This window comes from Amycolatopsis sp. NPDC023774 (assembly GCF_040639695.1).
Classification (GTDB): Bacteria; Actinomycetota; Actinomycetes; order Mycobacteriales; family Pseudonocardiaceae; genus Amycolatopsis.
In genome coordinates, this window is the sequence record NZ_JBFAAJ010000044.1 from 1 (window position 1) to 43812 (window position 43812).

Annotated in this window: 35 protein-coding genes and 3 pseudogenes; 20 read left to right on the forward strand and 18 right to left on the reverse strand. The window is 67.6% G+C overall.

The features are described 5' to 3' along the window. A partial coding sequence (locus AB0F91_RS42760; protein ID WP_360607504.1) for an IS630 family transposase occupies positions 1-932 on the forward strand: 932 nt, incomplete at its 5' end. Here the strand turns inward: AB0F91_RS42760 and AB0F91_RS42765 are convergent. The 3 genes from AB0F91_RS42765 to AB0F91_RS42775 are packed head-to-tail and all read right to left on the reverse strand — an operon-like array spanning position 929 to position 12513. Beyond that, entirely contained in the window at positions 929-1414 is a 486-nt protein-coding gene (locus tag AB0F91_RS42765) for a hypothetical protein (protein WP_360607506.1), read from the reverse strand. The two genes, AB0F91_RS42760 and AB0F91_RS42765, sit on opposite strands and share 4 nt — an antisense overlap. Positions 1415-1416: 2 nt before the next feature. After that, entirely contained in the window at positions 1417-8283 is a 6867-nt protein-coding gene (locus tag AB0F91_RS42770) for an RHS repeat-associated core domain-containing protein (protein WP_360607508.1), read from the reverse strand. A 60-nt stretch (positions 8284-8343) separates the two neighbouring features. Further along, positions 8344-12513, reverse strand: a complete 4170-nt coding sequence (locus tag AB0F91_RS42775) for a LamG-like jellyroll fold domain-containing protein (protein ID WP_360607509.1) — start codon at positions 12511-12513, stop codon at positions 8344-8346. A 730-nt stretch (positions 12514-13243) separates the two neighbouring features. Here AB0F91_RS42775 and AB0F91_RS42780 point away from each other — a divergent pair. Beyond that, entirely contained in the window at positions 13244-14584 is a 1341-nt protein-coding gene (locus AB0F91_RS42780; protein ID WP_360607511.1) for a recombinase family protein, read from the forward strand. Between the two features lie 892 nt (positions 14585-15476). Next, positions 15477-16133: a phosphate signaling complex protein PhoU gene (gene phoU, locus AB0F91_RS42785; protein ID WP_360607513.1), complete on the forward strand. Its 657-nt coding sequence runs from the start codon at positions 15477-15479 to the stop codon at positions 16131-16133. Positions 16134-16638: 505 nt separating this feature from the next. On the opposite strand, the gene AB0F91_RS42790 is transcribed toward phoU, so the two are convergent. After that, the gene (locus AB0F91_RS42790; RefSeq protein WP_360607515.1) at positions 16639-17028 is read right to left on the reverse strand and encodes an ATP-binding protein; all 390 of its coding nucleotides are present in this window, start codon (positions 17026-17028) and stop codon (positions 16639-16641) included. A gap of 945 nt (positions 17029-17973) precedes the next feature. Between AB0F91_RS42790 and AB0F91_RS42795 the strand changes: the two genes are divergently transcribed. Continuing rightward, positions 17974-18204, forward strand: a complete 231-nt coding sequence (locus AB0F91_RS42795) for a hypothetical protein (RefSeq protein ID WP_360607517.1) — start codon at positions 17974-17976, stop codon at positions 18202-18204. A 209-nt stretch (positions 18205-18413) separates the two neighbouring features. On the opposite strand, the gene AB0F91_RS42800 is transcribed toward AB0F91_RS42795, so the two are convergent. Beyond that, positions 18414-18656 carry a hypothetical protein gene (locus AB0F91_RS42800; protein ID WP_360607519.1) on the reverse strand — a complete coding sequence of 81 codons (243 nt, stop codon included), beginning with the start codon at positions 18654-18656 and terminating at the stop codon, positions 18414-18416. Positions 18657-18910: 254 nt separating this feature from the next. Continuing rightward, the gene (locus AB0F91_RS42805) at positions 18911-19777 is read right to left on the reverse strand and encodes a manganese catalase family protein (protein WP_360607521.1); all 867 of its coding nucleotides are present in this window, start codon (positions 19775-19777) and stop codon (positions 18911-18913) included. Between the two features lie 206 nt (positions 19778-19983). Between AB0F91_RS42805 and AB0F91_RS42810 the strand changes: the two genes are divergently transcribed. The 4 genes from AB0F91_RS42810 to AB0F91_RS42825 all read left to right on the forward strand — a co-directional run bounded on the left by AB0F91_RS42810 (position 19984) and on the right by AB0F91_RS42825 (position 24031). After that, complete coding sequence (locus AB0F91_RS42810) at positions 19984-20280, forward strand: DUF4383 domain-containing protein (RefSeq protein ID WP_360607523.1); 297 nt, start codon at positions 19984-19986, stop codon at positions 20278-20280. A 12-nt stretch (positions 20281-20292) separates the two neighbouring features. Beyond that, a complete protein-coding gene (gene ctaD, locus AB0F91_RS42815) occupies positions 20293-22065 on the forward strand; it encodes a cytochrome c oxidase subunit I (protein WP_360607525.1) in 1773 nt (590 codons plus the stop codon). Positions 22066-22305: 240 nt separating this feature from the next. Then, positions 22306-23445 (forward strand): zinc-dependent alcohol dehydrogenase, encoded by a 1140-nt coding sequence (locus tag AB0F91_RS42820; RefSeq protein ID WP_360607571.1) that lies wholly within the window; start codon positions 22306-22308, stop codon positions 23443-23445. Positions 23446-23461: 16 nt separating this feature from the next. Continuing rightward, positions 23462-24031, forward strand: a complete 570-nt coding sequence (locus AB0F91_RS42825; protein WP_360607527.1) for a hypothetical protein — start codon at positions 23462-23464, stop codon at positions 24029-24031. Positions 24032-24221: 190 nt separating this feature from the next. Here AB0F91_RS42825 and AB0F91_RS42830 read toward each other — a convergent pair whose 3' ends face one another. Then, positions 24222-24716, reverse strand: a complete 495-nt coding sequence (locus tag AB0F91_RS42830; RefSeq protein WP_360607529.1) for a hypothetical protein — start codon at positions 24714-24716, stop codon at positions 24222-24224. Between the two features lie 466 nt (positions 24717-25182). On the opposite strand from AB0F91_RS42830, the gene AB0F91_RS42835 reads away from it, so the two are divergent. Next, a complete protein-coding gene (locus AB0F91_RS42835) occupies positions 25183-25428 on the forward strand; it encodes an ATP-binding protein (RefSeq protein ID WP_360607531.1) in 246 nt (81 codons plus the stop codon). Between the two features lie 302 nt (positions 25429-25730). Here the strand turns inward: AB0F91_RS42835 and AB0F91_RS42840 are convergent, their stop codons facing one another. Then, positions 25731-26513, reverse strand: a complete 783-nt coding sequence (locus AB0F91_RS42840) for a YsnF/AvaK domain-containing protein (RefSeq protein ID WP_360607533.1) — start codon at positions 26511-26513, stop codon at positions 25731-25733. Between the two features lie 1102 nt (positions 26514-27615). Then, positions 27616-27915, reverse strand: coding sequence for a response regulator (locus AB0F91_RS42845; RefSeq protein ID WP_360607535.1), 300 nt, complete (start codon positions 27913-27915; stop codon positions 27616-27618). 288 nt (positions 27916-28203) lie between these two features. On the opposite strand from AB0F91_RS42845, the gene AB0F91_RS42850 reads away from it, so the two are divergent. The 5 genes and pseudogenes from AB0F91_RS42850 (at position 28204) to AB0F91_RS42870 (ending at position 31654) form a co-directional block, all read left to right on the forward strand. After that, positions 28204-29169 (forward strand): hypothetical protein, encoded by a 966-nt coding sequence (locus AB0F91_RS42850; RefSeq protein WP_360607537.1) that lies wholly within the window; start codon positions 28204-28206, stop codon positions 29167-29169. Positions 29170-29229: 60 nt separating this feature from the next. After that, positions 29230-30010 (forward strand): annotated as a pseudogene (locus AB0F91_RS42855) (transposase family protein). A gap of 71 nt (positions 30011-30081) precedes the next feature. Beyond that, entirely contained in the window at positions 30082-30255 is a 174-nt protein-coding gene (locus AB0F91_RS42860; RefSeq protein WP_360607539.1) for a hypothetical protein, read from the forward strand. Between the two features lie 27 nt (positions 30256-30282). Then, the gene (locus tag AB0F91_RS42865; RefSeq protein ID WP_360607541.1) at positions 30283-30642 is read left to right on the forward strand and encodes a BlaI/MecI/CopY family transcriptional regulator; all 360 of its coding nucleotides are present in this window, start codon (positions 30283-30285) and stop codon (positions 30640-30642) included. A gap of 4 nt (positions 30643-30646) precedes the next feature. Further along, positions 30647-31654: a M56 family metallopeptidase gene (locus AB0F91_RS42870; RefSeq protein ID WP_360607543.1), complete on the forward strand. Its 1008-nt coding sequence runs from the start codon at positions 30647-30649 to the stop codon at positions 31652-31654. Positions 31655-31813: 159 nt separating this feature from the next. Here AB0F91_RS42870 and AB0F91_RS42875 read toward each other — a convergent pair. From AB0F91_RS42875 to AB0F91_RS42890, 4 genes and pseudogenes are all read right to left on the reverse strand, one after another. Continuing rightward, a pseudogene (locus AB0F91_RS42875) lies at positions 31814-32260 on the reverse strand (polysaccharide deacetylase family protein); the annotation flags it as partial. Then, the gene (locus AB0F91_RS42880) at positions 32257-33276 is read right to left on the reverse strand and encodes a hypothetical protein (RefSeq protein ID WP_360607545.1); all 1020 of its coding nucleotides are present in this window, start codon (positions 33274-33276) and stop codon (positions 32257-32259) included. The gene AB0F91_RS42880 and the pseudogene AB0F91_RS42875, both read right to left, overlap by 4 nt. Positions 33277-33618: 342 nt before the next feature. Next, on the reverse strand, positions 33619-34455 hold the full coding sequence (locus AB0F91_RS42885) for an undecaprenyl-diphosphate phosphatase (RefSeq protein WP_360607547.1): 837 nt from the start codon (positions 34453-34455) through the stop codon (positions 33619-33621). A gap of 31 nt (positions 34456-34486) precedes the next feature. Beyond that, entirely contained in the window at positions 34487-35113 is a 627-nt protein-coding gene (locus AB0F91_RS42890) for a DedA family protein (protein ID WP_360607549.1), read from the reverse strand. Between the two features lie 387 nt (positions 35114-35500). Here AB0F91_RS42890 and ligD (AB0F91_RS42895) point away from each other — a divergent pair, with 387 nt between their 5' ends. Beyond that, positions 35501-36529, forward strand: coding sequence for a non-homologous end-joining DNA ligase (gene ligD, locus AB0F91_RS42895; protein WP_360607551.1), 1029 nt, complete (start codon positions 35501-35503; stop codon positions 36527-36529). 5 nt (positions 36530-36534) lie between these two features. After that, entirely contained in the window at positions 36535-36918 is a 384-nt protein-coding gene (locus tag AB0F91_RS42900; RefSeq protein WP_360607553.1) for a hypothetical protein, read from the forward strand. A 374-nt stretch (positions 36919-37292) separates the two neighbouring features. Here the strand turns inward: AB0F91_RS42900 and AB0F91_RS42905 are convergent, their stop codons facing one another. The 3 genes from AB0F91_RS42905 to AB0F91_RS42915 all read right to left on the reverse strand — a co-directional run bounded on the left by AB0F91_RS42905 (position 37293) and on the right by AB0F91_RS42915 (position 39638). Further along, positions 37293-38201: a hypothetical protein gene (locus tag AB0F91_RS42905; RefSeq protein ID WP_360607555.1), complete on the reverse strand. Its 909-nt coding sequence runs from the start codon at positions 38199-38201 to the stop codon at positions 37293-37295. Then, positions 38191-38955 carry a hypothetical protein gene (locus tag AB0F91_RS42910; RefSeq protein WP_360607557.1) on the reverse strand — a complete coding sequence of 255 codons (765 nt, stop codon included), beginning with the start codon at positions 38953-38955 and terminating at the stop codon, positions 38191-38193. Before AB0F91_RS42910 ends, AB0F91_RS42905 begins: the two co-directional genes overlap by 11 nt. Before the next feature lie 98 nt (positions 38956-39053). Then, positions 39054-39638, reverse strand: a complete 585-nt coding sequence (locus AB0F91_RS42915) for a hypothetical protein (RefSeq protein ID WP_360607559.1) — start codon at positions 39636-39638, stop codon at positions 39054-39056. 155 nt (positions 39639-39793) lie between these two features. Here AB0F91_RS42915 and AB0F91_RS42920 point away from each other — a divergent pair. Both AB0F91_RS42920 and AB0F91_RS42925 read left to right on the forward strand, forming a co-directional pair. Further along, positions 39794-40153, forward strand: a pseudogene (locus tag AB0F91_RS42920) (DDE-type integrase/transposase/recombinase); the annotation flags it as partial. Between the two features lie 512 nt (positions 40154-40665). Beyond that, entirely contained in the window at positions 40666-40836 is a 171-nt protein-coding gene (locus AB0F91_RS42925) for a hypothetical protein (protein WP_360607561.1), read from the forward strand. A gap of 232 nt (positions 40837-41068) precedes the next feature. On the opposite strand, the gene AB0F91_RS42930 is transcribed toward AB0F91_RS42925, so the two are convergent. Together AB0F91_RS42930 and AB0F91_RS42935 are read right to left on the reverse strand one after the other, a co-directional pair. Then, the gene (locus AB0F91_RS42930; protein WP_360607563.1) at positions 41069-41707 is read right to left on the reverse strand and encodes a hypothetical protein; all 639 of its coding nucleotides are present in this window, start codon (positions 41705-41707) and stop codon (positions 41069-41071) included. Then, positions 41704-42429, reverse strand: a complete 726-nt coding sequence (locus AB0F91_RS42935; protein WP_360607565.1) for a hypothetical protein — start codon at positions 42427-42429, stop codon at positions 41704-41706. Before AB0F91_RS42935 ends, AB0F91_RS42930 begins: the two co-directional genes overlap by 4 nt. On the opposite strand from AB0F91_RS42935, the gene AB0F91_RS42940 reads away from it, so the two are divergent. Beyond that, on the forward strand, positions 42409-42681 hold the full coding sequence (locus AB0F91_RS42940; RefSeq protein ID WP_360607567.1) for a hypothetical protein: 273 nt from the start codon (positions 42409-42411) through the stop codon (positions 42679-42681). The two genes, AB0F91_RS42935 and AB0F91_RS42940, sit on opposite strands and share 21 nt — an antisense overlap. 5 nt (positions 42682-42686) lie before the next feature. Continuing rightward, positions 42687-43607, forward strand: a complete 921-nt coding sequence (ligD, locus tag AB0F91_RS42945; RefSeq protein ID WP_360607569.1) for a non-homologous end-joining DNA ligase — start codon at positions 42687-42689, stop codon at positions 43605-43607. The last annotated feature ends 205 nt before the right edge of the window (positions 43608-43812 follow it).

Consider the following 43812-nt stretch of genomic DNA (forward strand, 5'->3'; position numbering starts at 1 on the left):
CATCTCCAGCACACAAGATCAACTACACGACCGTCGAACCAGAGCCTAACCGACACGCCGGTCGCTTCATAACGAAGTGTCGTTGCAGTACTAAGTTCGGTCCGGCCGCCCGCGAGTTGATCTGCCGCGTCGCCCGCAGTGACCCGCACGGGCTGGGGCAGCCCTTCACTGCCTGGAGTCTGGCCAAGCTGGTCGCCTATCTGCGCGAGCACCACCGGCTGGTTGTGTCCGCGGAGACCGCGCGACGAGTTCTGCGTAAGGCCGGCATCACCTGGCAGCGGACGAAGACCTGGAAGGCCAGCCGTGACCCGGACTTCGCCCCCAAGATGGCCCGCATCCTGGACCTCTACGATCATCCACCCGGCGATGGCCGCGTGCTGTGTGCGGACGAGTTCGGGCCGTTGAATCTGCAACCCCGTCCTGGTCATGGCTGGTTCCGTCGCGGTCAGCCCGCCCGCCTGCGCGCGACCTACCACCGCCACGCCGGTATCCGGCAGATGTTCGCCGCGCTGGATCTGGCGTCGGGGCAGGTGTGCTACCGGTTCCGTGACCGCAAACGCTGGCCTCAGTTTCTCGACTTCTGCAAGCAGCTCCGCCGCCGCTTCCCGACCGGAAAGCTCTACCTGATCTGTGACAACTATAAACCGCATGCCAAGGCCGAGGTCACCGCATGGTGCGCCGAGCACGGGATCGAGCTGGTCTACACACCCAGCAACGCCTCATGGTTGAACTGGGGTCGAATGCGAGTTCACCGCGCTGCGCTGCTTCGCCCTCGACGGCAGCGACTACCCCTCCCACACTACTCAGGAAGCCGCCATCGCAGGCTATCTGCGGTGGCGCAACCGGCATTGCCACCCCAAACGGCACTTCGCAGTCAACTCCAAGATCCGCCGACCCGATTACCTACCCAACGTTGCGTGACACGGCACTAGCTGTAAATATTTACTCGCCAAAGTTCCGATCGGAAACGTTCGTCATTTCGAGCCCAAAAACCGCGCGCCATTTCAACAATCGATGCATACTCGACACACTCCACGATGGAGATCAATGCCGATTCATCCAAGGACGAACCGACATATTCTCGACCTATCAAGACGACGTTGCTCTGGTAAATATAGCGCTGAACGAACCATCGATCCTGCGCTTCGGCGAGCGACACAGTTGCAGGATCGTGAAGCTCCTCTTCGGTACGCAATAATTCCAAGACGGCACCTGTATCCTCGACAAGTCGACCGAGTCTTTCGTCCGAGAACCGAGGAAGGTGTGCCAGCTCCTCGAAGGCACCATAGGCGAAGTTCGGGTAAGCGTCTCCAACCAATTGACCTTCGATGATTAACTGGAACCGAGACTGCCCGGAAGTTGAAACCGGTTCGACAACTAGGCCAAACATGCCATCATTGGTGGAAAACCTCAATTCTATCCCCTCTTGATTGAAGCCGGAATATCGTCAAGCGGAATCCTTACCGGAGCTCCGGATTTCGTCACACCGTTACTGCTGCCACTGAAGTGCCAGACATCATCACCATGCTGGGAGTAGCGGTAGTATACCGCCTTTCTTCCAGAGCCGATTTTCGTCCATCGCACCCTGCCCACCTGGACACTGTTGGCGAATTGCTCCTCCGCGTCAGCCGGTAATACACCTTTCGCGGGGTTGTAAGGATTAGGACCACCCTTCGGGTCGTGATGTCCTGGATTCTCGTACACAGGACATGACGCATTATGCACCAAGACTGGCGTGGCGCCCGCGAAGACATAGTACGTGTGGGTGGTGTCGATGGTGAGGTTGTAGGTGCGGAAGTTGCTGGTGTAGCGGTGGAGGGTTTGGATGGTCGCGTGACCGTCGCCGGGCGTGTCGAGTAGGTCGCCGGGCCGCAGGTTGGTGGCGTCGGTCCAGTTGTGGGTGGTGACGTCGTACCACAGGTGGTGTGCGGTGGAGGTGATCTTCTTCGGGCCGCCTGGGGTGGTGATGGTGACGTCGACGAAGTCGCGGTCGGTGTCGGTGATGTGCAGGGCTGTGACGGTGTGGATCTCGATGTTGCTGTTGTCGGGTTCGGCGTTGCGGACCTTGTCGCCGACCTTGACGTCCTCGATCGGCTTCCTTGACCCGTCGGCCATCAGCACCGGGGTGTCTCCGGCGAAGCTGTTGGCTCCGACCTCGCAGGTTTCCGCAAGCTCTTCCTCAGCAGCTCGGCCTTCGGCCTCAATCTCGCCCGCGGCGAGGTGTTCACCTCCGGCGAAGGCGAGTTCGACGCCTCTGGCCTCGGCGCCGCCGGGTACGAACCAGATCCCGACCTCGGCAGCGCCCTTGAGGCATCCGAGGAGCTCGAAGTCGCTGATGCAGCCGTCTACGACGTCCTTCGCGCCGGAGTACTCGTATAGGGCCTCCCCCGCTTTGGCGAAGAAATGTCCAACGCCGCTCAAAAAGCCGGCAACGCCTGAATGATCGTCATCGCCGGATCCGCCGCGCGACCCACCGCCTGATGCGCCGCGAGGCTTCTGCCCTGGCTGCTGGTGCCCGCCTGAGGGAGGAGTTCCATGGTTGGCGGGATGCTGTTGACTCGCCCTGCAGCCGCAGATGTTCGAGTCCAGATCGCTCTTCCCGCCACAACTCCAGCCGCCGTTGCGGCAGGCGTCGCCGCCGCCCAGCTTGCCGCCGGGCAGGTGGCAGGCGCCGTCGGGGCCCGAGCACAGGCCGGTCGGGTCGGACTCCCCTACCGGGTCGTCGCTGGCGTAGGAGTAGCCGTTCATCTGTTGCGGGTCGTCGGTGTTGAGCACCGGGTCGACCGTGGTGAAGCGCCCGGTCAGGGGGTCGTATTCACGCGCACCGAGATGCGTCAGACCGGTCGTGTTCTGGTATCCGCCCAGGTAGCCGTGCCTGTCCGGCCAGGTGGACGGGGCCGGGCCGCGGGCCACGCCGTAGGGGTCCTGCCGGCGTTGGGTGACGGCGAGGGTGTCGGCGTTGACGGTGGCGTAGGTGGTGTTCTGGGTGTCGGTCATCGACCACGACAGGCCGGCCCTGGCGTTGCGCTCGGCGACGGGTGCGCCGTTGAACGTGTAGAACCGGGTGCCAACCGTGCTGGAGGTGCCGGTCGCGCGGAACAGCTCCAGGTCGTTGAGCGTCAGGGTGGTGCCGGTCGCGTCCTTGGTGAACAGGAGGTTGCCGTCGGCGTCGTAGGTGTAGCTGGAGACGTGGCCGCTGGCGTCGGTGGCGGTGGCGATGTGGCCTTCGGCGTCGTAGGTGAAGGTCTGTCGTGTGTCGCCGGTTCCCTGGGTGAGAGTGCGACCGGCCGGGTCGTAGGTGTAGTCGGAGTGGGTGCTGCCGTTCGGCCCGGTGGTGTCCAGGGCCTGGATCGCGTGCGGCTGCGGCTGCCCGGCCGCGGGATAGGTCGACGTCGCGGTGGTGTCCCCGGTGGCGCCGTGCTGGGTTTGCGTGCGGCGGTTACCGGTCGAGTCGTAGGTCCACGACGTCCAGTACGGCGCGGCGCCTCCGATCCCCGTGACGCTGGGGGTGGTCGCGCAGTTGCCGTTGGTGGGCGTGAAGGCCTGGGTGACGCGCTGGAGGTAGTCGTAGCTGAAGCATTGGGTGTCAGCCGGCGCGTCTTGGGGGGTGTCGGCGATGGAGGTGGTGTTGCCCGCCGCGTCGTAGCTGTAGAAGCGGTTGGCGATCATGAAGTTCGTCGAGGTGGCCCGCTCGGCCAGGGTCGTGGCCAGCCGGTTGGTGCCATCGGCGTAGGTGTGGGTGACCGCGATCTGGTTGGGCAGGGTCGGGTCCTGGTAGTTGGTCCGCAGAACCTGCCCGTAGGGGTTGTAGTCGGTCTCGGAGACCAGCAGGGTGCCGACGCTTCCCGCGTCCTGGTAAGTGGTGGGACTGTCCAGCGCGTCGTACCCGGTGAGCATCGTCTCGCCGGGCAAACCGCCCGTTTCAGGACTGCTGAAGGAACGCAGGACATCGCTGAGCGTGTCGTAGCGCCACGAGAAGGAGTAACTGCCGCCGAACCCGGTTTCGGTGATCGGAACGGTGAACCGAGAGTTGGTGACCCGCCCCGCGGTGTCATAGCTGACGACGGTGTTGGTGTAGGTCTTGCCGCCGGCATACCTACTGGAGCTGGTGGGCTTGTCCTTCAACACGGTGTCGTAGGTCCACGACGCCAGCTTGGTCCCGCTGGTGGAGTCCTGGAATTCGGCGGTTTTGCGACCGAGGTTGTCGTAGGTGTAGGCGAGGGTGCGGCCGCTGGCGTCGGTGCTGGTCAGCATCCGGCCGTCGTTGTCATAAGTGAAGGAGCTGGCACCGGTGTCGGGGTCCGTGGCCGAGGCTTTCCGGCCGAGCAGGTCGTAACCGGTGGTCCAGGTGTTGTGGCCGGTGGTGTCGGTGGTCGAGGCGAGCTGGCCGTCGGGGGTGTAGGTGTAGCTGGTGACGTCGGCCGGGTCGCCGGGGCTGGTGTGGGCCGGGTCTTTGTATTGCGCCAGCTGGACTTTCTGTCCCAGGCCGTTGGTGATGACACTGCTGGCGGTCCCGCCCTGGGGCGGGATGGTGGTGGTGCGGTCACCGTCGTACACGGTGGTGCTGTGCCACTGTTCCGTGCCGTAGAGCTGATAAGCCGACGCGGTTGCGCGCCCGGCACTGTCGAAGGTGGACACCGTCGTACTCGGAACGGTGTTGTCCGCGACCGCCAACAACGTCGTCGATGGCCCGGAGTCGCCGTTCCAGTAGGCGTCGTGGGTTTTCCACGTCCGCCCGTGTGAGTCGTAGAAGGTGTCGGTGACGACCCGGCCGCCTTGCGCGTACGAGGTCGGGGCCTGGGTTTGCACGGTGCGGCCGAGCCCGTCGACCAGTGCGTAGGTGGTGGCGTAGTGGCTGTTGGACAGCAGTGTGTTGGTGGCGACGACGCTGGGTTGGGTGTTGCTGACGGTGTAGGTGTAGGTGGTTTTGGCCGGGGCGTTGGTGCTCTTGTTGTGTCCCGGTGGCCAGAGGGCGGTCAGGCGGCCCAGGGCGTCGTAGGTCGCGTCGGTGCGCAGGCCGCTGTTGTCGACCTCGCCGGTGGTGGCCCCGGTGATCGGGTCGAGGTAGCGGGTCGAGGTGAACTTGGTGGTGTCGGTGCCGCTGACCTGGGGCGTGGTGGTCGCGACCTGGGTGAGGGGGCCGCCGGTGGCGGGGGTGAACGCGGTGGTGGTGGTCAGGCCCAGGGAATCGGTCGCGGACACCGCACGGCCGTAGCTGTCGAAATCGGTGCGGGTGGCGGGCGACAGGAAGTGTTCCGCGCCGCCGGCGGGCCAGGAGTCGACCGTGTCGGTCTGGGTGACGTCACCGACCGTGGGCGCGGCGCCGAACGGTTGGTGGTCGAAATAGGACCGGGTGTCCGACACGATGGTGGCGCTGCCGGCGGGTGTGGCGCAGGTGCCGGCGCTCGTCTGGACCTGGCTGACGTAGTTGATCAGGAACGCCGTGGTGTTCTGGTCGTAGGTGGTGCGGGCGCAGGTGGCCTGGTTCGGATCGGCGATGTCGCCGTCGTTTTCGACCTGGGTGACCAGCCCGTAGCTGCCGAACGTGGTGATCGTGCGGGTGGTGCGCCAACTGTTGGTGGCGGCGATCCACGTGCGGGTGCGGGTGGTGCCGGTGCCGGTGTAGAAGGCCTGGGTGCCGTTGGTGTTGGTCGCGTTCGGCGCGGAGATCCACGGGTCGTTGATCGTGTCGGTGATGACCTTGCCGTCGAGGTAGGTCAGCGACTCCCGGGTGAAGCTGGGCAACGCCGTGTTGTCTGGGATGGCCTCGCCGAGGCTGTCGGTCACCGACGAGCTCCGCTTGCCACCGCCGGGCAGGATGTCTCCGTCCATGCCCCGCAGGTACTGCGTCTGGGTGACGGTCGGGGGTCCGGACGGGTCGCTGGTGGCCTGGCCCACGGTGGTTTTCACTGTGCCGTAGCCGCGCCACATCGACCAGGTGCGGTACTTCGGGTCGGCGAGGTAGTTCTCGTCGTAGTGCCAGGCCCCGCCGCCGAGGTAGTCGTAGTGCGTCAGGGTCTGCTGGGACAGAGCCGACCCGTCTCCGGTGCTGCCGGCGATGCGGCCGTCGTCGGTGATGTCGGTGACGAGGTACTTGTTGAACCAGTCCAGCACCGGGTCGGTCGCGCCGCCCGGTGTCCAGTAGACCGGGTAGCAGGCCAGTGTGTTCGTTTCCGGGGCGGGCATGGTCATGCCGGGGGTGCACTGCGGGTCGGCGTACTTGACCGTGGTGACGCCGCCCTCCTCGTTGGTGACGGAGTCGATCCGGTTGCGGGTCAGCGCGGTGTAGTTGGTGCTCGGGTTGACCCGGTTCGCCAGGGCCTTCGGGTGGAAGGTCACCGGCGGCAGGCTGATCGAGCCGCCGGCCTTACCGGTCTGGGTGATCGAGTCCAGCCACATCGCCGGGCTGGACCCGTCCCCACTGGCGGGGAAGGACTGGGCCAGCGCCCACTGGCTCACGGTTTTCCAGCCGGTGCCACCGTCGGAGACCTGCGTGCTCACCGACGTGATCCGACGGCGGGAGAAGAACGCCGGCGACACGTTCGGGCACGCCGCGCCCTGCGTGCACAGCTGGTCGGCGGGCACGTCCGGCCACGACGCCGCGTTGGCGGTGGTGAGCTGGGCCGGATCACAGGTGATGGCGCCGCCCGGCACACACCGTTCGGCCGTGTCGAACACGATCTGGTCGGGTGCGTGCGTGTACACGCTCGCGACCCGGGTGTTGAAGCCGTACTCGATGCGCAGCAGGTAACCGCCGCGCACGTACGGCGTGCCGGCGCTGGTGGTGTTCAGGTTCAGCCCGTAGTAGTTGGTCTCTGGCTGGTAGTAGAAGGTCGTGGCGTTGCCGTGCGGGTCGACCACGTAGTCGAGGTTCCAGCGCCAGGCCTGCTGACACCACGACGCGGCGAACGTGGCCGCGTTGCAGGGTTCACCGGGGTTGTTGCCGAAGACCGGTTCGGTCCATGTGGATTGGGTTTCGGGGTTGCCGGCCTGCCAGCCCGGCAGGTGGTTGAGCCCGAAGAAGTACTGGGTACCGTCCACAGTGGTCAGCTTCCAGTGCTCGCCACCCTGAGCACCGTTGCTCGCCCCGGTCAGCTTCTCCACACGGGAGCCGTCGTCGGCCCGCAGATGCCAAGCGCCGGTGGCGGTGTCCTTCACCAGCTCGGTCGTCCGGCCGGCCAGAGAGAGCGTCGCGTTGTCGGTCGCCCAGCACAGGTCGCCGGTTTTGGTCTGTCCGTTGTTTCCGCCCAGGTCGTCGCCGCAGGACTTGTAGGACCGCTCGATGTACCCACCACCGCCGAGGGACCAGCCGTCACCGATCGCCGACGCCTGGTTGTTCGTCGCCGATGTCAGTCCGTCCACGCTGCCGGAGGAGTACTCCAGCGCCACCGACGGCGCCGGACCGCCCAAGCCCGCCGGGGCGGCGAGAGGATACGTGTAGTCGAACTCGCCCGACGACTGCCCCGCGGTCCAGGACCCGGCCGGCGCAAGGCTCGTCACCTTGAAGTCGCCGCCACCGCTGGAAGTGTCGGGCGTGGCTGCCAGCACCGTCGCCGAACGGGACGATATGGGAGCGAGGGTGACTTCACCGGCGAGCTGCCCGGCCTTCACGTCGTTCGCCGAGTCCACGGGTGTGCCCGTGCGGCACTCCGGCTTCTCGGGCGTGCTCACCACACAGGCCGGGTACTGCACGAACCGCAGACGCTGACCGAAATCCGCGCCGTAGGCCCCGGCGAACGACCGATAGTCCACAACGACCTCGACCGGCCCGGACGTATCGCCCGACACCGGAGCGACCTGCACCAAGGTGCCCCGGATACCCGCCTTCTCGGCCACCGCGTGATCCACCGTGCTGACCTCGACCTTGGCCGCTTCGTGCCTCTGTGGCGCTTTGGCTGCCGTCGCACTGTAGGCGCCGGTCCGGCTGTCGCGGCCGTGCCCGCGGGTCACCGACACCTGCTTCCCAGCCACCACCCTCTTCGGCGACGCGCCACCCTGCGCGGTGGCCGGCAGATCCACCTGGGCCTTCTCCGCGGCGGGCCAGTGCACAGTCGGGACCGGCGCCGACGCGGGCGCCGCCGGCGTACCGCCGGACAGCGTCTTCACGTCCTTGCCGGCCACCGAGCGCTCGGCCTGCAGCGCCGGCAGATCCCAGCCCAACCCGTGCCAGCCGGTCGGCGACGCGACCGCGTCCTGGCTCGACGCCAGCATGATCGCGGCGACCGCGACAGCCACTGTGCGTGCCCACCGCTTGATCCGAAAAACCCGTCTCGAGACGGTCATGATGCTCATCACCCTTGTCTGCACAGGTGGAACACAAAAATGGAAGAGCCCGCTGCTCGATTAGAGATTCAGGCGACCGAACGTCACGCCAGGATCGTCTGTTCTGGCGTCATTGCCGATGTCGTTGGCAGTGCGAAGGCCCTGGTACACGCGCACCCCGGCCACACCGCCATACCACTGGTCGGACCGTTGGCCATTCCACACACCACGTCCGATGAACAGGTCACCGGTGCTGGCCCGGCTGGTGATGCCTTGGCCGTTGGCCGTCCCCAGGTAGGTGTTCTGTTTCACGCCGTTGACGTAGAACGCCATGGTGCCGGTTGACGCGTCGTAGGTGGCCGACAGATGAACCCACGTGTTGTCGACGGCGTCGGCGTCACTGACCGCCCACCACGCTCCAGGGTCGGTAGGCGACGAGCTGATGAGCATCGTCCACTTGGGATGCGCAACACCGTTCGCGTCCGGTAAAGGGTGATACCCGAGCAGCTCGGCGGAGAACTGCGGATCATCCATCCCCACTACTGCTCGCCCGTTCGGGTCGATAGCGCCGTGCGCTGCCACGTCATCGGCAGTCCAGGAGTGGTAGGCCCACGCTTCGACGGTGTAGGACTTTTCGGTGCGCAGGTTCGCCGGCCGTCCCGCGTCGATCTGTCCCGTCCCGGACCCGTCGAACCGCGCGGCACACGCGTTGTCGTCCGCAGCAAGGCTCACACCGCCGGAACCAGTCCCGGTCGCTTTGCTGATCGTGTCGAAATATCGGTCGCCATACAGACCCGCGACCTGGTCATCGGTCAGGACCTGACCCCACGCCTGGACCTGATCGACGGAGCCCTTGAAGAAGTTCCCCACGCCGACGTTCGATCCGACCGTGAAAGCGCCCTCGGCGCTCCACACCGTGGGGACGGTGTTCTGGCCTTCGAGCTTCCCGTTGACGTACAACCGGACGCGCATCGACTTCTGGTCGAAGACCCCGGTCAGCATGGTCCAGGCCCCGACCTGCGGCGCCTGGCTTCCCAACGCCCAGTGGTAGTTGTCGACGGTGTCGTCGTCGGCCGTGGTCATCCCGAACACCCAGCGGTTGACATCCGGCGAATAGCGCAGCTGGAACGCCGCCGTGTGCTGACCGGCCTGAGCGAACAGCGTGTAGTAGCCGCTCGCGTCGTCCAGTTTCGCCCACGCCGACACGGTGAACGACTGCGTCGTGTCCACCGCCGGAGCCGCGGTGGCATAGCCCGTGGAACCGTCGAAGTGCACAGCGCCCGCAGCCTGACCCGTCGTCCAGCCGTAGCCGCCGTTGAGGGTCATGGTGTTGCCGAACGCGCTCGTGTCGTTGACCGTGTTGCCCGTGCCGTCGTCGAAGGCCCAGTTGCCTTGCAGCGACGGGACAGTCGTGCCGAGCACGTCGGTGCAGCCTTCCGCCAGGCCGTACTTCGCCAGCGGCACCGCGGCGTTGGCCAGATCGTGTGCGTCCTGCGCGGACAGCACCCGCTGCCACACCTGCACGTCGTCCACCTGACCGGCCAGGAAGTCAGCCCGGGACCCGTTGTACTTGCCCGCGCCGATCACCAGATTCCCATTGGCCGCCCAACTCGTGATGACGTTGGCGGCCTGCTTGGCACCGTCGACGTAGAGCGTCATCGTGCCCGTCGACGCATCGTACGTACCCGCCACATGAGTCCAAACCCCCAGAGCAGGGGGCTTCGTCGACTTCGCTCGGACCACACCAGCGTTGGCCTGGTCGGCAGACAGCATGCTGAACGCCCACGCGTTGTCGACTTTCGAGTACTGCAGATAGAACCCGCTGCCTTGGTTTCCATCCTGAGAGATGACGGTCTGGAAACCGTTGGTGTTGGCCAGTTTCACCCACGCGCCCACGCTGAAGGACTTCGTCGTGTCCAGCACCGGACCGCTGGTGGTGACATAGCCACTGGAGCCGTCCAGGGTCAGCGCGCCCTTGGTGCCTTCGCTGTAGCCACTGGCGTCGGGATGGGTCCAGGCGTTGCCGTGGTCGTAGCCCGCGGCCCAGTCACCGCCGGCGATCAGGCTCGCGGTGTGCACGGCCAGGCCGTCGTTGTTGGGCGTGGTGTTCGCGGTGTCGGCCAGGATCCGGCCGCCCATCTCATCCAGCGGCCACGCGCCCACCAGACCGACGGAAGGGGTGTAGGGCAGCACGTGGAACGAACAGGTCGCCGCGTCGAGGTTGCCGCTGGTCACGCAAGTGGCATCAGGGCCCGGGGTGCCGGCCTTGTTCACCGCCTTGACCTTGATCAAGTTCTGGTTGCCGTTGACCGCCAACGCGGACAGGTCCGCCGTGGCAACCAGATTGCCGTTCGCATCCGTGCCCTGGGTCGCGGTGACGCTGGGCGAGCCCTGCGGCTGCGGTTCCGAACCATCGGTGGTGTAGATGAAACGGGCGATGTCGTAGAACCCCATCGTCGCCATGCTCGCCGAAACACCGAAGTGCACACTGTCGTTCTGATGCTCCGGCGCCGTGCCGGTCATGGTCACCGACGGCGCCCGCGGCACCGCCGAATCGACAGTGAACTCGCAATTGCCCACCCACGGCGACGACAGCTGACCGTCACTGACCTGCATCGACCAGTTGTAAACGCCATCCCCCGCAATCCACCCGCTGGGGACAGCCGCCAACTGCGCGGTCGCCGCCTGGTTCGGACCCGGCGTGCCGACGGTCACGGGAGTGCCGCTGTTGTCGTGAACGTTCGTGCTGCTGCCCGCGGTCCCGGCACCCACCTTGAACCCGGCCAGCAGCGTGCCGCCATCGGGGTCGGACACCGACCCGGCCAACTGCGGCGTCTTCGTGGCCACCCACGGCCGGTTCACGCCCTGAACACACTTCGCCGTGCCGCGCTGCATCGACAGATTAGCCGGTGAGTTCGGGTAGGAGTCGTAGTCCACCTGGAAATACGGGTTCAGATCGAACCGGCGCCACGCCGCCGTGGTGCCCTCGTTGCGAGCCGCGAGCACGAACCACGCGCTCTGCCAGTGGTTCGCCGCCGCGTCCTGCGCTGCCCGGAGTGCGTCGAACTGGCCGGCGACGTTCGGTGCGTCGTGGCAGTTCGCGACGTTCATGTCCGACACCCAGTACGGCCAACTCGGCTGCTGGTTCCACGTCGTGTTGCTGTCGCCAGGGTTCGAGATCCACAGGCCGGTCGGATCAGGAGTACAGCTGTAGCTGTGCTGGATCGTGGTGTTCAAGGTCGCGGACTTGATCACCGTGCCACCGAGACGCGAGGTGTTCATCTGGATGTACGACCGGGAAATCTTCGCGCTGTCGTAATCCTCGTACCCGGCCTTCAGGTTCGACAGGTCACCTGTGGACGCGTTCCAGTTATGCGCCGTCGGGAAACCGGACTGCACCACCACGTGAGACTGAATGCCGCAAGAGGTGCACCAGTTGTCCGGGTCCAGCGACACCGGGTACTTGGTCTTCGGGTCGGAGAGGAACGCTTCGTCCGGACTGATCGTCACCTTGTCCGGAGTGAGCGTGAAGTCCATCACCGCTTCGCGCCGGCCGCCGCCTTCGCCCAGTTGCTGCTCAGCCGGGGTGCCGTCGCCCGACGAGTCCCACATCCTCGAGGCGTCACCGGCGAAAACGACATCCCCGCTGGAGTTCTTGACTTCCAGACCGTCCGTGGGCGTCGACTGGGCCGGCGTACCGCGCCCATCGCCCTCAGCCACGGAGACCGTCGCGTTGTGCGTGTACAGCCCGAACGGCACGTCCCGCAGCTGGGGGTTCTGCGCCGCCTCGGGAGTCTTGATGACGAGATTCTCGGTGTACCCCTCGGTCGCCGCCTTGACCGTCAGGTCGACGCCCGGAAGAACCTCGGAGTAAGTAGCAGTGTCCCCGGAGAGAGTCGGCACCGGGAGGTCACTGGTCCACTTCAGACCGACCGCGGTGCCGTCTTCTCCCGCCTGGACAATGGGTTTCGCCGCAGAACCAGCACCGCCCGGATTGATGCTGACATCCACCGCGACGGCCTTCGGACCGATCGAGCCGTCGGGTCTTCGCTCGAGCGTCGTGTCGATCGGGGTCCAGGTTGTTCCCTGCTTGACCCGCACGGGGTTCGTGTACTCGGTCAACGTCCACGAACCATCCGGGTTCGCGACCGTCTTCGACGTCTCCGTGGTCTCGGACGAAACTTCAACCTGCTTATCGCCCGCCCGGGCGTACGCCGTCGCCGTCGCCTCATCCGGCGCCGAGTCCGGCACGTTCGCAACCTGTGCCGCCAGAACCGGCTGCACCAAAGCCACAGAGCTCAACACGACCGCAGCCGACACGACAACAGCGCGCCAACGCACACCAACAGAACGCACGAAAATCCCCTCGCCAAGAGCACCAGCCAACCTGCTGGGCCCCCGACGAACCCGAGAACACTCTGCCAAACAGCATTACGCGCGGAAATAGACCAAGCGGCGTATTCGACGGATCTTGGCTGTGCAACACAACACACACCAAAAGTGATAAAGACGCAAATAAGACAAAGTCTGTCAAAACTTCAATCTCCTTCGGCCCAGAGCCGCCACCGGCCGTACTCCGCTGCGACGGGGGCGACAGCTCCCGCGCATGCCAAGTGACGCAAACGGCGACGGTCCATCACCCCCGGCCAGCCCCGGAACAGCGGCAATCGACCAACGACCGCCGGACAGCGCCAACGTCGAGCTGACCGCCACCAACTGCACCGGTGGTCGGCAAGGCGCCGCTGTCCCCCGGTCAGATGCCTGGTCGAATCTCTGTCACCTGACGAGGCGAAGGCGTCGAGTTCAAAGACCCACACCCGGCGATGAATACGGCGTCATACGCCCTACGCGCCGGCGCCTCGGCTGCGCTGTTCGGGCGAACGTAGCCAGGCTCACCGTCATGGACCCAGAACCGGTGCATCGGTTCATCGTGCCCTCTCCGCCGCTACCCTCTAGGTCCGCGCCATCCTCAACAGAGCCGGTGGACGTGCTTGCGCAGTGGATGACCACCGGCAGACCCACGCAGCCCTCTCCCCCACCCCAGCCCGACGGCGGGTTGAGATTCGCCTTCTACGGCCGCACCTCCACCCTGCGCCACCAAGACCGCGTGTCCTCGCACGGCTGGCAACGCGACATGGCCGACCACCTCATCACCGGCCACGGCCAGATCATCGCGGACTACTTCGACGCCGGCACCTCCCGCCGCATCCCCTGGCCACAACGACCCCAAGCCGCCCAGCTCATGGCAGCAATCACCGACCCGAACCCCGCGGTCGACGCGATCGTGGTTGGTGAATACGAGCGAGCCTTCACCGGAAGCCAGTTCGCCACGATCTACGCCTGGTGCACCCGTCACCGCATCCAACTGTGGCTACCCGAAACAGACGGGCCAGTCGATCTCGGCAAGCGCGATCACCGCGCGCTCCTGGCGCTACTGGGCGCACAGTCGCAACGCGAAGTCCTCCGCGCCCGCCACCGGGTCCTGGCGGCCATGCACAACCAGGCCACCCAGCAAGGCCGCTACCTCGGCGGACGACCCCCATACGGCTACCAACTCGTCGACGCCGGCCCTCACCCCAACCCCGCCGACGCTCGCTGGGGCCGACGCCTCCAACGCCTCGCACCCAACCCACACACCGCACCCCACGTGACCTGGATGTTCCAACAACGCCTCGCCGGCCACAGCGTCGCCAGCATCGCCCGATCCCTCAACGAACGAAGCATCCCCTGCCCCTCCAGCGCCGACCCCCACCGCAACCGCCACCGAACCCGCAGCACCTGGACACTGCGCACCGTCGCCGTCATCCTCGCCAACCCGCGCTACACCGGCCGACAAACCTGGAACCGCCGCGCCAACGGAACGGGCAACCCCAGATCAACACCGGCGCTGTCGGCGAGGGCTGCGCATCCAGCCCTCGTCAGCGAGCAGGACTTCGTCACCGCGCAGCAGATCCGTGCACCGCGACCCACCAACGACGGCCGTCTGCGGAGGTTCGCACTCGCCGGCCTGATCCGCTGCGGCATATGCAATCGGCGACTGGACTCGCACTGGAACCACGGACGCCCCACCTACCGCTGCCGACACGGCCACACCAGCACCCAAAGCACGAACCAAAACCGGCCGAAAACACTCTACATCCGCGAAGACCATCTCATCGACAAGATCAGCATCCGGCTCGAAGACCAAACCACCAACAGCCACAACGAAGCCAGCCGTGACCGGACACGAAGCAACCGCATCGCGGCAGCGCTACGCGACTCGGGGAGCTTCGTCGTCTGCGACAGCACCGGCTGCCGTCTGGAATCGATCAACTCAACCTGAGCCACACACCAGGTACAACCACCAAGATCGCGTTCGCGATCCGTGGGGTAATACTGTGTCCGAGGACTTGAACCCCTTCGCATGGGAGATCTCCCAAGTTTCGGGAGATCATGTCACCAGAGTAACTGACTCGCACATGCTGTGCGCACTCCCCCAGCGCGCGATGCCTCTGTGGGGAGGGACCACCATCCGCGGCTTATCGCTGCGGTCCGGCGCGATAGAGCGGCGGACGCCGGATATCAATCCTGAAACCTGACGATCTTCTTGACCGCCGTTTGATTCCCCGCTCGACCCGGGTGACCGGCAGGCGTTCGAAACGGAACTCCGGAGATATGATCGGGCGCGCACCGAGGCGTTCATTGAACTGGCCGAGTGTCCCGGTTCCGGATTCTCCGAGGTAGTAGTAGCGGCACCCGACCTCGCACGCGTCCTGGATCGCCCGCGCCTGAATGAGGTCGGTGGCCCACGTAGCGACGTGGTTTTGCAGGCGGTGCAGAGCACGGTTGCCCGGACCAAGCAAAAGCCATCCGGCCACTGTGCCGACCGTTCCTCGACGAGTTCCGCGTCGACTTGCTGCGGCCATGGCGGTTGACCGCGACAACACCCGACGGGACCCACCACCCACCGCCTGATCTCGAACCGGACAGCTGAACAGCACCGTGCTCGGCGGCGAGCCGACCGCGCGGCCGCCTGCCACAAAAGATCTTGTTTCACCGCAGCGCCGAGGTCGCCTCATCTGGGCGAGCATTGCGGATACGCGGCGGTGCTTGCCGCGTGCGGACCGCCGGCAGGAATCCTCCCAAAGCCTTGCCGACGGGCTGCATGGCTCAAGTGCGCTACAACGCCGCGAGAGGCCGGCGTTCGGCTTGCCGACGAGCAACACGGTGCGGACATGCGCGAGAACTTTCACGAAGAGCTGAACTGCCTCAGCGAACAGCTGCGGCGGATGTGCACACTCGCGGCCGAGGCGATCCGCCGCGCGAACAGGGCACTGTCAAACGCGGACCTGGACCTCGCCGAGCAGGTGATCGCCGCCGACGCCGAGATCGACTGGGCTCGCGCGGACTGCGAGTCGCACGCCCAAACGCTGCTGGCCCTGCAAGCGCCCAAGGCGCACGACCTGCGGGCGATTCTGGCCGCGATCTACTGTGCCGAGCGGCTCGAGCGCATGGGCGATCTGGCCGCGCACATCGCCGGCATCGCCCGCTTCGCCCACCCCGCCCACGCTGTCCCGACAGAGCTCGTCTACGCCTTCGCAGAAATGGGTGACGCCGCCGTCGGCATGGCAGACCGCCTCGCCGAACTGATCGCCAGCAAGTGCGCGTGCGGGTTCGCCGACCTCGCCGACACCGACCAGACCATCGACACCGTGCACGCCCGCGTTCTGACCCTGATCACCCGCGACCAGTGGCCCCACAGCGTTCAGACGGCCACCAACCTCGCCCTGCTCGCCCGCTTCTACGAACGCTTCGGCGACCAAGCCGTCGCCGTCGCCAACCGACTGCACTTCGCCGACACGGGCGATCTTCCCTTCCGTCCCCACACCTAACCCAGCACCGCGCCCGCCTCGCCGGCCTGAGCGTCCACTCCTCGATCAAAGATGGTTTGTCTTCGTCCGGATAAGCACCTCTCCGGCCCGACCTCTGACTTCCGGCACCGGAAACACTTCTTCGACGTCTCATCCTCGACCACCCTGCGGCACCCCTGTTCGTGTTCGTCTCCTCGCGACGACCGTAGGCGGCGCCACCGTGCCCGACAGGCGCGCGCGGTGTGGTGTTCGCGGCATCCCGCGCCTATTGCCCCTGCTGGTCGTCGTATCACCCGTTGAGACAACGTGACTGTGAGCTCTACCTGTCACCGTCGGCCAGTGCGCACCGGCAAGAATCCGTGGTTCGTTAGCTGAAGTTGTCACCGGTTGTGAAAGAGCCCGTGGCGATGCTGGAAACCGAGGTCAACCGGATCCAGTTGACCATCGAAACCTTTAGCGCCGCCAGCGGGGCTGTGGTCGCGCGCGTGGCCCCAGCGACGTGAGCGGTTGCTGGTGAGGTGCCAGGTCACCTGACGACGGTGCCCTGGTCGGTGGGGGTGACCTCGGCATGATCGGACAGCAGGTGAATCAGCGGCAGCCCCCGGCCGCGCAGCGGGTCAGGGGCGGGCTGGGGCCGCCAGCGGCCATGATCGGTGACGGTGACGCGCACAGTGCGCTGGTCGAGGGCCTGCAGGTCGAGTATGCCGGTCGTGGTGTCGGGATAGGCGTGCTCGGCGGCGTTGACGAGGGCTTCGTAGGCGACCAGCTCGATGTCACCGATCAGCCCGGCCGGTAGTCCGCGGGCGTGGGCCCAGTCGGTCAGGGCGCTGCGCAGCGCCGAGGCGTCGCGCAGGTGGGCAGCCTGGCGCACATGCAACGCAGGCGCGGGATTATCTGGGTCGCTCGCCGAACCCATCGGGTGGTCTCTCCTGATTCTCCGCTGCTACTCAGCGGTCGTGCGGTGAAGCATGGCCAGGCGTACCCGCTCATGGCGCGCGCCGATTGAGCTCGTCTGGCACGGCGGCGAACCGTTGGCGGTCGGGGCCTGGCGGCCTCACCTGGCAACGACGCCGGGCCCGTTCCGGCGCCCGGCCGCGCCGGCCGCCCACGTCATCGGGGTTCGTCGCCGACCGGCTCGAAGGCGTTGCGGTTGCACGCATTCGCCTCGGCGCTGTGTCGTGGGCGGCATTCAACCCTGGCGTCGTTCGGTGCCAAGCGGACGCGATTGGCCGAGTTCGCCGACCTTGCCAGCGTGCTCGGCCCCGCCTTGGACGGACGCTCCGCGGTGCTGGACGGCGAGGTCGTCGTCTACGACGAGGACGGCCGAATCGACTTCGAGCTCCTGCAGGAAACCGCGGCCGCTACGTCAAACACGCCGCCTGCGCCGGACCAGGCCGCTCGACGAACTGTGGGCAACTCGGATACCGCGGCCGCCGTCCACCCTCGCAGCGAAAGCCCCAACCGCCCGACACACGGAATGACCCGTCTGATTTGCCGTGCTGACGTGCGCGGTCACTTGGTGCGGCGTGGGCCCGACCAGCCAGCGGCGATGCGATCTCCGCGATGTCCAGCGCCGCGCGAGGTTCGACATCGACCCGGTGATCAGCAGATCGGTGCTCGCCGAGACAACAGCCCGGCCGAGTGTGTTTGACCAGCGTCACGACGGGCAGTCGGGGCATCAGGAGTCGGACGATGAGCCGACGATGCGGTCGTCGCAGCGGCCAAGAAGCACTGCGCCGGTGCCCACGGTGCCCACGGGCGGGCTCCGCACGAACCCTCGTCCGCACGCTGTGGTTAGCCGGGCCCGCTGAGGGAACTCGGGACCCAGCCCGTCGCAGCGACCCGACAGGAGGAAGCTGACGTGGACCCACGACTTCGCGAAGACACCGAGCGCAAGCTGGACCAGCTCACCGACCATCCGGACATGGATTTGCACCTGCGGATCCAGGAACACCGCCTCGAGGGCTACGCGTGGTGCAACGGGAGGCGGTATCGGATCATGGGCGTCAGGGACGAAGAGGACGCCGCGGAGGAGCCGGACGGCGGTCGACCCGACAGGTGCGACGGGCCAGGGCGTCGCTTTGGCGGCTGAGCCCTGACGAAGGCGACGGATTCGGCCAAGCAGGGCCGTGCTCAGCCCGGGCGGCTCGCCATGTCAGCCGGAGCGGGGCCACGCGCCAAACCGAAGCTGGAGCTTTCGGCGTCCGCGCGAGGAGCAACGACCTTTCGCCGTGCTAGACGCTGTGAGACCGAGGCGAGCGTGGCGTTCCATCCGCATAGTGGTACCGGTTCCTATCGACGTTAGTAGATCATCCGCGCGTTTGGAGTGCCGTGCAGACGGTCGCGCAGCCGAGGCAGGAACGCCGGGTCCACTTGGGCGACCGTCTCCAGATCCGCTTTGGGAGGGACGGCCAGGCCCGCCACGGCGAACGTGTCGAGCACCAGCCCCGCAGCGCAGAGGGCGAGCTCGTCGAAAGTGGCGGACGGCAGGTCCATTTCGGCCGGCAGCCACGGCGTGACGAGCGGGCAGGTCGAAGGTGCCACACGACCTGACACACCAGCCGAACCCCACGCGGTAGCGCGACGAACCCACCAGGCGGACTGCCAGACGGACTCAGCGCTGGCGGGCAGTCAGCGCGCCTCGGTGGCTTCGGTCATCGCGGCTCCCCTCCCACGGTCGGTGAGATTCCGCGGTCACCCGCCGGTATGCCGTACTACACATTCGGCCGTGAACGTGAGCGGACGGGCGAGGTCGGCGCCGCCGGCGGCCCGGCTGGGCGCCGGGCCGCCGTGCGCGGTCACGTGGCCTTGCTCTTCACGGCCTTCACCTTGCCCTTCATCGTGCCCTTGGCGTCCTGCAGAGATGCGTAGGTGCCGTAGAGTGCGGGGTCCGGCTTCGGCGCGGTCCCCGGACCGCCGAGGGGCTTGGGGTTCATGAGGTACTCGATGCCGGCCTCGGTGGTCCAGCTGGCGCCCTTGGCCCCGTCAGGACCGTCGGACAGGTGCCAGATGGTGTGGTTGTGGTCCTGGTTCTCCTCGTCGAACAGTGCGTTCGGGGCGATGTCGCCTTCCAGGCCGTCGGCTTCGAGTTCCTCGATGGCGGCCAGCCACTGCTTCTGGTGCACGGTGTCGCGGGCGAGGTTGAACTGCAGCATGGCCTTGACGCCCGGGTCGTCGGTCATGTTGTACAACCGCGCAGTTTGCAACCGGCCTTGGGCCTCGGCCGCGGCATTGGCGCGGAAATCCGCCAGCAGGTTGCCGGAAGCGACGATGTACTTGCCGTTCCACGGTGTGCCGTTGCTGTCGGCGGGCAGCGCTCCGCCCCCGGCGACGATGGCCTGCTGCGGATCCATACCTCCGATGACGGCCGCCATCACCGGGTCCTTGACACTCTCGGCGGTGGCCGTGACCGGGGCGCCCTCGAGCAGGCGAGCCACCATCGTCGCGAGCATCTCGACGTGCCCGATCTCCTCAGTCGCCGTGTCCATGATCAGGTCCTTGTACTTGCCTTCGACGCGACAGTTCCAGCCCTGGAACAGGTACTGCATGGTCACGGTCATCTCGCCGAACGCACCGCCGATGAGCTCCTGCAGCTTGTGCGCGTACACCGGGTCCGGCTTCTCAGGCTTGGCCTCGAACTGCAGCAGTTTGGTGTGTCGGAACATGCGAGCGGTCCTTTCTGCAGGCGGCAACCGGTCATTTCCGGCCGCGGGGTCCACCCGAATGCCCCCCTCACGCCGGAATAACCATCGTCCGCGCGACGAAGTGTCTCCGTCGAAACAGCGCGATTGCCTGTGCATCCGGGGGTACGCGCCGTTGCGCGTGGCGCCGACTCGGCGCCACGGAACCGTTCCCTGGGAAGGGAGCCGCCATGTCGACACACACGTCGTCACACACTGCCATCGGACGATCGTCCGCCCAGGTCGCCGCGGGCATCGTCGCCGTCGTTTTCCTGCTGGTCGGCATTCTCGGATTCATCCCCGGCTCCACCACCGACTACCACCAGATGAGCTTCGCCGGGTACGACTCGACGGCCATGCTCTTCGGCGTGTTCATGGTCTCCACCCTGCGCAACATCGTGCACCTGCTCTTCGACGTCGTTGGCGGTGGTGTAGCCGGCATGGAGAGTGGGTATGCGCGGCCGACCAGCACGTCCGGCGACGAATGAACCGAGGATTCGATGACCGACACCGCTGCGCGGCCGACCACCGTCCCGCACCGACCGGCCGTGAGGGCTGCGCGCGGCTCGGTGATCCTCAAGACGGTCCGCACGACCGACCACAAGACGATCGGCGTGCTGTACCTGTCCACCTCCTTCGGGTTCTTCCTGATCGGCGGCTTGACCGCCTTGCTGATGCGGGGCGAGCTAGGCCAGCCGGGACTGCAATTCCTGTCCCCGGAGCAGTACAACCAGCTGTTCACCATGCACGGCACGATCATGCTGCTGCTGTACGCCACCCCGAACCTCTTCGGTTTCGCCAATTTCCTGGTGCCGCTGCAGATCGGGTCGCCCGACGTGTCGTTCCCGCGGCTGAACGCCTTTTCCTACTGGCTGTACCTGTTCGGCGGGCTGATCGTGATCAGCGCCTACCTCACCCCGGGCGGCCCGCCCGACTTCGGCTGGACGGCCTACACACCGCTGTCCAACGCCATCCACGCCCCGGGGGTCGGCGGCGATCTGTGGATCACCGGCCTGATCGTCACCGGCCTGGGTACCATCCTCGGCGCGGTCAACATGATCACCACGATCGTCTGCCTCCGGGCACCCGGGATGCTGATGTGGCGGATGCCGATCTTCACCTGGAACATCCTGTTCACCGGCATCCTGATCCTGCTCGCGTTCCCGATCCTCACGGCCGCGTTGTTCGGATTGCTGGCCGACCGGCACATCGGCGCGCACGTCTTCGACCCCGCGAACGGCGGCGCCATCCTGTGGCAGCACCTGTTCTGGTTCTTCGGCCACCCGGAGGTCTACATCGTCGCGCTGCCCTACTTCGGCATCGTCACCGAAATCATCCCCGTCTTCAGCCGCAAACCGCTGTTCGGCTACAAGACGATGGTGTTCGCGACGATCGCGATCACCGCCCTGTCGACCGCGGTGTGGGCCCACCACATGTTCGCCACCGGCGCCGTGCTGCTGCCGTTCTTCTCGTTCATGACCTTCCTCATCGCCGTGCCCACCGGCATCAAGTTCTTCAACTGGATCGGCACCATGTGGAAAGGCACCCTCACGTTCGAGTCACCCATGTTGTGGTCCATCGGGTTCATGGTGACGTTCCTGCTCGGCGGCCTCACCGGCATCATCCTCGCCTCGCCACCGCTCGACTTCCACATCCACGACACCTACTTCGTCGTCGCCCACTTCCACTACGTGCTGTTCGGCACCATCGTGTTCGCCACCTTCGCCGGCATCTACTTCTGGTTCCCCAAGATCACCGGCCGCATGCTCGACGAGCCGCTGGCGAAGTGGCACTTCTGGACCACGTTCATCGGCTTCCACACCACATTCCTGATTCAACACTGGCTCGGCGACGCCGGCATGCCCCGCCGCTACGCCGACTACCTGTCCACCGACGGCTTCACCTGGATGCACACCGTCTCCACGATCGGGGCGTTCCTCCTGGGAGCCTCGGTGCTGCCGTTCATCTGGAACGTCGTCAAGAGCTACCGCTACGGCGAGCCAGTCGAGGTGGACGACCCCTGGGGCTTCGGCAACTCCCTGGAGTGGGCCACCACAACCCCGCCGCCACGGCACAACTTCCTCGAACTACCCCGCATCCGCTCCGAGCGGCCAGCGTTCGAACTGCACTACCCACACATGGTCCAGCGCATGCGCGACGAAGCCCACATCACCCGCGGCCACCCGCACGGCAAACCGTCACCCTTCGAGGCCGCCGCAGCCGCAACCCAACCCGACGAACAAGGCACCACCGACGACCCGCGCGGCCGCTGATCGACGATCTTCGCGCGGGGCCCAGCGCCGAGGACAGAGGCCCGGCGCAACCAGCCGCACGTCGAGGTAGCGCCGGCGCATCAGAAGAACCAGCAACACCGCGCCGGACACCGCCGAGACGATGACGCGGCGATGGTTATGCGGAACTGGCACGGGTACTCCGCCGGCTCAGCACGGGTAGCCGTCGTCGCGACGACGACCCGTCCCGGCTCACGAACCGGAGGAGGCGTTGTGCGCGCGATGGTGTACCGCGGGCCGTACAAGATCCGTGTCGAGGAGAAGGACATCCCGCCCATCGAGCACCCGAACGACGCGATCGTCCGGGTGTCACTGGCCGCGATCTGCGGCTCCGACCTGCACCTATACCACGGGATGATGCCTGACACCCGGATCGGCTTCACCTTCGGGCACGAGTTCGTCGGCGTGGTCGAGGAAGTGGGCTCGGGCGTGCGGGACCTCAAGCGCGGCGACCGGGTGATGGTGCCGTTCAACGTCTTCTGCGGAACGTGCTGGTTCTGCGCCCGCGGCCTCTACTCGAACTGCCACAACGTGAACCCCAACGCCACGGCCGTCGGCGGCATCTACGGTTACTCGCACACCTGCGGCGGGTACGACGGAGGCCAGGCCGAGTTCGTCCGCGTGCCGTTCGCCGACGTCGGCCCCGCCGTGATCCCGGAGTGGCTGGCCGACGAGGACGCGGTGCTGCTCACCGACGCGCTCGCTACCGGCTACTTCGGCGCACAACTGGGGGACATCGTGGAGGGCGACGTGGTCGTGGTCTTCGGGGCCGGGCCGGTCGGGCTGTTCGCCGCGAAATCGGCGTGGCTGATGGGCGCCGGGCGGGTGATCGTCGTCGACCACCTCGAGTACCGCCTGGAAAAGGCGCGCACCTTCGCGCACGCCGAAACGTGCAACTTCGCCGAGTACGACGACATCGTCGTGCAGATGAAGAAGCTCACCGACCACCTCGGCGCCGACGTCGCGATCGACGCCGTGGGCGCCGAGGCCGACGGCAACCTCCTCCAGCACGTCACCGCCGCGAAGCTGAAGCTGCAAGGTGGCTCACCGGTCGCGCTGAACTGGTGCATCGACTCGGTCCGCAAAGGCGGCACCGTGTCGGTGATGGGCGCCTACGGACCGGTGTTCAGCGCTGTCAAGTTCGGCGACGCCCTGAACAAGGGACTCACCCTGCGGATGAACCAGTGCCCCGTCAAACGGCAGTGGCCGCGGTTGTTCGAGCACATCCGCAACGGCTACCTCAAGCCGAGCGACATCGTCACCCACCGCATCCCGCTCGAGCACATCGCCGAGGGCTACCACATGTTCTCCGCCAAGCTGGACGGCTGCATCAAACCGCTCATCGTGCCCGGCGGCAGCTGAGGAAGGAAACCGAGCCATGACCTACACCTCCGAGCGCCCGCCGCTCGCGGAGACCAGTGACCAGCTGCGGGCCCGGATCCCCGGCTGGGGCGCGGACCTGGACCCCCGGGACCGGCCGTCCGTGCCGAAACTGCAGTGGCAGCCCGACCGGACCGGCGCGCACTGGGAGTTTCCCGAACGCCAACCCGAGAAGTGGCCCCGCGAACGGTCGATCGAGCACGCGTTCCTCACCCCGGTCTTCGGCACGTCGTGCCCACCCCGTGGTTTCTCCGGCGCGGTGCGCAAACTGGCTTACCGCAGGTACAGCGAGGCCCGCGCGGCGCACTGGCTGCTCCTGCTGGCCGCCGACCGGATCGACGCGTGGGAACACCACCTCCGCTCGTTCGCCACGCTCCGCCCGGACAACCCCGTCACCCAAACCGGTTTCCCCAGCGAGTTCTCCCGCCACGGCTTTTCATCCCGGGTCGGTAAGAAACGCGCGGACGTCAAGCACCACCTACTTGACCCGATCATCGTGGCCGGACCGTGGGTGCTGGCCGGCGGCCTCGTCATCGCCGGGATCAGGAAAATTCTTGGCCGCCGCTGACAACACCGGGTCACCACCACCCAGCGCCGGTCGACTGTGACCTTCGGCGACCGGACGGGAACGCCGAGAAACCTCCCTTCGGAGCCAAAGCGTGTTAGGGCCGACGCGGTCGCTCAACGTCCCTCGTCCTGTGCGGACTGCCCTGCAGCAACCCGGCGAGGCCCGGATTCCGACCCTCACCTGACGGGACTCAGTCCGAGCCGCTGTCGACGAGGTCCGGGGGCAGCGGTCCGACGTCGGCGGGACCGGAACGGGCGGCGAGGGCGTCGGCGACGATACCGGTGACGGCGGCGTAGACGGCCTTGTGGACCAGGTCCACGGCGAGCTCGTCGCGCGGCCAGGACGGCGGCGGCGCGCCGACTCCGGTGGCGTTCTCGAGGATCTGGTCGTTGGTCAACCTGAGCACGGCGAACTTCGCCGACGCCCACGGACCGCGCAGGCCGGCGTGGGCCATCGCGGAGCGCAGGATGCCGAGCACGACGCCCTGACCCAAGTGCATGATCCAGTTCGCCAGTTGCGGCGACTGCCCCGGATCGTCTCGCCCCACCAGCCGGCGCAAGACGCGGGCGGGCACGTGCGAGTCGGCTCGGCCGGTGAGGAGCTGTTCGAGCTTCTCACCGATCGTCATAGCCGTGACCCCAGCCGCCCCCGACAGCAAGCCTTGCCACACTGCGTCTTTCATCATCTTCCCCGGGTACCCCGCCGCCGGCGGCGTACCCCCACGGGCCGCCGCCTCGAGCACCCGCGCCCACCGCCCCGTCGCTGGTGAAGGCCGCGGTGGACCACGTCGAAGGCTCGAAGCAGTCGGCACGGCACCCCGGCTGCCCGGCCGGTTGTCAGGAAACGGGGTCGGCGGCCGTGAGCATCGCGTGTTCGTGGAAGGCCGCCATGGACAAGGTCTTGCAACGTGCTTTTCGAACAGGAAAGTGAGCCGGTCGTGTTCCGCGGACATCACGACGCCGCGGCCCCGTTCCGCGTGGTGCACCGCGCTGTTGACCGGAAAGGCGCCGCTTCCGGGCGGCGGTGGCCCGGCGGTGACGGTGCCGACGGCGCAGGTGTCGCAATTCCCGCAGAGCCGGGTGAGCTATTCCCTGAAGTAGCCGACGAGGAGGTGCCAGCGGCACCGGGTAATCTCGGCGTAACCGCGGATCATGTCGATGCGCGACCGGATCATGACCGTCCTGCTGTACAACGCACTGCGTCACGGCGCCGGCAAGGTCACTGTCACCGCCCGCGACGCCGGCGACGTGCTCGCCGTCGACGTCGCCGACGAAGGCGAGGGGATCACCCCGGGCACCAACGCGTTCCACCGCCGCTCCCGGGCGCCCGCGGAACGGGGATCGGCCTCGCCCTCGCGCGCCGCCTGGCCGAAGCCGAGGGCGGCCGACTGCGCGTGACCCGCCCGCGGCCCGCCGTCATCACGCTGCTGCCGCTCGAGCCCTGACCATAGCTACTACGTTCGTGTAGAATTTCTGGTGGCATTTCTCCTTGCACACATCATGGGTGCCCCCGAGGGCCACCCACGTCGGCTCCCGACTACCCTTCGACGCGCGCTACCGCGCAGTTCTCAATGACTTTCGAAAGGATCCTGCGGAGCCGGCCGGGAATTGACGCGACCGGTGAGAGGCGACCCCGCCCGCCCAGTTTTAGAGCGGGCGGGGTCTGAATCCGAAATTTCTCGCGCAAGCGAGTGCGGACCTCAACCGCGTGGGGGGTTCTCGGGCAGGTCGTCGGTGTCGATGTGTTCCTTGCGCACCTCGGCGGAGACTGTCTCGGTCTCGGTGACCTCTTCCTTGGCCAGGCGCACCCGCTCGACCGGCACGGCCTCGGTCTCCACGACCGGCCGCTCCGCGTGCAGCGTCATCTCGTGCTCTTCCTCGGAGATGGCCGGCCCGTCCAGGGCAGCTGCGGCGTTGGCCTCGGTGATGGGCTCGCGCTCGACGCGGACCTCCTCGTGCGTCACCGGGACCGACACTTGCTGGGTCTCGGTGACGACATACTTGCGCAGCGCCGCCCGGCCGGTCTGTTCCCGCTGCGTGCCCACCCGCAGCCGTTCCTCCGAACGCGTCATCGCGTCGTCGGTGGTGGGGCCGGAGATGTCGTGCCCGACGTCGGCTGCTGTGTCGCCCATCGGGCCGGTCTGCCCGGCCTGGCCTTGCCCGGCGCCGAGACCGTAGTGCTGGTGGAGTCGGCTTTCCTCGCCCGGGTCGAGGTGGTCACCCGAGGGGTCGACATGGGGTGCATCCTTCACGAGGTCCCTGTCGTAGGACGTCTGGAGGTCGTCACCGCGCGGTTGTACGCCCTGGACGGGCAAGAACGTCTCGCTTGTGCCGAACAGCCCGGTGTTGACGGTGATCCACGAAGGGGTGCCCCTGTTGACGTCGGTCCACAACTGGCCCACCTTGCCGATCTTCTGACCGGCCGGGTCGTGCATGGTTTTTCCGGCCCAGGTAGTGAAGTCCTGATATTGGGGTACTGTCATTTCGATCTTCCTTGCCAGTGGAGGGGTTTGCGTTCAGCGCCTATTACCCGCCTTCGCGGACCCGACACCTGCCTACGGAATTTTTTCGCCAGTAGTCCGCCACCGCGGCGTGGTCTACGATCTTCAAAGTGTCGAAGACGTGCGCGTGAGCTGCACAGACAGGACCTTTTCACGCTTGCCGGAATTTCGATCCCATCCGTGTGGCGAAACAAGTTCGACGACAAGGGCGGTATCCGGCGAATCGCATCCTTTCTTCCGGTGTGGAAATCGCGGACCCGCGGCTCGCCCGGTGAAGCGCCCCAGCGCGCGGGCCCGCAGGTGATCGATCGCGTCGGCTGCGGCCCGAGGAGGGGTGCGTCGCACGGCGGCGCGCGAGGGCGCTGCCGGTCAAGCAGAGGCCGGCAGTCACGCCGGCCTGAAGAAAACCCAGCCAGGCTGCCGAGAAGTGACGTCCCATGCGGTTAAGGGCATACTTGCGGTGCGGTGCCTCCACGACGACGACGAACACCAGCGTGGGCGACCACTGCCCGGTGCGGCGGCCCCATTGCCCCGCACGTGGGGCCGCGACGGCACAGCCGAGGGTCGACCTCACCCCGGACCAGGTCCTCGGCGCACCTGCGCCCTCACAGGACCTGTCGGCCTTTTCTCTGCCCCGTGCGGTCACGGACTGGGCCGCGGGCGTGCTGGACATGGTAGGACGTGCCGCAGTCGACGCGGCGATGTAGCCGGTGAGCAAGGCATTCACCCTGGCTACGGCCACGGGACATGCGGCGGTAGAAGTTCCTCACCGCAGCCAAGGCGCCCGAGCAGGCGCTCGGTCAAGACACCAACGCCCTCGACGAGCACGACGCGCCGCTGCGGCTGGCTCAACTCGACGACGAGGTGAGCGTTTCGGCGACCCAACACCCCAGGGCGATCAACCTACTCGAACAAAGCGGTTCGGTCGGCGTCACCGACGACGGTCGCATCGAGTACCTCGACTCTGGCATCACGTCCGAACACGCCGTCCGCCAGGGGCTCGCCGCGGCCGAAACCCACGAGCGGCTGATCTGCCGCAGAACCGGGCCGGACACCTGCGCGCCCGCGACGACGGGTTCCACGGTCAGCACGAGCGCGCGCCCGTGGCCGGCGAGTGCGGGCGTCCATTCCAGCTCGATGGCGGCGAGCTCGTCGGCCGCGGCGGTGGCGTCGCGGACCGGGGGGTGTCGCGGGCCAGGGCGAGCAGGTCGGTGACGGTCCGGTCGAGTCGGCCGGTGGTCGCGACGCTCGCCTTGACCACGTCACGCAAGTCGGCTTTCGGGTTCTCAAAGCGCCACGCGACGTCGTGCCCGTGCTGGGTCAGGCTCGTGTGCAGGACCTCACCGATGATGCGGTCGTCTTCGACGAGGAGAACTCGGGCCATGCCCCGTGGACCGGGCCGGGATACCCGAGATCGACTCCGTCGGGGAGTCCCTCGACTCCACCGCCGTCCGGCTCGACGACCTGCGCGCCCGGGAACGCGCTTGAGAATATCCGCATTCCCGGGTTCCGGTGCGCACCACGATCATTTTGCCTTGCGCTAACCTCAACCGAATGTTTTCTTGCCTCCCGCCCCGGTGAAATCGGTTCGCATTGAGCAGCGAATGCATTTTTCCTCTCCCTAACCCGCGGCTTTCCGGATGTGCACCGGTCCCGGAATAGCTTGCGGAATATGTCCGCCGATCAGCTGTTTCCGCATCCGGTTCCGCCGCAGCACGCGTCCCGGCAGCCACCCGCGCCGCCGCGGCCGAAGCGCCGCCAGCGCCGGATCGTGCTGCTGGTGATCGCGGCGCTGCTGGCCTACCCGGCCGGCACCTACGGCTACGCGCTCACCTGTCCCGGCGACGCGAGCGTCTCGATCCGGACCGTGGATTGGCTGCGGGACATCGGACTCGGCAGTGTGGTCAACGCCGTCGAGAACCGGTCCACCCGGCACCCGCCGTCGAGCGCCACCGTCGGCAGCGGAACCGCCCTCACTCGGCGGGGTGGCCGTGAACGGGGCCGGGCCGCGCCCGCGGAACCTGCCCGTCGGGCCGTCCGCGGCGGCCAGCGCGGGCGAATGGCTCCGGGCGCGCGGAGCGGCGCCAAGGTCGCCGAATACACGACGTTCCTCCAGCCCGATCCGGCCCACGCGAGTGTCGTCGCCGGAGTCGCGTGGCTGAATGAGTCGCTGGTGCGCACGCAATTGTTCTCCGGTACGAAAGACCCGGGCAGCCCCGGCCCGGCCGCAATTCCCGCAGAAATGCGCGGCTCGCTGGTGGTCGCGTTCAACTCCGGCTTCAAGCTGAAGGACTGCAACGACGGCTACTACCTCGACGGAACCACCGTCGCACTCCTGCACAACGGCATGGCGTCCGTCGTGATCGACGACACCGGACTCGTCTCCGTAGCCCAATGCGGCCGCGGCGCCACGATGAAACCGCACATCACCGCCGTGCGCCAGAACCTCGACCTCATGATCGACCACGGCGCCCCGGTCCCCGGCCTCAACCTCAACCCGGCGGGCCACTGGGGCAGCGCGTCGAACCAGCTCCAGTACACCTGGAGCTGGGGCCTCGGCACCGACCGCGCCGGCAACCTCCTCTACGTCGGCGGCACCGGGCTCACCCTCCACACCCTCGTCGACGCCTTGGTCTAAGGGATGTCTCGTAACCCGGTGTCGGGCTGGCTGGTCCGATAGTTGATCATGTTTGGTGTGGTGCAGGTGATCACAGCGTCGCGGCCGGAGTGGATTGCCCCGTTCACCGGGCTGGAGCCGGGTCAGTTCCGCAAGCTGGTGCGGCTGGTCGGGAAGCGGGGTGGAGACGAGATCGCCCACGGCCGCCCTGGTCGGCAGTGGGCGTTGCCGCTGGCAGACCGTGTGCTGCTGGTCGCGACGTACTGGCGGACGAACCTGACGATGCGCCAGATCGGACCGTTGTTCGGGGTGTCGCATTCCGCAGCCCACCGGGGGAAGCGACACGATCGGTCCACTGCTGGCGCTGGCCCCGGTCCGCACACGCCGGATCGACGCGGTCGCGATCGTGGACGGCACCCTGGTGCCCACGCGGGATCACCGGCTGGCGGCACCGTCGAAGAACTACCGGTACTCGGCGAATGTGCAGATCGCGATCGACGCCGACACCCGGCTGGTCATCGCCACCGGCGACGCACACCCGGGCAACCGCAACGACTGCACCGTCTACCGCGACTCCGGCATCGAGCAGGAGTTGGCGGGGCGCCCGGTGATGGCCGACGGCGGCTACCAAGGCAACCCGGCCGTGATCATGCCCTACCGCCAACCCCGCGACGGCCATGATCTGCCCGACTGGCAGGAAGACCTCAACGCCGGCCATCGCAAAATCCGTGCCCGCGTCGAACACGCCCTGGCACGGATGAAATGCTGGAAAATCCTGCGCGACTACCGCCGCGCCGCCCGCACACTCAACGACACCGTGTCCGGCATCGCCCACCTGCACAACATCCTCCTCACCGACTGATCCACAACACCAAACCCCACCAACCACAACACCAATTACGAGACATCCCTGAGGCCGGAATCCAGCAGGGCATGGAGCTCGACATCCACTCGCCGATGGTCACGTTCGACAGCTACCGGCCCGACGCACCGGGAATCGGCAAGCTCCTGCCCACCATGCCCGGCAACCTCACCCGCTACCTGCAGGCCGACCAGCGTGACTTCTTCGCCACGTCGCTCCGCTCGACGCCGTCGAAGGCACCGTGAACTACGACACCGGTGTAGATTCGCGTCATGCGCAGGGGACCTGGTGAGCTCGAGGCCGAGGTGCTGGCCGTGCTCTGGCAGCACGGGGCGGCCTCCGCGGCGGACGTGCGGCAACGGCTCGGCGACGACACGCTCGCCTACACCACCGTCGTGACGATCCTGTCCCGGCTCTACGAGAAGGACGTCGTCACGCGGGAGAAGCGCGGCCGCATGTTCGTCTACAGCCCGGCGGAAGACGCGCCGGGCCTGGCGGCGCGGCGGATGCGCGCGGTGCTCGACGGGGAGTCCAACCGCGAGAGCGTGCTGGCCCGGTTCGTGTCGAACCTGTCGGCCGACGACGAGCAGGCGCTGTTGCAGCTGCTCCAGCACGACCGCAAAGGCGACTGAGACCGTGGGCACCGGCCTGCTCGTTCCGCTCGTCCTGCCGGCAGCGTCGTGGCCGGTGGGGCGCTGGCTCGCGCCGCGCTTGTCACCTCGTGGTGCGACACAGCTGCTGACGTTTCTCGCGCTGGTGTTCGCCGTGGGCAGCACCGGCGCGTTGGCCGTGGGTGCGCTCGCCGGCCTGTCGCTGGTGCCGGCGGTCGCCGCGCTCGGCGACTTCTCCCCAGCGACGTTCACCGCCACCGTGCCGACGCCGGTGGCCATCGCCTGCTGCGCGCTGCTGATCGCCGCGGCGTTCGCGGCCGTGCGCGCGATCCACAGCCACTGGCGGTGGTACCGGCGGGTGCACGCCGAGCTGGACGAGCATTCCCGCGAAGGCGGCGTGGTGATCCTGCCGGGCGCGGAGCCCGTGGCCTTCGCCATCGCCGGCCGGGGCGGCCGCATCGCCGTGTCCGCCGGGATGCTCGCCGCGCTCGAACCCGGCGAACGGGCTGCTCTCCTGCAGCACGAGCGGGCGCACCTGCGGCTGCGCCACCCTGGCTACGCCGCGGTCGGCGTTCTCGCCACGGCGCTCAACCCTCTCGTGCGCCCCCTGACGACGGCCGCGAGGTTCGCGATGGAGCGCTGGGCCGACGAGACCGCCGCGTCCGGAGTCGGTGACCGGCGCCTGGTCGCGACGGCGGTGGCCAAGGCCGCGCTGGTCGACCGCGGCCGCGGCTCGTACGCGCTCGCCGCCGGAGGAGGGCCGGTGCCGCAGCGGGTGCGCGCGCTGCTCGACACCCCCGCGTCACCTCCGCGCCGGCGCGGCGTACTGACCGCGAGCGCGGTCGCCGTGGTACTCGGCTGCTGCGGCTGGTCCGCCGGCGCCGGGGCGCAGGCCGCGATCGCATTGCACTCCGACATCGAAGCTGCCCAGCAGGCCTCGTGCGCGTCCCACTCCGTGCTCACGCAGCGGTCCCACGGCGAGACCGCGTTCCGCGCAGCCGGCCAGGATCGCCGGGAGTGCGCCGAGCGCTGAGCGCCACGAACCGACGGTGGAGGCAGCGACGTCCGAGTCGTGCAGCAGGATCGTGCCACCGGGGCGAAGTCCCTTGTGGACTGTCTCGGCCACCGACGCCGGAGTCGCGCGGGCGGCCCAGTCGAACCCCCAGGCCGTCCACAGCACGGGCCGCAGGCCCAGCTTCCGCGCCGCGACCAGAGAACCGGCCGAGAACACCCCGTAGGGCGCGCGCAGCCACCGTGGCCCGACCCCGGCGACGTCGGTGATCAGCTCGACCGTCCGCGCGAGGTCGTCGTGCAGAGCCGCCGGGAAGCGGCGCAGGAAACAGCGGTGGTCCCAGCCGTGCACCGCGAGCTCGTGCCCGGCGGCGACGATCTCGCGCCCGAGCTCCGGGCACCGGGCGAGCTCCCGCCCGAGGACGAAAAACGTCGCCCGCGTGCCGGTTTTCGCCAGCAGGGCCAGGAAATGCGGGGTCGAGCGCCGGTGCGGGCCGTCGTCGAAGGTGAGCGCGACGTGGCCGGGGTCGCCCACCCCGGCGAACGCGTCGGGACGCAGTTGCGGCAGGAACAACGCGGCCGGGGCGGCGTGCGCCGCGAGCGCACCCGCCGCCGCGACGCGGATCACCCGGCCACCTCGATCGGCAGGGCCGGCGCGGCTTCGCGGGCGAGCGCGGCACGCAAGGCCGGGCCGAGCGCGTCAGGTGTCCGGACCCACGGCACGGTGCCCTCCTGGTCCAGCACGGCGGCGTTGGCGCGGCCGTGGCCGGGCAAGCAGCGGTAGGTCAGTACCGGCAGCCCCGTCGCGAGGGCTTCGGAGGTCGTGAGCCCGCCCGCGTTCTGGACCACGAGGTCGCACGCGCGCATCAGGTCCGCCATCGGGTCCACCCAGCCGAACACGTGCCGGAGCCCCGCGTTACGCAGGCGTTCGCGCAACGCGTTGTTGCGGCCGCAGACGACCACGGGCTCGGCCGAACCGTCGGCGCGCAGGTCGGCCACCGTCCGTTCGACCTCACCGACGCCCCAGGACCCCGAGACGACCAAGGCCAGCGCTCGATCCGCGGGCAGCCCGTGCGCGAACCTCAGCCGCGTCCGCTCGGCCGCTCCGGCCACCGGCCGGAACGCGGGCGCGACCAGCGGCGGCGCGACCAGCACCCGCCCCGCGCCCCAGGCTCGCGCCTGCCGTGCCGCGGTCTCGTTGGGTGCCACGGTCAGATCGGCCTGCGCGCTGACGCACAGGCGATGCACCGACGGATCCGTCAGGTACGCCACCAGCCCCGCCGCGAGCCGCCCGCGCACCCGCAGGTGCGCCGCCGCGTGGGTCGCGAGCGGGTAGGTCGACACGACCAGCCGGGCGTCGTCGCCCACCACCTCAGCCAGCCCGGCGGACGCGAGCGCCGCGAGCCGCCGGGCTGGCGCCGCGAGCGCCGGTGAGCCGAGTGCCCCCAGCAGCCAGTCCCAGCTGCGCGGGGCGACCTGCAACTGCCGGTGGTAGGCGCCGCACAGCGTCTGCCCGAGCCGGCCCGGCAGCAGGTCGAGAAAGTCGACGCGGTCGGCGCGCACCCCGCGCTCGGCCAGCCACCGGGCGAGCTCCCGCGCCGCACCGTCGTGCCCGGCGCCGACCCGCGCGGACACGATCACCACGCGGTCGCCGTCGAAATGTTCTACAGGAATGTAGTAAATCTACATGCATGTAGTCGGTCGGGTCCTCCGGGCGCGGCGGCGCCTGTTTCGTCCGGTGTACCGCGCCCGCACCGCGGTGCCGGCGCCGGCCCCGCTACCGGGCGAGTTGCGACAGCACGCGGGTGCCTTCCGCGCGCACCGCGGCGAGCGACCGCGGGTCGAGGTGCAGCAACCGCAAGATCGTCGGCACGACCTGCGTGGCTCCACCGCGTCGCCGACACCGCGCCCCGCCGCAGGGCCGCAGGTGGGCGCGAGGCCGACCACAGCCCTTGCCGCGAAAGGTTTACTGCGGTCCGGCTCCGATCAGGCGGCCATTACGCCCGAGGCCAGCGTGGCCAGCAGCACGACCCCCACGACGAGGCGGTAGATCACGAAGGCGGTGAACGTGTGCGCCGCCACGAACTTCAGCAGCCACGCGATCGCCGCGTACGCCACGACGAACGACACGATCGTCCCGACCACGAGCGGCAGCACGTCGAGGCCGCCGCCCAGCGCGTCCTTCAGCTCGTACAGGCCGGCTCCGGTCAGCGCCGGGATCGACAGGAAGAACGACAGTCGCGTGGCGGTGACCCGGTCCAGGCCGCGGAGCAGGCCGGTCGAGATCGTGGCGCCGGAGCGGGAGAATCCCGGGAAGAGCAGGGCGAGGATCTGCGACGAGCCGACCAGCATCGCGTCGGCGAACGTGGACTCGGCCTCCCCGCGTTTGCCGGTCCCGAACCGGTCCGCGGCCCACATGATCCCGCTGCCGACGATGAGCGACACCGCGACGACCCACAACGACGCGAGCGGGCCCTTCACCAGCGACTGGAAGAGCAAGCCCGCAACGACGATCGGCAACGTCGCGAGGATGACCCACCACGCGAACTTGTAGTCGTGCTCTTGGCGCGCCCGGGCGTTGACCAACCCGCGGCCCCACGCCGCCGCGAACCGCACGATGTCGCGGAAGAAATACACCAGCACCGCGGCGATGGCACCGACCTGGATCACCGCGGTGAACCCGACCACGGATTGATCGTCGACCGGGACGCCGAGCAGCCCCTCGGCGATCTTCAGGTGCCCGGTCGAGGACACGGGCAGGAATTCGGTCAGGCCTTCCACGATCCCGAGGATCACGGACTGGCCGAGGTCGATCGCGCTCAACTCACTTTTCCTTTGCCCAGGGACGAGAACATCAGGAGCCGGGTCCGCGGCGCTGCTTGCGGCTCCCGAGAATTTCAAGCGCGAGCGGGATCAGCGAGACGATCACCACGAGCGCGATAATCGGCAGCAGGTACTGGTCGATCCCGGGGATCGTGGCGCCCAGGAGATACCCGGCGACCGTGACGCCGATCGACCACAGCAGCCCGCCGAGCACCTGCCACACGGTAAACGTGCGCACGGGGACGTCGAGGATGCCCGCGAGCGGATTCAGCACGGTGCGCACAACCGGAATGAACCGGGCGAGGACAATCGCCTTCGCATGGCCATAGCGGGTGAACAGCACTTCGGCCCGGCTCATCCCGCGATGCAGATGCGCATTGCTCGTGCGCGCCAGGAGCGCCCTGCCCCCGCGCCGGCCCAGCACGAACCCGGTCTGCGCACCGAGCAGCGCGCCCGCGACCGCGGCCACCAGCACCAGCGGCAGGGACAGGTGGACGGTGGCCGTGGCGCTGGTCGTGCAGAACAGCCCCGCGCTGAACAGCAACGAGTCACCGGGCAGGAAGAACCCGACCAGCAGACCGGTTTCGGCGAACAGGACGAGGAACACCCCCGCCACCCCAAGGCTCGACAGCCACGACGCCGCGCTCAACGGATTCATGCAGAAGACCGCCTTCCCCGGGGGATCTGCTCTTCGACACCGATGTAGTACTTCTACACTATTGTCGTTTTACGGGGTGACCAGCCCGGCGATCAGGCGCATGGCGCATCGGCTCAAGCGTCCGTGCCGACCCCGGTGAGCCGCCTCCAGCTGCGTGACGTGGCGTGCGCAGGCCGGCGGGCCGGGCAGCGGGTCCCGGTGGTGGGGAGTGGGTCAAGGTCCCCGGTGGCCAGGCGCGGCGGTACCCACCCGGCCGGACCGCGAAACCACCCGTCAGGGCCGGTGACCTGCACGTATCCCCCGGCGGCAGCCGAACTGCCGGGTTAGGCTCGCGCCAGATGCCGCCGGGTGCGGGCTGCCCGGCGACCGGCGAGCCGGGGAGGTCCGATGGCCAAGCGCGTGCCGGGTGACCGGTCGGTGGTGCCCGGTTACGTCGAGCCGATGCTGGCCACCGCGGACGGCGGCCGGTTGCGCGACGACCCGAAGTACGCCTACGAGTTCAAGTGGGATGGCTACCGCGCGATCATGCGGGTCGCTGCGGACGGCACGACGGTGCTGACCAGCCGCAACAACAACGACTTCACCGGCCGCTACCCCGAACTCGCCGGCGCCCTCACCGACGCGCTCGGAGGTCGGCACGCGGTCTTGGACGGGGAGATCGTCGCCCTCGACGACGCGGGCCGGCCGGACTTCGGGCTGCTGCAGAACCACGACAGCAGCGGCCACACGGTCGCCTACTTCGTGTTCGACGTCCTGCAGCTGGGCGACGACGTCCTGCTCGATGCCTCCTACGACGAGCGCCGGAAAGTCCTCGAGGAGATCGAGCCGCCCGACAAGAACCTCGTCGCGATCAGCCCCTCCTACAGCCACGCCGACCGCTCCGCCACCGGGATGACCCCGCGGGGCATGCTCGACGTCGCCGCCACAAGCGGGCTCGAAGGCCTCGTGTGTAAGGCGCGGACCTCGAAGTACCGGCCGGGCCGGCGCAGCCCCGAATGGTTGAAGCATCCGCTGATCCAGACGCTCGAGGTCGTGATCGGCGGCTGGCGCCCGGGCCAGGGCCGCCGCGGACGCCTCATTGGCGGGCTGCTGCTCGGCGCGCACGACCGCGACACCGGAGACCTGCTCTACATCGGCGACGTGGGCACGGGCTTCACCCACCAGGCGCTGCTCGACGCCCAGGAGAAGCTCGCGCCGATGGAGCGCGCGAGGAGCCCGTTCGCGAACGAGGTGCCGCGTGACCGCGCCCGCGGCGCCCACTGGGTCGAACCGGCCTTGGTCGGCGAGGTCGTCTACCGGCAGTTCACCCCACGCGAACACCGGCTCCGGCACACCGCGTGGAGAGGATGGCGACCGGACCGCGAGCCGGGTGAACCGCTTGTCCCCGAGCAGCCCGGCCGCGGCAGCGGGAAGTGAGGGCGATGGCCGAGCAGAAGGTCACCGTGCAGGTCGGGCAGCGCCGGATGGCACTGTCCAACCTGGACAAACCGCTCTACCCGAACGGCTTCACCAAAGGCGAGGTCGTGCGCTACTACACCTGCATCGCCTCGTTCCTGCTCCCCCATATCCGGCAGAGGCCGATCACGATGGTGCGCTTCCCCGAGGGCACCAACGGCCGGCTGAGGTGCGGTGGGGACCAGAGCGCCTGCGAGATGTTCGCGAGCCAGACGAAAATCGGCCGGCACGAGACGCTCGACACCGAAAGGGAGATCCCTCCCAAGACCGCCAAACCCTCGTCGGAGACGTCCGAATCGTCCGAGACGACGGCGGCTGAAACCACCGGCACGTCGACGCCCTCGGGCTGAGTGCCACGTCGCGCGCAGCCTCCTCGGGTTGCTAATCGAGTTGTCCGACGAGATAGTCGCACAGGCAGCTGAACCGCAGGTCGCCGACCAGCCGAGCGCCGCCCAAAGCTCGAAACGACTTTGGCCGGATGCCCGACTGAGCGTGGGGCACCCGGCCAAAAGCCCTCACACCAGACGACTTCGAGGACCAGGACGAGGCCGCTGAACGACTCCTGTCCTTCCAGCACCGGTACAACACCGCCGCGATCCCCTTCGACTGGAGGTTCACCCACGACGACCTTAACCGGCTGCTCGAACGGATCGGCCGTCATGATCGCCACGCTCCACGACCGCCGCCAGCATGACGACCCCCGACGAAGTAACGGGCGCGACCACTAGGTTCCAGTCGGGGAACTGGCCACCGACCGCATTGTTGATCCGTAACTGGCAAGCTCTAGGCCAACCAGATGCTTTACCATCTCGGACTGGTGGGCCGCGACGTCGACCAGAATCTGATCGGCGCGGTCGTCCTCGATGTGGATCTGGGCCGCGAGCGCCAGCGCTCGTACGCGGGCGCTGGGATGACCGTTCCCGATACGCGCCAGCGCATCAGCGCACTCGCGGGACCGAATTACGTCCGCGATGCGGACCGCGGCTTCCAGGCCGCTGAAATTGAGGTACCGGCAGATCATGCCCGAGCCCTCGTCGAACTGGAACTGCATTTCGTTCTGCACTGGTCCCCGCGGAATCAGGTTGAGGGAGACCGAAATCTGGCCCGGTGGCAGCTGGATGTGCACGTCCTCTTTGGCTCGGTAAAGCGCTACTCGACCCTTGGTCAGGGAGAACACGCCTTCGTCGGCCAGCTCGACCACCTCCCCGAGGCGGCCCTCGTATGCAGTCCGCTCGTACCTATACGAGCGGCAGCTGTAGCCGAGGCCCAGGTAGCCGACGGTCAGGATATCGAAGTTGTGGTCGTGGCACACGTCATACTGGTAGCCGGGAATCGCCTCCTCGGCAGCCGAGATGGGCTTCCAGATGTTCGCCCGGATGAAGTAGTCCCTGGTCGAGTGCACCAGCAGAACTTCCGGCGCGTACAGGTTGCCGGCCTGGAATCGGAGCTGGTTCCGCAGTTCATAGAATAGGCGTTCAATAAGAAAAGTTTTGTTGTTCGCCAGCTTCTGAAGCAAGGGAGCGGAGGCGATCAAGTCCTCGTGCCGGGTCAAGTCGAAGCCGCCGTCGTCGATGGCTCGTACGTACTCTTCAAGCGACAGTGAATCCTCTCCCGCGCTCGTCTCAATGTCCATCGGCAATGTGATCACCTGCCCCCGAGAAAAGATGATCCAGAATGGAATTGGCGCCCTCTCGCAGACCGTGCTGACCTGATTCGGCGGCGCAGTGGAGCGCCGCAAAGCTGTACGGGTGTCCGGACGCGAGCATGGACTGGATCGCCAGCAGCGCTACCTGAGGCGAACGCGACGTCAACGCGAGTTCGTAGATGTCGTCCGGCACCGCGACGCCCTCCGTATGGGCGATCTGCAGGACGTTCCGGAAACGCGACGCCGCGAGTGAGGACTGCTCACAGTAAAGCGAAACGAGCTCGGGAGTGAACGTCCAGACCACGTTCGGCGACGCGCGGCGGTACGTCAGAATCTGGGCGATCATCGGACTGGTCGCCTCGCAGATATCCAGAACCTCGTGCCGATTCTCGTTTACGAGAACGTCGCCCTCACAGGCGTCACGCACCGAGCACTCGCGGATCTGCACTCCCGCGACGAATTGTTCGATATCGCACTGCGTTGGCACCGCCAGGGTTCGGACCGTGAGCGTGCCCGGACCCTTCACCGCGATCATCTGCGGCATCCCGACCCACTTCACCGTTCGCGGCCTGCGACCAAAGGGCGCAACGACACGGACCGAGTACTCGAGGTTCGGAGTGTCAACGAAAGTAAAGCTGCCCTGGCCAACGCCGCGCCGGACGATATGATCGCTGTCTGCGGCGGCGGCGAGGAGCTCCCGGGCCACGAATTCAGTGAGAAATTCGCTTCCGGCGTGGTCCAAGAACACAGCTCTGAGGGACTCCCAGTCGTCCGCCGTCCGTTCGAGGGCTTCAGTGAGGACGTCTAGTTCGCTCGCCACAGCACCTACCGGTCCGTTCATCAGACAAGGAAGATCTCGATCACAACGAAGATCACCAGGCCGCTGCAGTCCTCATCCGCGGCCGCGAGGCGGTCTGACCCGTACGTGGCGACCGCATCAGAGAACGTTACGCCCTTGAAGTCGCCGATCAGCAGCTGACGGCGATCCGCCAGGTATGCGTGAAGCTTGTCGTACTCTCGGCCGGCCTCCTCTGAATAGCCCGTCTCACGGAAAACATGGATCAGATCCAACTTTGACGCGACTTCCTTCGCGACCTCAAACTGCGCCTGGGATATGCGAACCAGCCGATACTCGACCTCCGGTTTGAAGGTCGTGATGGGCGTGCAGGTCGTCGCCGATTCCCTGGAATCGATCAGCGACTGAAGATACGGCCGCAGTGGCCGGTATTTCTCCATGATCGGCTCGAGGCTGGCCAACTTCGCCTCGACGTCCACGTCCGCATCGGCTCTGGACGCTTCGGCTGATATGGTCATTGTCAGAGCTGGTCCGGCGTTGTCCGGCTGTCGCTGGAAGCGGATGGCCGGCTTCATGGCGAGAGCAAAGGTGACGAACGAGCGTAGGTCCTCTGACAACGTCTCAGTCATGGCATCTCCCCGGGCACGGTGACGATTTGCGCTTACGTAATTCCATCGCGGTCCGGAACGGCACGACGGTTGGGCGGCGCGATCGGACTCCCTGCAGGGAGGACGCTGGCACTGTCGTTCATCAATAGCAATAGGCCGATGGGCGTTGCCCCTTCTACTGCTGCGCGGTCTTGGACGCGTTCAGCCGCAAGATCGTGGTCTGGTCCATCAATAACAACCAGAGCAGCAACCTCGTCATCAACGCTATCGAGATGGCGATCAGCGACCGCGATCGCAAGCCTGACACCGTGTTTCGCTCCGATCACGGGGGTGCAGTCCACGTCCTGGAAGTTCACCAGCTTGCCCTCACAGGTGGGATGTTCGGCGATGTTCACATACCCACCGCAAGTTTGATTTGGGTGCCGATTGACCAGATCCTCGCTGAAAACCTCGACCTTCGGGTTCTGGCGGGTCTGCCGCCGCGGTATCCCGCCCAGCCCTGGCTCGATCACCGCAGCCGACCCAACGGTCCCTGACGCCAACCAGTATTGAGGACATCAAGCGACCCCGCCGCCCCGATGGCACCCGAAATGGCCTACCTGGATGACCCGGCAGCGACGTTCTGCCTGGTCAGAAGGGCACGGTCACCCGGTGGCAGCGCTCTCGTAAAGCGGGTGCCGCAGGTTCGAACTGTGGGGCTTTTGAGCTCACGGCGACGCGACCAAACGAGGGCTTGCCCTGGATGGAGCTGGCCAGCCCGTGACCAGGTCAGGTACAGCGCCGCACTGGAAGACGACGGGGGCGCGCGGCTGCTCGCGGGTGCAATGGTGGCTCTGGTGTGGGCGAACTCGCCCTGGGCGCCCATCCACGCGGTCGAGTGCGTTGTTACCTCGCCGATGCATGTCCGTGCTCTGGTGGAGTTCTTGCGGCCAGGAGCGTCTGCTCGGCGCTGCCAGCGGCGACTACTTCTGCGCGGCGTGCCAAGAGCCGATGCCGATTATCGACGAGCCGTCGCGATGCATGTCGTGCCAGGAGGCCCGGGCGGTTCATGATCGAGCCGACACATCAGACGGCCTGGCAGCGCCTGAACTGTGACAACGTGTGGGGCTGGTCCCGGCGACCGCGGCCCCCAGGCGGCGACGTCGCGACCAACTCCGACGACATCGAGATGGCCAAGCAAGCCGTCGCCCTGGTCGTGTCACCACACGACGCCTGCTGAGTCCAGTCCAGAATCGATCGTCGCGGTGCCCTCCTAACGCCGACCGGTGTGACGTCGCGACCACCGCTGGGCGCGTCGACCACCGCTGGGTGCGTCGACGATCACTTCCGCGGGCGAAGTCCGACTGGCGCATCAACTGCGGATGTGGACGGAGGGTGGACGCCTCTGAGCCTGGCAGCCCCTCCTCGGCGCTTTGGGACGACCAGCCATCCCGCGCGGACAATTGCAGCGACTACTCCAATTGGCGGAGACGGGTGAAGTATTCACCGACCTGGCCGAGGTGCTCGCGGCCCGTGGCCTCGACGAGCCGGTACACCGCGTCGTAGGTGTAGTCGCAGCTCGCATCGACGAGCCGGTTGCGGAAGAAGATCGGCTGCTGCGCGGCGTCGGTGACGCGGGTGATGTTGCCGACGGGATCGTAGGTGTAGGCAAGGTCCGGCAGCCGGTCCGGGCCGCGCGCGGTGCGCAGCGCGTCCAGTCGGAAGGTAAGCGGGTCGTAGGTGTATGCGGTCGTCGTCCCGTTGCCGTGGTCGCACCGGGTGCGACGGCCGTGGGCGTCATAGTCGATGTTCGTGAGGACCGCGACGACCCGGCCGTCGGGCAGGGTCGCGTCGATGGTCTCCAGCAGCCCCGCCTCGTTGTACGCCCGCCGGATCCGCGCGCCGTCGGGGGCGCGCATCAGAGTCGGGCGGTTCAGGGCGTCGAACTCGCTCTCCGCGACGAACGTCTCGCCGGTGAGCGGGACCGCGCCCGACCAGTCGAGCGTCACCGCGTACTCGGCGGCGAGTTCGCACCGCGCGCCGCGCAGGTTCCCCTGCGCGTCGAACCCGAGATTAGTCAGCTCGCCGGCGCCGTCGCGCTGACTCCTCACGCGGGTGCGGAGGTTGCGGTCGTCGGCCGGCTGGTCGTCGCCGTACTCGATCTCCTGCTCGACGACCTCCCCCCGAGCCCGCCGCCCTGCGCGAACACCCGGACCAGTCGCCGCAGCTCGTCGTAGGTCATCCGGCGGCGGAAGCCACGGCTCGCCCAGCCGATCACGACCTGCCCGGCGACGTCGTGCAGGTCGTGCCGCTCGCCGGCCTCCATGCTCGACCGGCGCACCAGGGTCGCGAGCATGTCGACGTCGTGCCGCATCACGAGGCGGCCGCGCGCGTCCATGATCTCCCGCTGGTTGCCCTCGACGTCGAGGACGGTCCTGGTAGCGAGGAACGTGTCCATGCTGGCGACCCGGTCGTGCTCGATGGTGAGGAACGCCCGCCCGAGCGGGTCGGGGAAGGTCGTGCCCGGCGTGCGGGCGTGCGCGTCGGTGTTCGCGACGGCCTCCGCCTCCGCCGACCCGGGGGCGGCGCCGCTGCGCTGGTCGCGCCAGCCGTTCCACGGCCCGTTGGCGGCGAGGTACGCGGCGACGACACCGCCGATGTCGGCGTCCGGGCCGGGATCGTCGAGCACCGTGTCGTTGGCGTCCCAGGCAGCCCCCCGCCAGGCGCCGATGACCTGCTTCTCCCACGTGCCGTCCGGCCGGATCGTCGCAACGACGCGGTCAAGGGGGTCGTAGAAGGTGACCGTGCTGACGTGGGCACCGGCTTCACTCACCAGGCTTTGCTCGACGCCCAGGCCAAGCTCGACCCGCTGGCCTGGTCGACGAGCCCGTTCGCGAACGAGGTGCCGCGCGAGCGGGCCCGCGGCGCGCACTGGGTCGAGCCGGTCCTGGTCGGGGAGGTCGTGTACCGCCAGTTCACCCCGGGCGAACACCGCCTGCGCCACACCGCGTGGCGAGGCTGGCGCCCGGACAAAACACCTCGCGAGGTGTTCGTGCCCGAGCAGCCCGGCCGCGGTGGCGGGTGAGGCCGATGGCCGAGAAGAAGCTGACCGTGCAGGTCGGCGAGCGCCAACTGGTGCTGTCCAACCTGGACAAACCCCTGTATCCGAGCGGGTACACCAAAGCCGAGGTCGTGCACTACTCCTCGACCATCGCCCCGGTCCTGCTGCCCCATCTGCGCGGCCAGCCGGTCACGTTCGTGCGCTGGCCTGAGGGCACCACAGGTGAGGCCTTCTTCGAAAAAGAACTCCCCCGCGGCGCCCCCGACTGGGTCCGCACCGCCCCGCTGCCCAGCTCCGGCACCCGCAGCGGCAAGGGCCCCCGCACGATCACCTACCCGCTCATCGAGGACGTACCCAGCCTGGTGTGGGCGGCCAACCTCGCCGCCCTCGAGCTGCACGTACCGCAGTGGACTATCGGCCCCGGACCGAAACGCCAATCTCCCGACCGGCTCGTATTCGGCCTGGACCCGGGCCCGGGCGCCACCGTCGTGGAGTGCGCCCGCGTCGCCGAACGGCTGCTCGAAGTCCTCACCGCGGACGGGCTCACGCCGCTGCCGAAAACCAGCGGGTCGAAAGGCCTGCAGATCAGCTGCGGCGTCCGCACCCGCCAGCCCGGGCGCACCTCCGCCTACGCCAAGGCGATCGCCGAGCAGCTCGCCGCCGAAATGCCCGAGCTGGTGGTGTCGAAGATGGCGAAGAACCTGCGCGCCAACAAAGTGTTCATCGACTGGAGCCAGAACCACGTCGCGAAGACCACCATCGCCCCGTACTCGCTGCGTGGCCGCGACACCCCGACCGCCTCGACCCCGATCACCTGGGACGAGGTCCGCGCCTGCCGCACCACGGCCGAGCTCACCTTCACCGCCGACGACGTGCTGCACCGCGTCGAGGAGCACGGCGACCTGCTGGCCGAGTTGGCCGGCACCCGCGTGGCGTTGCCCGGCCGCTGACCGCCGCGGCCGCAGCCGGGCACCTTTGGGTGCTATCCCCAACACGCGATCCCCGCGCCTGCAACTTCGGGCCTCAACCTGACCGGATTCACTCTCTCGCCGCGGATCCGCGACAAGTTCGACGACGAGCACTACCCCGGTTACACCATGGGCCGGGCCGCCGACATGCTCGGCACCACTCAAGGCTTCCTGCGCAGCCTCGACG

Excerpts from the sequence above, each read along its gene's own strand:
- AB0F91_RS42770 (WP_360607508.1), bottom strand. The coding sequence starts at position 8,283 with ATGACCGTCTCGAGACGGGTTTTTCGGATCAAGCGGTGGGCACGCACA.
- phoU (WP_360607513.1), top strand. The coding sequence starts at position 15,477 with ATGCGCGAGAACTTTCACGAAGAGCTGAACTGCCTCAGCGAACAGCTG.
- AB0F91_RS42790 (WP_360607515.1), bottom strand. The coding sequence starts at position 17,028 with ATGGGTTCGGCGAGCGACCCAGATAATCCCGCGCCTGCGTTGCATGTG.
- AB0F91_RS42805 (WP_360607521.1), bottom strand. The coding sequence starts at position 19,777 with ATGTTCCGACACACCAAACTGCTGCAGTTCGAGGCCAAGCCTGAGAAG.
- AB0F91_RS42810 (WP_360607523.1), top strand. The coding sequence starts at position 19,984 with ATGTCGACACACACGTCGTCACACACTGCCATCGGACGATCGTCCGCC.
- ctaD (WP_360607525.1), top strand. The coding sequence starts at position 20,293 with ATGACCGACACCGCTGCGCGGCCGACCACCGTCCCGCACCGACCGGCC.
- AB0F91_RS42820 (WP_360607571.1), top strand. The coding sequence starts at position 22,306 with ATGGTGTACCGCGGGCCGTACAAGATCCGTGTCGAGGAGAAGGACATC.
- AB0F91_RS42825 (WP_360607527.1), top strand. The coding sequence starts at position 23,462 with ATGACCTACACCTCCGAGCGCCCGCCGCTCGCGGAGACCAGTGACCAG.
- AB0F91_RS42830 (WP_360607529.1), bottom strand. The coding sequence starts at position 24,716 with ATGATGAAAGACGCAGTGTGGCAAGGCTTGCTGTCGGGGGCGGCTGGG.
- AB0F91_RS42835 (WP_360607531.1), top strand. The coding sequence starts at position 25,183 with ATGTCGATGCGCGACCGGATCATGACCGTCCTGCTGTACAACGCACTG.
- AB0F91_RS42840 (WP_360607533.1), bottom strand. The coding sequence starts at position 26,513 with ATGACAGTACCCCAATATCAGGACTTCACTACCTGGGCCGGAAAAACC.
- AB0F91_RS42845 (WP_360607535.1), bottom strand. The coding sequence starts at position 27,915 with ATGGCCCGAGTTCTCCTCGTCGAAGACGACCGCATCATCGGTGAGGTC.
- AB0F91_RS42850 (WP_360607537.1), top strand. The coding sequence starts at position 28,204 with ATGTCCGCCGATCAGCTGTTTCCGCATCCGGTTCCGCCGCAGCACGCG.
- AB0F91_RS42860 (WP_360607539.1), top strand. The coding sequence starts at position 30,082 with ATGGAGCTCGACATCCACTCGCCGATGGTCACGTTCGACAGCTACCGG.
- AB0F91_RS42865 (WP_360607541.1), top strand. The coding sequence starts at position 30,283 with ATGCGCAGGGGACCTGGTGAGCTCGAGGCCGAGGTGCTGGCCGTGCTC.
- AB0F91_RS42890 (WP_360607549.1), bottom strand. The coding sequence starts at position 35,113 with ATGAATCCGTTGAGCGCGGCGTCGTGGCTGTCGAGCCTTGGGGTGGCG.
- ligD (WP_360607551.1), top strand. The coding sequence starts at position 35,501 with ATGGCCAAGCGCGTGCCGGGTGACCGGTCGGTGGTGCCCGGTTACGTC.
- AB0F91_RS42900 (WP_360607553.1), top strand. The coding sequence starts at position 36,535 with ATGGCCGAGCAGAAGGTCACCGTGCAGGTCGGGCAGCGCCGGATGGCA.
- AB0F91_RS42905 (WP_360607555.1), bottom strand. The coding sequence starts at position 38,201 with ATGGACATTGAGACGAGCGCGGGAGAGGATTCACTGTCGCTTGAAGAG.
- AB0F91_RS42915 (WP_360607559.1), bottom strand. The coding sequence starts at position 39,638 with ATGACTGAGACGTTGTCAGAGGACCTACGCTCGTTCGTCACCTTTGCT.
- AB0F91_RS42925 (WP_360607561.1), top strand. The coding sequence starts at position 40,666 with ATGATCGAGCCGACACATCAGACGGCCTGGCAGCGCCTGAACTGTGAC.
- ligD (WP_360607569.1), top strand. The coding sequence starts at position 42,687 with ATGGCCGAGAAGAAGCTGACCGTGCAGGTCGGCGAGCGCCAACTGGTG.